This window comes from Cytophaga aurantiaca DSM 3654, from assembly GCF_000379725.1.
GTDB lineage: Bacteria > Bacteroidota > Bacteroidia > Cytophagales > Cytophagaceae > Cytophaga > Cytophaga aurantiaca.
This window is the reverse complement of record NZ_KB903654.1, coordinates 185,955-243,625: the sequence shown is the minus strand read 5'-3', so window position 1 is coordinate 243,625 and position 57,671 is coordinate 185,955. Positions and strand designations below refer to the sequence as shown.

General features: G+C 38.3%; 55 protein-coding genes (1 of these 55 only partly in view). 28 read left to right on the top strand and 27 right to left on the bottom strand.

The genetic code is table 11. The annotated features are described in order from the left end of the window. The 8 genes from mnmE to A3EE_RS20710 all read right to left on the bottom strand — a co-directional run. A protein-coding gene (gene mnmE, locus A3EE_RS0114290; protein ID WP_026209789.1) for a tRNA uridine-5-carboxymethylaminomethyl(34) synthesis GTPase MnmE crosses the window boundary here: on the bottom strand, positions 1-758 show its 5' portion. 625 nt of this gene lie to the left of the window's left edge; the window shows 758 of its 1,383 coding nt (coding positions 1-758); it begins with the start codon at positions 756-758; its stop codon lies off the left edge, out of view. 3 nt (positions 759-761) lie between these two features. Further along, complete coding sequence (locus A3EE_RS0114285) at positions 762-1,301, bottom strand: thioredoxin family protein (RefSeq protein ID WP_018344130.1); 540 nt, start codon at positions 1,299-1,301, stop codon at positions 762-764. A 313-nt stretch (positions 1,302-1,614) separates the two neighbouring features. Then, the gene (locus tag A3EE_RS0114280) at positions 1,615-2,496 is read right to left on the bottom strand and encodes a metal ABC transporter permease (RefSeq protein WP_026209788.1); all 882 of its coding nucleotides are present in this window, start codon (positions 2,494-2,496) and stop codon (positions 1,615-1,617) included. A gap of 119 nt (positions 2,497-2,615) precedes the next feature. Further along, on the bottom strand, positions 2,616-3,902 hold the full coding sequence (locus tag A3EE_RS0114275; RefSeq protein WP_018344128.1) for a metal ABC transporter permease: 1,287 nt from the start codon (positions 3,900-3,902) through the stop codon (positions 2,616-2,618). Between the two features lie 158 nt (positions 3,903-4,060). Next, positions 4,061-4,846, bottom strand: a complete 786-nt coding sequence (locus A3EE_RS0114270; RefSeq protein ID WP_018344127.1) for a metal ABC transporter ATP-binding protein — start codon at positions 4,844-4,846, stop codon at positions 4,061-4,063. A gap of 107 nt (positions 4,847-4,953) precedes the next feature. Continuing rightward, on the bottom strand, positions 4,954-5,868 hold the full coding sequence (locus A3EE_RS0114265) for a metal ABC transporter solute-binding protein, Zn/Mn family (RefSeq protein WP_026209787.1): 915 nt from the start codon (positions 5,866-5,868) through the stop codon (positions 4,954-4,956). 43 nt (positions 5,869-5,911) lie between these two features. Next, positions 5,912-6,568, bottom strand: coding sequence for a metal-dependent transcriptional regulator (locus A3EE_RS0114260; protein ID WP_018344125.1), 657 nt, complete (start codon positions 6,566-6,568; stop codon positions 5,912-5,914). Positions 6,569-6,723: 155 nt separating this feature from the next. Continuing rightward, on the bottom strand, positions 6,724-7,818 hold the full coding sequence (locus tag A3EE_RS20710) for a glycosyltransferase family protein (protein WP_018344124.1): 1,095 nt from the start codon (positions 7,816-7,818) through the stop codon (positions 6,724-6,726). A 93-nt stretch (positions 7,819-7,911) separates the two neighbouring features. On the opposite strand from A3EE_RS20710, the gene A3EE_RS0114250 reads away from it, so the two are divergent. Both A3EE_RS0114250 and A3EE_RS0114245 read left to right on the top strand, forming a co-directional pair. Further along, positions 7,912-8,727, top strand: coding sequence for a 2,3,4,5-tetrahydropyridine-2,6-dicarboxylate N-succinyltransferase (locus A3EE_RS0114250; protein WP_026209786.1), 816 nt, complete (start codon positions 7,912-7,914; stop codon positions 8,725-8,727). A gap of 195 nt (positions 8,728-8,922) precedes the next feature. Further along, the gene (locus tag A3EE_RS0114245; protein WP_018344122.1) at positions 8,923-9,399 is read left to right on the top strand and encodes a Dps family protein; all 477 of its coding nucleotides are present in this window, start codon (positions 8,923-8,925) and stop codon (positions 9,397-9,399) included. A gap of 91 nt (positions 9,400-9,490) precedes the next feature. Here A3EE_RS0114245 and A3EE_RS0114240 read toward each other — a convergent pair whose 3' ends face one another. After that, complete coding sequence (locus tag A3EE_RS0114240; RefSeq protein WP_051081620.1) at positions 9,491-10,492, bottom strand: DUF6242 domain-containing protein; 1,002 nt, start codon at positions 10,490-10,492, stop codon at positions 9,491-9,493. Between the two features lie 63 nt (positions 10,493-10,555). After that, positions 10,556-11,452, bottom strand: a complete 897-nt coding sequence (locus tag A3EE_RS0114235; RefSeq protein WP_018344120.1) for a 3-hydroxyacyl-CoA dehydrogenase family protein — start codon at positions 11,450-11,452, stop codon at positions 10,556-10,558. Between the two features lie 319 nt (positions 11,453-11,771). Here A3EE_RS0114235 and A3EE_RS0114230 point away from each other — a divergent pair, with 319 nt between their 5' ends. The 11 genes from A3EE_RS0114230 (at position 11,772) to A3EE_RS0114180 (ending at position 21,598) form a co-directional block, all read left to right on the top strand. Continuing rightward, on the top strand, positions 11,772-12,605 hold the full coding sequence (locus tag A3EE_RS0114230; protein ID WP_018344119.1) for a MotA/TolQ/ExbB proton channel family protein: 834 nt from the start codon (positions 11,772-11,774) through the stop codon (positions 12,603-12,605). A gap of 25 nt (positions 12,606-12,630) precedes the next feature. Next, positions 12,631-13,236, top strand: coding sequence for an ExbD/TolR family protein (locus A3EE_RS0114225; protein ID WP_018344118.1), 606 nt, complete (start codon positions 12,631-12,633; stop codon positions 13,234-13,236). Positions 13,237-13,242: 6 nt separating this feature from the next. Continuing rightward, positions 13,243-13,767, top strand: coding sequence for an ExbD/TolR family protein (locus A3EE_RS0114220; RefSeq protein WP_018344117.1), 525 nt, complete (start codon positions 13,243-13,245; stop codon positions 13,765-13,767). Positions 13,768-13,770: 3 nt separating this feature from the next. Continuing rightward, the gene (locus A3EE_RS0114215; RefSeq protein ID WP_018344116.1) at positions 13,771-14,619 is read left to right on the top strand and encodes an energy transducer TonB; all 849 of its coding nucleotides are present in this window, start codon (positions 13,771-13,773) and stop codon (positions 14,617-14,619) included. A gap of 1 nt (position 14,620) precedes the next feature. Continuing rightward, complete coding sequence (locus A3EE_RS0114210) at positions 14,621-14,815, top strand: hypothetical protein (protein WP_018344115.1); 195 nt, start codon at positions 14,621-14,623, stop codon at positions 14,813-14,815. A gap of 13 nt (positions 14,816-14,828) precedes the next feature. Further along, positions 14,829-15,731: a substrate-binding domain-containing protein gene (locus A3EE_RS0114205; RefSeq protein ID WP_157447034.1), complete on the top strand. Its 903-nt coding sequence runs from the start codon at positions 14,829-14,831 to the stop codon at positions 15,729-15,731. Positions 15,732-15,776: 45 nt separating this feature from the next. Next, the gene (locus A3EE_RS0114200; RefSeq protein WP_157447033.1) at positions 15,777-17,342 is read left to right on the top strand and encodes a tetratricopeptide repeat protein; all 1,566 of its coding nucleotides are present in this window, start codon (positions 15,777-15,779) and stop codon (positions 17,340-17,342) included. A gap of 255 nt (positions 17,343-17,597) precedes the next feature. Continuing rightward, positions 17,598-17,972 carry a TerB family tellurite resistance protein gene (locus tag A3EE_RS0114195; protein WP_018344112.1) on the top strand — a complete coding sequence of 125 codons (375 nt, stop codon included), beginning with the start codon at positions 17,598-17,600 and terminating at the stop codon, positions 17,970-17,972. Next, positions 17,972-18,991, top strand: a complete 1,020-nt coding sequence (locus tag A3EE_RS0114190; RefSeq protein ID WP_018344111.1) for a patatin-like phospholipase family protein — start codon at positions 17,972-17,974, stop codon at positions 18,989-18,991. Before A3EE_RS0114195 ends, A3EE_RS0114190 begins: the two co-directional genes overlap by 1 nt. A gap of 75 nt (positions 18,992-19,066) precedes the next feature. Further along, positions 19,067-20,587, top strand: coding sequence for an OmpA family protein (locus tag A3EE_RS0114185; protein WP_018344110.1), 1,521 nt, complete (start codon positions 19,067-19,069; stop codon positions 20,585-20,587). A 3-nt stretch (positions 20,588-20,590) separates the two neighbouring features. Further along, positions 20,591-21,598, top strand: coding sequence for a Gfo/Idh/MocA family oxidoreductase (locus tag A3EE_RS0114180; RefSeq protein WP_018344109.1), 1,008 nt, complete (start codon positions 20,591-20,593; stop codon positions 21,596-21,598). An 82-nt stretch (positions 21,599-21,680) separates the two neighbouring features. Here A3EE_RS0114180 and A3EE_RS0114175 read toward each other — a convergent pair whose 3' ends face one another. Together A3EE_RS0114175 and A3EE_RS0114170 are read right to left on the bottom strand one after the other, a co-directional pair. Next, the gene (locus A3EE_RS0114175) at positions 21,681-22,184 is read right to left on the bottom strand and encodes a DUF4199 domain-containing protein (protein ID WP_018344108.1); all 504 of its coding nucleotides are present in this window, start codon (positions 22,182-22,184) and stop codon (positions 21,681-21,683) included. Between the two features lie 136 nt (positions 22,185-22,320). Then, positions 22,321-22,866 carry an adenine phosphoribosyltransferase gene (locus tag A3EE_RS0114170; RefSeq protein ID WP_018344107.1) on the bottom strand — a complete coding sequence of 182 codons (546 nt, stop codon included), beginning with the start codon at positions 22,864-22,866 and terminating at the stop codon, positions 22,321-22,323. 69 nt (positions 22,867-22,935) lie between these two features. Here A3EE_RS0114170 and A3EE_RS0114165 point away from each other — a divergent pair, with 69 nt between their 5' ends. The 5 genes from A3EE_RS0114165 to A3EE_RS0114145 all read left to right on the top strand — a co-directional run bounded on the left by A3EE_RS0114165 (position 22,936) and on the right by A3EE_RS0114145 (position 27,094). Then, positions 22,936-23,694 (top strand): 5'-methylthioadenosine/adenosylhomocysteine nucleosidase, encoded by a 759-nt coding sequence (locus A3EE_RS0114165; RefSeq protein ID WP_018344106.1) that lies wholly within the window; start codon positions 22,936-22,938, stop codon positions 23,692-23,694. 127 nt (positions 23,695-23,821) lie between these two features. Further along, the gene (locus A3EE_RS0114160) at positions 23,822-25,120 is read left to right on the top strand and encodes an MFS transporter (protein WP_018344105.1); all 1,299 of its coding nucleotides are present in this window, start codon (positions 23,822-23,824) and stop codon (positions 25,118-25,120) included. A 317-nt stretch (positions 25,121-25,437) separates the two neighbouring features. Then, positions 25,438-25,959: a dCTP deaminase gene (gene dcd / locus A3EE_RS0114155; RefSeq protein ID WP_018344104.1), complete on the top strand. Its 522-nt coding sequence runs from the start codon at positions 25,438-25,440 to the stop codon at positions 25,957-25,959. 99 nt (positions 25,960-26,058) lie between these two features. Beyond that, a complete protein-coding gene (locus A3EE_RS0114150) occupies positions 26,059-26,526 on the top strand; it encodes a pyrophosphohydrolase domain-containing protein (RefSeq protein WP_018344103.1) in 468 nt (155 codons plus the stop codon). Between the two features lie 55 nt (positions 26,527-26,581). Next, complete coding sequence (locus tag A3EE_RS0114145; RefSeq protein WP_018344102.1) at positions 26,582-27,094, top strand: hypothetical protein; 513 nt, start codon at positions 26,582-26,584, stop codon at positions 27,092-27,094. Positions 27,095-27,177: 83 nt separating this feature from the next. Here A3EE_RS0114145 and A3EE_RS0114140 read toward each other — a convergent pair whose 3' ends face one another. Next, positions 27,178-28,455, bottom strand: a complete 1,278-nt coding sequence (locus tag A3EE_RS0114140) for a chloride channel protein (protein WP_026209784.1) — start codon at positions 28,453-28,455, stop codon at positions 27,178-27,180. 259 nt (positions 28,456-28,714) lie between these two features. Between A3EE_RS0114140 and A3EE_RS0114135 the strand changes: the two genes are divergently transcribed. Further along, on the top strand, positions 28,715-29,311 hold the full coding sequence (locus A3EE_RS0114135; protein WP_018344100.1) for an HPP family protein: 597 nt from the start codon (positions 28,715-28,717) through the stop codon (positions 29,309-29,311). 21 nt (positions 29,312-29,332) lie between these two features. Here A3EE_RS0114135 and A3EE_RS0114130 read toward each other — a convergent pair whose 3' ends face one another. Then, on the bottom strand, positions 29,333-29,725 hold the full coding sequence (locus A3EE_RS0114130; RefSeq protein ID WP_018344099.1) for a GxxExxY protein: 393 nt from the start codon (positions 29,723-29,725) through the stop codon (positions 29,333-29,335). A 152-nt stretch (positions 29,726-29,877) separates the two neighbouring features. Next, the gene (locus tag A3EE_RS0114125; RefSeq protein ID WP_018344098.1) at positions 29,878-30,648 is read right to left on the bottom strand and encodes an AMP nucleosidase; all 771 of its coding nucleotides are present in this window, start codon (positions 30,646-30,648) and stop codon (positions 29,878-29,880) included. 71 nt (positions 30,649-30,719) lie between these two features. Between A3EE_RS0114125 and A3EE_RS0114120 the strand changes: the two genes are divergently transcribed. Further along, positions 30,720-31,172, top strand: coding sequence for a type I restriction enzyme HsdR N-terminal domain-containing protein (locus tag A3EE_RS0114120; RefSeq protein WP_018344097.1), 453 nt, complete (start codon positions 30,720-30,722; stop codon positions 31,170-31,172). On the opposite strand, the gene A3EE_RS0114115 is transcribed toward A3EE_RS0114120, so the two are convergent. From A3EE_RS0114115 to A3EE_RS0114105, 3 genes are all read right to left on the bottom strand, one after another. After that, positions 31,165-33,051, bottom strand: coding sequence for an LTA synthase family protein (locus A3EE_RS0114115; RefSeq protein ID WP_018344096.1), 1,887 nt, complete (start codon positions 33,049-33,051; stop codon positions 31,165-31,167). The genes A3EE_RS0114120 and A3EE_RS0114115 overlap by 8 nt on opposite strands. Continuing rightward, positions 33,048-34,166: an alanine dehydrogenase gene (gene ald, locus A3EE_RS0114110; protein ID WP_018344095.1), complete on the bottom strand. Its 1,119-nt coding sequence runs from the start codon at positions 34,164-34,166 to the stop codon at positions 33,048-33,050. The genes A3EE_RS0114115 and ald overlap by 4 nt, the downstream gene beginning before the upstream one ends. A 324-nt stretch (positions 34,167-34,490) precedes the next feature. Then, entirely contained in the window at positions 34,491-35,372 is an 882-nt protein-coding gene (locus A3EE_RS0114105; protein ID WP_018344094.1) for a DUF1573 domain-containing protein, read from the bottom strand. Between the two features lie 168 nt (positions 35,373-35,540). On the opposite strand from A3EE_RS0114105, the gene A3EE_RS0114100 reads away from it, so the two are divergent. The 7 genes from A3EE_RS0114100 to A3EE_RS0114070 all read left to right on the top strand — a co-directional run bounded on the left by A3EE_RS0114100 (position 35,541) and on the right by A3EE_RS0114070 (position 43,674). After that, the gene (locus tag A3EE_RS0114100; RefSeq protein ID WP_018344093.1) at positions 35,541-37,949 is read left to right on the top strand and encodes an alpha-ketoacid dehydrogenase subunit alpha/beta; all 2,409 of its coding nucleotides are present in this window, start codon (positions 35,541-35,543) and stop codon (positions 37,947-37,949) included. Between the two features lie 297 nt (positions 37,950-38,246). Beyond that, positions 38,247-38,567, top strand: a complete 321-nt coding sequence (locus A3EE_RS0114095; protein WP_018344092.1) for a hypothetical protein — start codon at positions 38,247-38,249, stop codon at positions 38,565-38,567. 26 nt (positions 38,568-38,593) lie between these two features. Beyond that, positions 38,594-39,265 carry a DUF3592 domain-containing protein gene (locus A3EE_RS0114090; protein WP_018344091.1) on the top strand — a complete coding sequence of 224 codons (672 nt, stop codon included), beginning with the start codon at positions 38,594-38,596 and terminating at the stop codon, positions 39,263-39,265. A gap of 239 nt (positions 39,266-39,504) precedes the next feature. Further along, the gene (locus A3EE_RS0114085) at positions 39,505-40,686 is read left to right on the top strand and encodes a T9SS type B sorting domain-containing protein (RefSeq protein WP_083921277.1); all 1,182 of its coding nucleotides are present in this window, start codon (positions 39,505-39,507) and stop codon (positions 40,684-40,686) included. A 290-nt stretch (positions 40,687-40,976) separates the two neighbouring features. Beyond that, positions 40,977-42,491, top strand: a complete 1,515-nt coding sequence (locus A3EE_RS0114080) for a DUF4153 domain-containing protein (protein WP_018344089.1) — start codon at positions 40,977-40,979, stop codon at positions 42,489-42,491. A gap of 6 nt (positions 42,492-42,497) precedes the next feature. Beyond that, positions 42,498-42,947, top strand: a complete 450-nt coding sequence (locus A3EE_RS0114075; protein ID WP_157447032.1) for a hypothetical protein — start codon at positions 42,498-42,500, stop codon at positions 42,945-42,947. Between the two features lie 148 nt (positions 42,948-43,095). After that, the gene (locus A3EE_RS0114070) at positions 43,096-43,674 is read left to right on the top strand and encodes a YdeI/OmpD-associated family protein (RefSeq protein WP_018344087.1); all 579 of its coding nucleotides are present in this window, start codon (positions 43,096-43,098) and stop codon (positions 43,672-43,674) included. 241 nt (positions 43,675-43,915) lie between these two features. Here A3EE_RS0114070 and A3EE_RS0114065 read toward each other — a convergent pair whose 3' ends face one another. The 9 genes from A3EE_RS0114065 to A3EE_RS0114025 all read right to left on the bottom strand — a co-directional run bounded on the left by A3EE_RS0114065 (position 43,916) and on the right by A3EE_RS0114025 (position 55,219). Continuing rightward, positions 43,916-45,649, bottom strand: coding sequence for a sensor histidine kinase (locus tag A3EE_RS0114065; protein WP_018344086.1), 1,734 nt, complete (start codon positions 45,647-45,649; stop codon positions 43,916-43,918). A gap of 2 nt (positions 45,650-45,651) precedes the next feature. After that, entirely contained in the window at positions 45,652-46,776 is a 1,125-nt protein-coding gene (locus A3EE_RS0114060) for a histidine kinase (protein ID WP_018344085.1), read from the bottom strand. Next, a complete protein-coding gene (locus tag A3EE_RS0114055) occupies positions 46,777-47,925 on the bottom strand; it encodes a porin (protein WP_018344084.1) in 1,149 nt (382 codons plus the stop codon). It abuts the gene before it with no gap. 8 nt (positions 47,926-47,933) lie between these two features. Next, positions 47,934-48,494, bottom strand: coding sequence for a K(+)-transporting ATPase subunit C (locus A3EE_RS0114050; RefSeq protein ID WP_018344083.1), 561 nt, complete (start codon positions 48,492-48,494; stop codon positions 47,934-47,936). A 13-nt stretch (positions 48,495-48,507) separates the two neighbouring features. After that, positions 48,508-50,520 carry a potassium-transporting ATPase subunit KdpB gene (gene kdpB / locus A3EE_RS0114045; RefSeq protein ID WP_018344082.1) on the bottom strand — a complete coding sequence of 671 codons (2,013 nt, stop codon included), beginning with the start codon at positions 50,518-50,520 and terminating at the stop codon, positions 48,508-48,510. A gap of 11 nt (positions 50,521-50,531) precedes the next feature. Beyond that, positions 50,532-52,232 carry a potassium-transporting ATPase subunit KdpA gene (gene kdpA / locus A3EE_RS0114040; RefSeq protein ID WP_018344081.1) on the bottom strand — a complete coding sequence of 567 codons (1,701 nt, stop codon included), beginning with the start codon at positions 52,230-52,232 and terminating at the stop codon, positions 50,532-50,534. A gap of 485 nt (positions 52,233-52,717) precedes the next feature. Further along, the gene (locus A3EE_RS0114035; RefSeq protein ID WP_018344080.1) at positions 52,718-54,061 is read right to left on the bottom strand and encodes a sigma-54-dependent transcriptional regulator; all 1,344 of its coding nucleotides are present in this window, start codon (positions 54,059-54,061) and stop codon (positions 52,718-52,720) included. Positions 54,062-54,173: 112 nt separating this feature from the next. Further along, complete coding sequence (locus tag A3EE_RS0114030) at positions 54,174-54,770, bottom strand: mobile mystery protein B (RefSeq protein WP_018344079.1); 597 nt, start codon at positions 54,768-54,770, stop codon at positions 54,174-54,176. Further along, positions 54,761-55,219, bottom strand: a complete 459-nt coding sequence (locus tag A3EE_RS0114025; protein WP_018344078.1) for a mobile mystery protein A — start codon at positions 55,217-55,219, stop codon at positions 54,761-54,763. The genes A3EE_RS0114030 and A3EE_RS0114025 overlap by 10 nt, the downstream gene beginning before the upstream one ends. A 329-nt stretch (positions 55,220-55,548) precedes the next feature. On the opposite strand from A3EE_RS0114025, the gene A3EE_RS20705 reads away from it, so the two are divergent. Continuing rightward, positions 55,549-57,671 (top strand): DUF6055 domain-containing protein (locus A3EE_RS20705; protein WP_018344077.1); only part of this gene is annotated, 2,123 nt, incomplete at its 3' end.

Below are 57,671 nucleotides of genomic sequence, written 5' to 3'. Positions count from 1 at the left end.
GATACGATTGCTTTCTCTTCATTTAATAATGTATTCAATAGCGTAGACTTACCGGCATTGGGCTTGCCAATGATCACGGTAGGTACACCGTTTTTAATTACGTTACCCAGAGAGAACGAATGGATCAGTCGATCGATCACGCGTTTGATCTCGTTGATGAGTTTGCGCAATTGGGTACGATCGGCAAAGGCAACATCTTCTTCGCTGAAGTCGAGCTCCAGTTCCACCATAGATGCAAAGTGGATCAACTGCTCGCGTAATCTGCGGATCTCATCGGAGAAGCCGCCACGCATCTGTTGCAAGGCTACCTGGTGCGATGCTTTAGAATCCGAAGCGATCAGATCGGCTACAGCTTCTGCTTGCGCCAGATCAAAACGTCCGTTTAAAAATGCACGCATCGTGAACTCGCCCGGCTTTGCATGGCGCGCTCCTTTGCGTAATAAGAGCTGGATAAGTTCCTGTATAATGAAGGTAGAACCGTGACAGGATATTTCGATCACATCTTCTTTGGTAAACGAACGCGGACCTTTAAATACCGTTACCACAACTTCATCAATTACACGGCCTTCGTCTTCGATATTCCCAACATGCACTGTATGGCTTGGTACCAGAGAAATCGTTTTAGAAGGAAAAACAGCAGAGGTAATTTCAAATGCTTTCGGTCCGGATAAACGGATAACGCCGATAGCACCCATGCCTTGCGGACTAGCGAGTGCTACAATGGTATCGGTGTGATTGGTAACGGTCTGTGTACTCAAAATTTATTCTACGGTTTCTGTAAAGCTTCTGGAGAAATCTTCCCAGTTGGTTGTTTTGTAATGGTTCTCGCCAATGTAATGAATGATGCGGTACAGATCATTCGGTGCCTGGTATCCTGGTATAGGCTGAAGCAATGTTTCGTCGCCTTCTAAGTATACGGTAGTAGGGTATGAGGTTGCATGGAAGATCTTTGCAGCCAATGCACCATTTGTCATGGCAACGCCTTTGTAGTGCACGGTATCAGCTTTTTCCGGATTTAATTTTACGGAATAAAAACGCTTGTTTAAATAGGCAGCAACTTTGTGATTGCTGAAGGTATTTTTATCCATTTGTTTGCACCATCCGCACCAATCGGTGTAGACATCAATGAAGATGGGTTTGGGATTTTTTTTACTCAATGCGATCGCCTGATCGTAGGTCATCCATTTAACAACTTCAGCAGCAGGAGTAGATACAGATTCTGTTTGTGTTGGGGCACAAATAAAACCAACAGATGCAATAACGATTGCAAGGGCGAACAACGCTATAACTTTTGACTTCATATACCTAAAAGTATTTCTTTTTATAAATAGTTCCTAGTGATGCAATAAATGATTGTATAGCAATGTCGTTTTGTTAAGTTACTTTGGTAGCTATTGTTGGTGTTTCTGCCTGAACAGATGTGATGGTAGAGGAAGCGCATTTGCGCAGATCACCAACAATCTAGGCTGCTTAATTTTGAGAACAATGGGTTGTTGGTGATCCGCATAGTTATCTCATCACTAAAGTTAGAATGGAGCAGGCGGAAACACCAACAACAGCAATCTTTCCACTTAACTAAACGACATTGTATTGCAGATAGAAATACGAGGGATATTACACGTCTTGCTCTTCCGCTTGTAAAATAGAAGGAGATGTGTGTATCTGCTTCTGTATCCATTGCAGGATGAAACAGATGATGAAGATAATACCCGCTGCAGTTGCCATGGCACCGGATATGGATACATCCAGAATAGATGCACTATAGTAACCTGCTACAGAAGAAATAATTCCGAATAATACCGCGAAGAATAACGTCTTAGGTAAGGAATCCGTGATTAAATATGCAGCCGAAGCAGGTACAACCAAAAAGGCAACGACTAAAATGGCACCAACGGATTCGAAGGATGCAACGGTTGTAAAGGAAACCATCGACATCAGGATGTAATTCCACAATACCGTACTCATACCGATGGACGCAGCATACGGTGCATCAAAGGTGGTGATGACCCATTCTTTATAGAAGAAAAAGATGACGGCTGTGATCAGGATCAAAACAACAGCAAGCATTACAATTGCTTTTGGAAGTTCAAGTCCGAATAACATAATGGTATTCAGTGGCACATAGGCGATCTCTCCATAGAGTACACACTCCTGATCCAGATCGATATTTTCTGCAAAGTAACTGATCAGCAATACACCCAAGGCAAATAAAAACGTAAAGGTTACACCAATGGATGCATCTTCCTGCAGCTTCGTTTTTTTATGTAGCCATTCAATAATCAAGGTGGTGAAAACACCCATCAGACCTGCACCGATCAGCATCCAGATGGATTCTCTGCTTCCTGTAATAAAGAAAGAAAGTACAATGCCCGGTAATACCGCATGGGATATGGCATCGCCAACCATGGCCATCTTCCGTAAGACCAAAAACGTTCCGAGTATGCTGCACGATACAGCAACAAGAATTCCGGTGAGTATGATGTAGAAGTCGTTCATATTTAGTGGTCAGTTGCCAGTTGCTAGTTTCCAGTTGCTAGACCGTAAACATAGATAGTAATAATATTTTAATGAGTAGATATTCTTTAGTCTAGTAGCTAGAAGCTAGTACCTAGCAACTATCGTGGTATCTTCGATGAATGCGGATCCACTTCCGGGAAGTTTAAACTTTTTTCCAGTCGTGATTCCAGTTCGGGTGTAAGGATGTGTTCAATGGTTTCTGCATCGTCGTGTACGTGATCGGATGCAAGCAATAAGTTTTTAGACAGATACATTTCCCACAAACGATGCAGACGTACAATGCGTTTGCCGCGTTCCATGCCTTCGCTTGTGAGTGCCCAGCCTTTGGATGTATGCTGCAGATAACCTTCAAACATCAGTCGGTATAGTGCAGGATATACCTGCCATAAAGGAAGATTTCGTTTTGCCAGTAACTTATTTAGCGCACGTGTGTCTCTGAAACCATTGTCCTGTTCGCCCAATTGGTATAAGGCTTTCAGAATGTTTTCTTTCAGAATTAAGGATTTGTGTTTGAATACACGATACATGCTGTATACAAGACCTTTCTTAGGTGCAAACAAAATGGATGCAAAGGCAAACAATGAAATAACTACTACAATCCATGGTCCTGTTGGCATAGATGGGTAACGGTAGGAGATATACGCGCCCATGATGGCCGCAATGGTATTGAAGAACACAGCAAGGATAAGTAATTGTTTCAGGTCATCTGTCCAGTAGCGCGCCGCCACTGCAGGGGTAATCAACATGGCCGACATCAATACAACACCAACCGATTGAATTCCGGTAACAATAGCAATCACCGTTAAGGTTGTTAATACAAGTTGCAAGCCACGCACAGGAAGTCCGATGCTGCCTGCATACGTTGCATCAAAACTGATGAGCATAAATTCTTTGAAGAAAAATACGGTTACACCAATTACCAGTAAGCTTATGATGGCATAAGTGATCAGATCTTTTTCTAATAGTGCTGCTGCTTTGCCAAACAGGAAACTATCCAATCCGCTCTGTGCACCGCTGCCTGAGTGTTGGATGTAGGTCAATAAGATAATTCCGACTGCAAAGAATACAGAGAGTACAACCGCAATGGCCGTGTCCTGTTTTAATTTTGAATGACGCGAAATGAGATCAACGAGATAAAGTGAAAGCCAGCCGGTTACAAAAGCACCCGGAAGCAATACCCACAAAGATTTTGTCTGAAAGAAAATGAATGCCATACAGATGCCCGGCAGGATGGAGTGCGCAACGGCATCACCCGACAAACTTTTCTTTTGTAAAAAAGCAAAGCTGCCCACTACCGAAGCCGAGAGATTCAGCAGTATGGTGCCGAACACAACGGTACGTACGTTAGGGTCTTCGAGAAGGAGGAAGCGGATTAATTCTTTCATGTTTTAGTTTCCAGTTGCTAGGTACTAGTTTCTTGACGAGTATGAGTTTGAATTGTGTTTAGTGTAAATATTTAGAAATGTATTTGAGAAGCACCAGTCAAAGACTGGCGCTAGTGTTTATTGTAACAGTCTAGTAACTGGTAACTAGCACCTAGAAACTACTCTCTGTTTGGAAACTGTTCATTATGCAGCAGATCACCAACACTGGATAGAATGTTGAGTTTGCCGCCGTATGTTTTTTGAAGCAGTTCTTTGGTAAAAACTTTTTCTGTCGGGCCGCTTGCTACCAACCTGGTATTTAATAATAAGATCCAATCAAAGTATTCGTCTGCTGAATTCAGATCGTGGTGTACAACGATGATGGTCTTACCTTTTGCCGTCATTTCTTTTAATAAAGCAATGATTGTTTTTTCGGTTGAGGCATCTACTCCTGCAAAGGGTTCGTCCATGAAATACAGGTCGGCGTCCTGTGCAAGGGCTCGTGCAAGGAATACACGCTGTTGCTGTCCGCCCGAAAGCTGAGAGATCTGTCTGTCTGCAAATGCTTCCATGCCTACCTTACGCAGACAATCCAAGGCTACTTCTTTATCGGCCTGACGGAGCGATTTGAAAATACCTACGTGTCCGTATCGTCCCATCAATACCACGTCAAGCGCTGAAGCAGGGAAATCCCAGTCTACAGACTCGCGTTGCGGTACATAACTGACTTTTTTTCGAACTTCTTCCAGATCTTTATTGAATAATTTTACATAACCACTTGCTTTAGGGATCAGGCCCATAGCGGTTTTGATCAACGTGGATTTTCCGGCACCATTCGGACCGATGATTCCAGCCAGTACACCTTGAGGTAAGGTCAGATCAATGTTCCATAATACTGGACGTTTTGAATAACTAACCGTTAGATCGTGTATTTCCAATATTGGATCTGCAACATGTTCGATCATATCTAAAATTTTTAAGCTGAATTAAAATGTACAGTTTCTGTTATTAGCGTCGTCAGACCGCTTGTTTGCGGTCGTACCACTTGTTCGAATGACAAATAAATTATCTCTTATTTCAAAGCAGCAACAATTGTTGCCACATTTTTCCGAACCATGCCCTGGTAAGTACCTTCGGGTGTATCGGCAGCGCCCATCGCATCCGAAAAGAGTGTTCCTCCGATCGAGATGTTGTGTCCTCTCTGGCGGCAGCCATCCAGCACTGCTTTAATAGATTGGTCCGAAACAGATGTTTCAATGAATACCGATTTTATTTTTCGTTCCACAATCAGATTGACCAATTGCGTTACGTCGTTCAACCCAAAATCAGACACCGTAGAAATTCCCTGCAAACCTTTTACTTCGGTATCGTATGCCAGACCAAAATAACCAAAGGCATCGTGCGCAGTGATCAGCACCCGTTGTGCTTTCGGTATACTTTCCATGTTCGCTTTTACTTCTTTGTGCAGACTATCCAATTGTGTTAAATAGGTGGTGCTGTTTGTTTGTATCGCTGCAGCCAACGTTGGTTGTTTGGCAGACAGTGTTTTGGCCATAGCAGCAACAGCTTCTTTCCATAAAGCTACATCAAACCAGATATGCGGATCGTATACCTTTGCATTCGCATCCAGTAAACGCAGTTTTTCTTTTGGTACACCGTCGCCCATGGCAATCACAATTTTCTTTGAAGAAAGTTTCTCAAGGATCTCAGACATTTTACCTTCAAGATGAAGGCCATTGTATACAATAACATCCGCTTGTTGCAAACGCTCCAGATCACCTTGTGTTGCCTTATATAGATGTGGATCTACGCCTGGACCCATAAGTGAGATCACTTCTGCCTGATCACCTACAAGATTTATAACTGCATCGCCGATCATGCCCGTTGTGGTAACGATCACAAGCTTATGCGGCTTATCTGTACGTGTCTCCGAATTGGAGCAGGAGAAAAGAACGGTGGCAAGAAAGAAGTAAAGAATATTTTTCATAGTAGATAAATTGGGAAGCTGGTTATAATGGGTACGGTATAAATCAATCGGATACATAGAGATTTTTTGCTACTTCATAAGAAATAACGAGTTGTTTATCTTCCTGAAGAAGGATCTCTAAGGAACCATCAAATACAATACGTTCTTTGATCGAGATCTTTGCTCCAGGACAAATATTCAAGCGGTCAAGATATTGCAGAAAGGCAGGAGAGGTTTCGAGCATGCCTACAACGACTCCATTAAAGCCGACAGCCATATCGCATAGCAGGTATTTTTTTCGAATGGTTATTTCGCCCTGAGGATCTGGGATCGGATCACCATGCGGATCAAAGGCCGGATTTCCCAGGAATTCATCCAGTCGGCTTATTAATAGATTGGAGTGTATGTGCTCCAGCTGTTCAGCGATCTCATGTACTTCATCCCAATGAAATTTTAGTTTATCAACTAAAAATACCTCCCACAACCGATGCTTGCGAATGATCTGCAGCGCTTCCTTTTTTCCTTTTTTAGTAAGCGTTACTCCCTGGTATTTTATATAATGGATGTACGACTTTTCAGACAACTTTCGAAGCATGTCTGTAACCGAGGCAGGTTTTGTTTTTAATACTTCCGAAATTCCATTGGTAGATACATCCCGATTCGCATCTCCGGAAAGATGATAAATGGTTTTGATGTAATTCTCTTCGGTATGGGTAAGCATGAATTTATTTTCGTTTTATAAAAATAAGATTTTAGAATAGTCTAAAAAAATATTTTGACATATTTATTTTATCCAGGATATCTCCATCTATTATATAGGATTATACTAATATTGTTCGAAAAGAATAGAAGAGAATAAAAAGGACTATTTTTGTATTAAACGCCTTGAGGAAGAGTTTCTGATCTTGGCTGAAGGAACTGTTCTGTATACCAGTTTTGTAAATTTGATTCTTCCCAGATCAACTTTTTTTGATCGCCCTGCGTGTAAAAAGTAGCGTTGGAAAGTTGATCCAGAATGTCCATTGCTGGAGGAAGATTATTGAATTGGATAATGATACCCGCCCGATACGTTTCGATGTATTCTTCCCATGTTGGATTATACGAACAGATCACCGGAAGATGGTTTAAGAAATATTCAAACAGTTTAGTCGGTACTCTTAAATGTGTGCTTTCGTTAAATCGGTAGGGAAGCAAACCTATGTGATGAGATTGAATAGCTGACAAAATTTCAGTATGATCAACCGGTTTTTCTCCGCCTATAAGTTTGATAAAAGGGAAGGAGGCAATTCGATTTTTAACCTTTGTTAATTCTCTGCAATTTGGAGCAAAACCGATGATGGTTAGTTCAAATCTGCTGTCTTTTAAATACAGACGAATAACCAAATCTATTGCTTCAAAGACTCCATATGAAGTGGCAATTGTACCTGAATACAATAGTTTGATTTTATTTTCATCTTTAATTCTTACAATTTTTGAGGTATCCGGTGCTGACCCCACATACTTATTTTCAAGTACCAGAATGGGTTCCTGTATCCGATCCGCTAACTCATTACGGTATATTTTTTCTGCCAGGAGGTAGCCATTAATGTGCTTTTTACATACCCGTTCTTTCCATCGTACCCAACGTGCAATAATAGGCTTAATTAAAGATGGGAAGGCGTCTGTATAGAGGATATTATGAAAGTAGTTTTCTTGTACATCGTAGATAAATGTGCAACCAAATATTATTTTGTATAAATATGTAACTAACAGTAATTCATGTGTTGAAACTATAATTGTATCAGGTTTTACTTTAACTGCGCGAATGAGAAATTTCCAAGGAGCGATAAAACGTGAAATGGAGATTCGGGTAGCTGAAAAAATAGGATAAAAATGGATATTTTGCTCATCGATCTGACTACTTTTCAGGCCTGCAATGTGGATTTCTGTATTTACCAACAGACTTAAACTTTTCCCGATTTTTTCGTACATTCGGGAATCGTTTGTGGGTTTAAGTATCGAGCCAATAAGTATTCTATGATTCGTCATATTCATAAAAATAGAAAAAAAATTATATTATAAACAATCGAAATGAAAGAAATAATTGAAAAGGCTTGGGAAGATCGTTCAATGCTTTCCAACCCGGAAGTACAAAATGTAATTAATACAGTAATTGAAGAATTGGATAAAGGGCGTTTGCGTGTTGCTCAACCAAACGAAGATGGTACCTGGACTGTAAATGACTGGGTAAAAAAGGCCGTTATTATGTATTTTCCGATTCGCAAAATGGAAACAATTGAATGCGGGCCGATGGAATTTTATGACAAAATGGCGTTGAAAACTGGCTACGAAGCTTTAGGTGTTCGTGTAGTTCCGCATGCAGTTGCGCGTTATGGAGCTTACCTTGCGAAGGGTACGATCCTGATGCCATCGTATGTAAATATAGGTGCATATGTTGATTCCGGTACTATGGTTGATACCTGGGCAACGGTAGGAAGCTGTGCTCAGATTGGCAAAGATGTACACTTAAGTGGTGGTGTTGGTATTGGTGGTGTATTGGAACCGGTGCAGGCTGCTCCTGTAATTATTGGTGATGGTGCGTTTTTAGGTTCCAGATGTATTGTTGTTGAGGGAGTTAGAGTTGGAAAAGAGGCGGTTTTAGGCGCAAATGTTGTATTAACTGCAAGTTCTAAAATTATTGATGTAACAGGACCTGAACCTATTGAATATAAGGGATTTGTTCCAGATCGTTCGGTTGTTATTCCGGGTACAATTCCAAAGGAATTTGCTTCAGGAACGTATCAGGTACCCTGTGCTTTGATTATTGGTAAAAGAAAGCCAAGTACCGATCTGAAGACTTCTTTAAATGATGCATTGAGAGAGAATAATGTGAGCATTTAAATCACATTGAAATATAATTAAAGGAAGAGGGTTTAAGCCCTCTTTTTTTATACTTTAAATTGTATTTTTTTACGATGAATGAAATTATCTCTGTTGCTGTTATAAATTCAGATGCAGGTGTTTGATTATGCAGACAACTCTTTTATATTTGAAAAAACACAAAATATTTCTTTTTAAAATTAAAACAAGCGTACTATGAGCAAGTTAAATTCGATCGGGTTGGATGAACAGTTAGCTAAAGAATTAGCCGAAAAATTGAATGATTTACTCGCTAACTATTCCATCTTTTATATGAATACAAGAGGTTTTCACTGGAATATTTCCGGCGACAAGTTCTTTGAATTGCATCTTAAATTTGAAGAATTGTATAACAATCTGGTTCTTAAAATTGATGAAGTAGCGGAACGTGTATTAACGTTGGCACATACTCCAATGCATTCCTATGCAGATTATATTGCTACGTCTAAAATTGCTTCCGTAAAAAATGTTTCAGAAGGCAAAGTTGCTATTCAGCATATATTGGATTCATTTACAATCATCATTACAAAACAAAGAGATTTATTGGAGTTGTCTGCAAAGGCCAACGATGAAGGTACAAACGCGCTTATGAGTGATTATATCCGGGAGCAGGAAAAACTGGTATGGATGTACCGTGCGTATCTGGGTAAGTAAGATTTAACGTTTTGCATATAAAACAAAAAGCCTCGCATATTGCGGGGCTTTTTGTTTTATATGCGATGAATGTATAATTCGTAACGCATACTTATTTTCCTTTTTTCAGGAAAGGAAGATAATATACATAAGAAGGTTTTGCATCTGTTCCATTCACAGCAACAAATACAGATTTATCCGTTACGCAAACACCAGAAATAGGGGATTGCATGAAATCGATTGGGATTTTAGTCCAGGTGGTACCAAAATCTTCAGAGAAAAATAATTCACCTTGATTTGTTGCCGCATACAAAATACTCCCTTCAGCAACCAGACGTGTTATTGTTTTTCCTTCCATGCCTGCATTTACAGGCTTCCAGGAACTTCCTTTATTGTCGGATTTATAAACGCCATTATCCGTTGCAAGGAATAATACTTTGCCTATATCTGCCAGATCACCTATTTTTTTACTTTCCGGCAAGCCTTTATCGCTATGTTCCCAAGCGGTTCCTTTTTTAATGTTCAAAGAATACACACCATCCCCATTCATGCTGCAGAACATATAGTCTTCAGAATTTTCAATATTATTGATAAAGCTTTTTCCTAATGGATTAAATCCTACACTGATAGAACGGAAGCTTTTACCAAGATTGTGTGATAAATAGATCGTTTTTTGCCAGTTGCAAACAAATAACATGGAGTCCATGCTGTATAAATAGAAGATCTTACTCGTACCTAACTTTCCACTACCAAGTGGTTCCCATTTCTTTAAATCTTTACTTCTGAATAAACCATAACCATCTCTGAAGCCTGTATAATAATATCCAAGATGTTTCATTACCATACTTACTCTGGCATTTTTAAGATTCGGCGAAACGTCAATTTTTTTAAACCGGTAAATAGAATCTATGTATTGATATAAACCTTTATTGGAACACATAAACATGCCATCTCCATGGATGTAATACAGATTATCTATTTGTATACTATCGGGATTGTATCCATATTCTATCTTTTTCCAATCCTTAGAGAGGGTTTTACCTCCAATTGTTTGGCTATAACTGCCTATTTGAAAGGATATAATGAAAATTAATAGTACGTAAATTCGTAACATATGTAGTTATAAGATTGAATAATCAGCCTAATTTATAAAACTAAAGTAATATAACGAAACATTCTATCGGATTATGTCATTAGCAATTAGATTTTTAGGGGTAGTCCAATCGTAAAATCCTTTTTTTGTTTTTTGTCCCAGAAAACCTGCATGTACCATTTTAACTAATAATGGACAAGGTGCGTATTTTGAATTTCCGAAACCTGTATGTAGTACTTCCATAATATGTAAACAAACATCAAGCCCAATATAATCAGCAAGCTGAAGCGGCCCCATTGGATGTGCCATACCCAGTTTCATGATCTGATCAATTTCAGCTATACCGGCTACTCCTTCCTGCAAGGCATAGATCGCTTCATTGATCATAGGCATCAAGATACGATTCGAAATAAAGCCCGGAAAATCTGCAGTGCACACAGGTGTTTTACCAATTGCTTTACTCATTTCTACAATCGATTCGGTTGTTGCTTTACTCGTAAGCATTCCGGAAATAACTTCTACCAAAGGCATGATGGGTACCGGATTCATAAAATGCATCCCGATCACTTTATCTGGACGGTCTGTAAAGCTTGCCAATTGCGTGATTGAGATGGATGACGTATTGCTTGCTAAAATAGTTTCTTCAGGACAAACCGCATCGATCAATTTAAAAACATTCTGTTTGATCTCTATGTTTTCAGGCACCGCTTCTACAACAAGCACACAATTTTTTGCAGCAGATTTAATATCGGTAGTAGGGGTAATGTTCCCTAAAATTGTCTGTTTATCTGAAAGCGGTATACTTCCTTTTGCAATTTGTCGTTCTATATTCGTTGTGATCTTCTGCAGTGCAGCATCTAACGCCTGTGTGTTTGAATCATATAAAAAGACTGGAAAATGATATTGGGCAAAAGTGTGTGCAATTCCACTGCCCATTGTACCAGATCCGATTATTAAAACTTGTTTATTTGAGTTTTGCATAATATAATTCTGAATGAATACTTTAATTTAGGTACGCAAGAAATTTAATTTTGTTTTTTCTTGCAGATTTTGCTAGGCAATGGTAATATTGTATACTAAATTGGTAGAGTATGTTAAAAGCTCTATTGTACGAATCTATAAAAGTTTCATGTTGAAAAAAACTGAAACAAATCAATAAAAATAAATGCTTATAAACCAGCATTTTAAATTTAATGTTATTAAATTGATATAGAAAATCCTCTAGAATTAACATTGGCTTAACAAAGCATTTCCGAAATTTGCACCGAATTAAAAACTGAATAGTCTCTTATAAGTTAAAATGAATATGGAAAATCAAACAATCCCACAAAAGTCTAAATTTAGCTCTACGTTCGCATTATTAGTTATCCCAATTTGCTTAGCAGTATCAATACTTGTATTCATATTTGTATTTGGTGCTTCAAGTAATTTCCAGGCAGATGGCAAACCGGTACCAGGTAACTATTTAGGTATAGTTCATGAAGGTGGTGTTATTGTACCTGTTTTGTTATCATTCTTTTTAATGGTTATTACATTTTCTGTTGAGCGTTTCATTACCATTCAACAAGCATACGGTTCAGGTTCATTGGACAACTTTGTTCGTAAAATAAAATCGTTTTTGTCTACAAATGATGTTGCTTCTGCAATTCAGGTGTGTGAAGAACAAAAAGGTTCTTTAGGTAATGTAACATTAGCTGTATTGAAAAAATATAAATCAGTTGCTGCTGATAAGTCATTGAGCAAAGATCAAAAACAAGTTTCTATTCAAAAAGAATTAGAAGAAGCTACTTCTTTAGAATTGCCAATCTTAGAAAAGAACTTAACAATTCTTGCAACACTTGCATCTGTAGCAACACTTGTAGGTTTGTTGGGTACGGTAATCGGTATGATCAAAGCCTTCGCAGCACTTGCAGCTTCAGGCACTCCGAATGCAGAACACTTGGCATCAGGTATCTCTGAAGCCTTGATCAATACAGCTCTTGGTATTGCTTCATCTGCATTTGCAATTGTATTTTATAACTTATTTACAAGCAAGATTGATACATTAACATACAGTATTGATGAAGTAGGATTCAGCATCAACCAAAATTTTGCTGCTAACCACAAAGAAAAAGAATCAACTGTATTGGCTTAATTAAATAGTACTAATTTATTAGGCCATGTCCAAAGTAAAAGCAAAAAGACAAAGTATTTCTCTTGACATGACTGCCATGTGTGATATGGCATTCCTGTTACTAACTTTCTTTATCCTCACGGCTAAAATGAAAGTACCTGAGCCCGCTCAGTTTGATGTACCATCGTCTGTATCCACTGAGAAATACGAAGAAAAAGATCTGATTCGAATTTCGATCAGTAAAGACGATCGTATTTTCTTAACCATACCGGATCAGATTCTCAGAAGAGAAATGATTGATGCGTATTCAAATACATTTAAACTAAATTTATCGCCTAAACAAAAGGAAACATTCGAATTGACAGAAACTTTTGGTATGCAGCGATCTGATTTAATTTCGTATTTGGCGCAGTCGGATGCAGTGAGAAAAAAGTTTCCACAATCAGGAATTCCGGCAGACTCTACCAATAACGAGTTAGAGCAATGGATTGCTACGGCAAAAGGCGTAAGACCCAAAGTGACTATAGCAATTAAAGGCGATAAAGATGCAAACTATACGAAGTTTGGAGAAGTAATTGCTGCCCTTAAAAAAAGAAGAATTTATGAGTTTAGTCTAGTGACATCACTGGAAAATAAACCCACAAACTTATAAAATATCATGGCTGAAATTAATACAGGCGGCGGCGATAAAGGAGGAAAAAAGAGATCCAAAAAAATGTCTACGAAAGTAGATATGACACCTATGGTGGATTTGGCCTTTCTTTTAATTACCTTCTTTATGTTGGCTACGACCTTAACAAAGCAACAAAAGTTTGATTTTGCTGTTCCGCCGGATGTGAAAGACCAGAAGGATCAACCGGAATTGAAAGCAAGTAATGCAATTACACTTATATTGGGTAAAGACGATGCAGTGTATTGGTATGTAATGAATCAGGATGGCACTACAGATTTTCATAAAACAGATTTCTCTGAAGATGGAATTCGTGCAACACTTATTGAACGTAAAAAGGCCGTTGGTAAAAATTTGAATGTTGTTATCAAGCCAATGAAAGATTCAAAATACAAAAACTTAGTAGACATTATTGATGAACTGGGAATTTTGGGAATTGGGAAGCAAGCATTGGTAGATGCTACACCTAATGACATACAACTTGTTCAGGCAGAAAACGCTTCAGTTAATTAATCTATGGAAAAGGAATTAGATTTATATACAGCTACCTTAGACGAGATCGTTTTTGACGATAGAAACAAATCGTATGGTGGTTATTTTCTTCGTGTTTGGTACGAAAAAAATGTAAGCAAAGCAGTTATATTTACGTGTATTGCTTTTGTCGTTGTAGCTACAAGCATTCATTTTTACTATAAATTTACGGCAAAAGTGGAAGAAGCTTATGTGCCCGTTATAATAGACATGGAGCCGGTTACAGAGGAACTTAAAGCAGAGGAAAAAGAAAAATTGCCACCTCCGCCTCCTAAAGAGCAGCCTAAAATTGAGGAAATAAAATTCATGCCGCCGATCATCAAACCTGATAAGATGGTTGCAAAGGAAGAGCAGATCAATGAACTGGATTCACTTCTGAATAGCAAGGTTTCTACCCAAAATGTTGCAGGTAAAAAATCAGATGAGTATCAGGATCCGGATAATGATCCATCCGGCAAGATAGGTGGTACCGGCACTGAGAAGACTGAAGAAGTATTTACGTTTGCTCAGGAAATGCCTCGATTTAAAGGTACAGCTACCGATGCTGAAAGCGCAAAAGCACGTGAAAAGTATATTATGGGTAAAATGTTCTATCCGGAAGATGCAAAGCAGCGTAAAGTAGAAGGAGTTGTGTATGTTAAATATACAATTACAAAAGAAGGTAAAGTTACAGATGTGCAGGTAGTACCAGGCAGAGGATTGGATCCTTCTTGTGATGCCGAAGCAGTGCGTGTAATTAAATCTATGCCTGATTTTATTCCGGCTCGTCAAAGTGGTGAATTACGAAAAGTTACCTTAACTCAACGTGTTAAATTTACGTTGACAACTCAATAAAATGAAAAATCTTTTTCTCGGATTTAAAATTACTATGGCCGTTGTATACACGGCCATAGGCATTTATTTAATAACCCATCCCCAGGCATTAACGGGCATGCTAAGTAAAGACATGACATTGATCATAGGAGTGGTTTTAATTCTTTTCGGTGCTTTCAGAGGATACCGTGCCTGGTTCATTGAAAGAAATATGTAATTCATATAGTAAGTTGAATACTGTTTTCAAATACCTCTTCTTTTCTTTTGTTTGTTTATTGGCTATTTCCTGTTCAAATAGCAAAGAAAACAAAACAGATGCACAAACAGTCTACGATACTGTAACGGTATTGTGTGACCCTTCATGGGAAAATTCGATTCGGACATTTATTAAAACATACGAAGGGTTAAATCCAACCAGAAAAGTAGTACTGATTGTTAAACCTGAATCGCAGTGCATCACAGATCTGATGAACAGTACGTTTCGAACCGTATTTGTCTCCAGAGATTTAACACCCAAAGAAAAAGATCTTGTGATCAATAATAGATGGCAGATTGAAAGTGATACACTTTGCTACGATGGACTTGCCTGGATTGGTCCTAAATCTTTTCCTAAAGATTCTCTTACAGTTGCTCAAATAAAAGAATTATTTCAAACAGGTTTACTGGATGGAGTATCTTATACGATTCAATTAAATGGAGCAGGCTCTTCAGTCGCAAATTATCTGACAAACTATTTTGGCGTACCGCCATCAACAAAACACATATATACCGGTGGTGATGATGTTGCCATCATCAAATCAGTACAGTCGCGCTCTACAGCGTTGGCATGTATCTCTTCCAGCTGGCTGGTTAATTTAGAAGATAAGCAACACCGCGAATATCTATCTTCTATTAAAATCATTAAGATCAGCGCAACAGCTCAAAGTCAGGCATATTCTCCTTTTCAAAATGATTTAGCATTAGGTACTTATCCATTCAAACGGGTTCTTCGTGTATTAAACCGTGATTCAAGTACAGGTTTAGGCACGGCTTTTGCCTCCTTCTTTATACATAATCGCGGACAGCGGCTCTTTCTTAAAGAAGGCTTATTGCCTTACAAAATACCTGCCCGTGAAATTGAATTTAAAAATTAACAATAATCTGTTCTAAGATCTCAAATAAATAAAACGTTCATGTATATGAAACACGTAATTATCTTTATCTCTGCATTGCTTATTTCATTATCTATTTCGGCTCAGGACGAGCAGGCACAGAAGTATGTAGAGAAAGAACAATATTCTAATGCGAATATCATTTACAAAAATCTTCTTGTTTCAAATAGTAAAAAAGCGGGCGATTATTATTATTACTTAGGTGATATTTGTTTGAGAAAAGAAAAAAATGATTCTGCTAAGTATTTCTTTATGGAAGGTATCAAAGCGGATGAAAGCAATGCCTTAAACTATGTAGGTATAGGTATTGTATCTATGAGAAGTAAGAATACTACTGAAGGGCAGCGTAGTTTTGATAAAGCCTTGCAATTGACATCCAGTAAGAACTCTCAGGTGTTAAATGCAATTGGTGAATATTATGTACTGGATGCCACAGCAGCTGAATTGCCTAAAGGAATTGCCTTGCTTAAAAAGTCTATTGAAGTAGATCCAAAGAATGCTACGGGATGGATATTGCTGGGAGATGCATATGGAAGACAAGGTGACGGTACGAAGCAAATTGAAGATTATAACAAAGCCGGGACTCTGGTTCATTCTGTTCCTTTATTAAAAATGAAATACGGAAAATTATATACAGCTGTCCGTAATACAGATCTTGCTATAAACTATTTTAACGAAGGCTTGGCTGTAGATGCTACGTATGGACCGCTTTACCGTGAATTAGGAGATGTATACAATACAAAAAAGAAATACGACCTGGCAGTTGAAAATTACAAGAAGTATTTATCATACATCGATCGCAACGACGATGTTGAATTCAAATATGGTTTCTTCTTGTGGAAAAGTCAAAAGTACTCAGAAGCTGTAGAGACATTTACAACTCTTGAAAAAAGAAAATATGATAGTCCATATATATATAATACACGTGCTGTATGTTATTATGAATTAGCTAAATATGAACCTGCTAAAAACGATATGGAAACATATTTTAAGAAGGTAAATGCTGCAAGTACGAAATCTGCCGATTATGAATATTACAGTAAAATATTATTGAAGTTAGGGCAGGATTCATTGGCTATAGCTCAAATGGAGTATGCTGTTGCTAAAGATACAACACGTTTGGAACTGTATGGTGAAATCGCTTCTTATTACTATTCAAAAAATGATTATGCAAAAACGGCTGAATATATAAGCAAGCAGATAAAACCTACTACTAAAGAACCGAAAATATTTTTCGAATTAGGAAGAGCATATTTTTATAACAAAGAATATGCAAAGGCAGATTCAAGTTTTGCGAAATTAGTAGAATTAAAACCTGCTGTTTATCTTGGTTATTTATGGAGAGCACGTTCAATTTCCGCACAGGACTTGGAGATGAAACAAGGTTTAGCGAAACCTTTTTACGAGAAAGTTATTGAATTGTGTGGTCCAAGTGGTGCAAAGTATAAAGATGAATTGATTGAAGCAAACGAATATATTGCGGTGTATTATACAGTAAATCGCGATAAAGTAAAAGCGGATGCTGCCTGGAAAAATGTGCTTGCTTTAGACCCAGCCAATACGAGGGCAATAAATGGTTTAAAAGCGAAGTAAAATCCATTTAACATATAAAAAAGGAAGGTGTGTCTGTAACAGGTACACCTTCCTTTTTTGTTGGTAATAGCTGCTGATTCATAGACCCTATACACAATTTGTTTTCGTGTTCCATCGGGAATGTGTATATTTAAAATGCAACATGAATACCAATTTTACCGTTCTTACTTAATATCAAATAGAATCAAGATCATTTTAAGTAGGTGTTTTATCTTTAATAATTTTAATTAATAAAAATATTTTATACGAATTTACATGGCAAAGGAAAACATACACAGAGCAATGGGAAGTTTGGCTTATGCAATTGCAGTAGCAGACGGAACAATTCAGAAAAAAGAAAAAGAAGTGATCCTTCAATTGGCAACAAAAGAATTTCAATTATCTGATACAGATAGCGAATGGATCAATGCAATGTTTACCCAATTGGAATCTCAACATATTGGAATGAATGAAGCGTATGATTATGCTATAGATACCTTGGAAGCCAATCGTCATGATTATGATTTTGATGATGCAACGAAAACCCGCTGCATCTCATTCATGAAAAAAATAGCAGATGCATTTGGCGAAACAGATTATAAAGAAACATCTGTCATTGAACGTTTCTCTTCTGACATTACACGCTTTTAATGCAAAAAAAATATCGCATATTATCTATAGACGGAGGTGGTATAAGAGGCATTATACCTGCATCGATTGTTGTGTACATTGAAAATCGATTGCAGCGTCTTACCAAAAATCCAGAGGTACGCATAAGCGATTATTTTGATTTTATTGCGGGAACAAGTACAGGAGCTATTCTTGTATCCACCTATGTATGTCCGACAGTACTTGATGAAACAAAGCATAAGTTTACAGCTTCGGATGCGCTTCGATTTTATTTAGAAAAAGGAAATTATATCTTTTCAACGGATATCTGGAATAAAGTAGCATCTATGGGTGGCTTTCTAAAAGCCCGTTACCTACACCAGCCTTTGGAAAAAGTATTGAATGTTGCATTTAAGCAAGCTAAAATAAGCGAACTGTTAAAGCCCTGTTTGATTACTTCGTACGATGTGGAACGAAAGACCCCAGTGTTTTTTCAGTCGCATGTTGCAAAGCAAAATAACGCATTGGATTTTTATGTGAAGGATGCATGCAGAGCTACTGCCAGTGCGCCTTTATACTTTGAACCTGCCCGTATAGATTCACTTACCGGAGTATCTTATACGCTGATTGATGGATCTGTTTATGCAAACAATCCAACCTTGTGTGCCTTAACAGAAGCAGCAGTTCTGTTTGCAAATAAAGGTATTCCCTTAACTGCAGATCAGTTTGAAGTAGTTTCATTGGGAACAGGCCGGAATCAAAAGGTATACACTTACGAACAGGTAAAAGATTGGGGTGGCTTAGGCTGGTTAAATCCCTTATTGGATGTGATGATCAATGGTGCTGCAGATGCCATTGAACGAGAGCTTAGCGTGCAGTTTCAGGCGTTACAGGCAACAGATCAATATCACAGGATTCAACCGGAGTTAGGTGAAGCAAGTCAGGAAATGGACGATGCATCACCGGAAAATATTGCGCGCTTAATGGATGTAGCTGCAGCTACCATTGAAAAACATAAAGACGAATTGGAAATAATTGTCAATCGTCTTATTAATAATTAAGATATATAACGTTTGGAAGCTTTGCCGGGCGAGGTATAATGAAATAAAGTTTTGTTTTATATAAACACAGTAAACATGAGCCGATTTATAGTTTATTGTTCAATCGTAATTTTTTCATTACTCTGTGTAACTGTTTCTGCACAGGATGATGCACCTACGCTTATAAATCCGGGCCTTCGTACCTTAGGCAAGCCGGTTAATACAGGAGAGTTCTCTGAATTTGCCCCAACCATCAGTGCAGATGGCAATACATTGATCTTTGAATCTGATAAAAGCGGCCGTTGGCGCTTATATATCTCGACTCAGGTGAATGGTGTGTGGTCTGCTCCGAAAGATATGGATGTAATCAATAATCGTCTGGAGCCAGGTGATTTTATAGGCGGTCCATGTTTTAGTTACGATGGAAACCGATTGTATTTTACATCCAATATGAAAGGTACTGTTGGCGGCATGGATCTATGGTATAGCGAAAAGATAAACGATGTATGGCAGGCACCTAAGAACATGGGGCGTACCGTAAATACAGGTGGCTATGATGGCTTTCCTTCTGTATCTCCAGATAACAAGACGTTGTATTTTATGCGTGCCGGAAACGCTACCTCACCAACCGGACAACGTTGCTGTATATTGATGATTGCTGAAAAAAGAGGTAATTATTTTATCAATCCCAAAGCTCTGCCTGCACCTGTAAACAGTGGCTGCGAAGGATACCCACGTATCATGGCAGATGGAAAAACCTTGATCTTTTCTTCGTTCCGTACAGGAGGTAAGGGTGGGTACGATCTGTATCAATCTAAAAAATCAGGATCCAAATGGGGAGCACCTGTTGCAATGGAATTCATTAATACACCCAAGGATGACGAATTGATTTCTGTACCTGCTTCAGGAGATGTTATTTATTTATCGAATACCAATAAAAATAATAAAGACGATATTTATAAACTTCCTTTGCCTAAAGAGTTTCAGCCCGAAGAAGTAGTGTTGGTGGAAGGTACCGTGAAGAATGAAGCAACAAATAAACCTATGCCTGCAACCATACGGGTAAGTAATATTAAAACAAAAGAACAGATCTTTGAATCCGAAAATGATTCGATTACGGGTAAATACAATTTGTATCTACAAAAAGGAAAGAAGTACGATGTGTCTGTAACCTCCAAGGGGTATAGCTTCCAGTCGGAGGTATACGATCTGGAAAAAGCAGGAGCTTATCAGAAAGTGAAAAAAGATATGATGTTGGAACCATTGAAGTTAAACGCATCGTTTCGATTGAATAATTTATTTTTTGATTTTGATTCGGCGTCTTTAACAAAAGAATCTGAATTGGAGCTGGATCGGGTAATTGATATGATGAAAACGAATTCTACGATGCAGGTAGAGATTTCGGCGCACACCGATGATATGGGAAGCGATGCATATAATTTAAAATTGTCGCAGCTGCGTGCAGAATCTGTTGTACGCTATCTAACCTTACACGGTATTGATGCATCTCGTTTGGTTGCCAAAGGTTATGGAGAAGCGATGCCTTCTGTACCAAACGATACCGATGATAACAGAGCAAAGAACCGTCGGGTAGAATTTAAAATAATTAAATTATAACGCATGTCGGATCGCATTAAAACGGCATTGGTGGGTTTTGGTAAAGCGGGAGAATTTTTACATGCTCCTTTTATAGAAAGCAGTCCTTTTTTTGAACTAACAAAAATAGTTGAACGTACACCCAAACATGCAGCAACGGCTTATCCGCAAGCGCAGATTGTTCGTACGTTTCAGGAGGTACTTTCAGATCCTGCTATTGAGTTGGTTGTATTGACTACTCCCAATGAAACGCATGCCGAGCTTGCTGCACAGGTTTTGTCGGCCGGAAAACATGTTGTGGTAGATAAACCGTTTACGGTATATGCATCCGATGCAAAACGTTTGTTGGAACTTTCTCTAAAAACAGGGAAGCATATTTTTGTGTATCAGAACAGGAGATGGGATGGAGATTTTTTAACCGTTCAAAAAATAATAAAGGAAGAAGTATTGGGAAAAATATTTTCAATCGAATCACGTTTCGACCGATACAGACCAGAGCCGCGGACAACGTACTGGAAAGAATCAGATGCGTTAGGAAACGGCTTGTGGTATGACTTAGGACCGCATTTGATGGATCAGGCATTCCACGTATTCGGACAGCCGCAAAACTATACAGCAGATATTAAAAAGCAACGGAAAGGGGCGATCGGTATTGATTACGTTGATGTGACGTTTCAATATGATCAGATGACATTTACTATACATGCTGGTATGTTAGAGAAAGAACCTACACCACGCTGGGTTATTAAAGGTTCTAAGGGTACGTATGTGAAATATGGTGTCGATCCTCAGGAAGCGAGATTGAATGCAGGAGAGAAGCCTTTATCAGTGGATTGGGGAGTTGAAGATGCCGGTCAATTTGGTAAGATCGAATTTGCAGATGGACAGATACAAACCTATCCTACCTTACCGGGTGATTATCGTATATTTTATCAAGGTGTATCTGATTCGATACGAAAGGGTACACAACCTCTTATATCCTTGAATGATGCGGTTGAGCTGGTAGGATGGTTAGAGAGACTTTCTGGTTAATTATGAATTATGAGTTATAAATTATGAATGAAAAGTCTGATTGTAAATCAGACTTTTTTATTTTATTACAAATAATTCATAATTACTTCCTTCTTTTCTTAATCAGTCGGAAGCTTACCATTAATGAGATCAATACACCGAGCATAAGCATGCTTGTGAAGCTTTGTATGAGATAAGAAGAAAGATTAAAGTATTCTTTTGCGTCCTGTAATGCAATCACACTGTTATCTCCGCTCATAAGTGCTTTTTTAGTTGCGCCGGCAATCATGTTGCCAAAAAATGCCGGATTGATATATGTAACAAAGATCCATAAAAGAGGCAACAGCAAAAAAGCAGAAGTTACAGCAACAATAACACCACTCATTAAACCATCTTTAATTTCAAATGCTTCCGGAGTCTGTGCAGCATACCGTTTCTTTACAGCCCAGTTGACACCAATTACAGGAAGAATGTATGCAAGATTAGTAACATATGGATGATAATCGATCAGACGGTCGTGGAATCCAATAATGTATTCTAAACAGATCCAGATAAAAGAAGCTACAGCAATAGTAACACCGGCAAGTAATTCGTTTTTAATGATCATGAAATGGTTTTATTAATATAGTCGAATGAGTGTGATTTTTATTGTATAGTTTATATCCGCTATTGCGGATTTATCGCTGCTAAATTGCATAGCCCACGGTTTTAAACATGGGGAGTAAATAATAATTTAAATACAATCAATAATTAATCAGCGATTGAATGGTTGGACAGTACGGAGTAAGTTTATCTTTTCCTTTTAGAAAATTCAATTCAATCAGAAAAGAATAAGCAACGATTTCCCCCTGAGATTTTTTGATCAGCTTTGATGTTGCTTCCGCTGTACCACCAGTTGCTAAAATATCATCGTGGATAGCAACTTTCCAGCCCGGTTGTATGGCATCGGTATGCATTTCTATTGTATTCGTTCCATACTCCAATGCATATTCTTCATACACGGTTTCATATGGCAGCTTTCCTTTTTTACGTATCGGTATCATTGGAACCCCCAGTTCCATAGCTACAGACAAACCAAACCAGAAACCTCGGCTGTCTAAACAGGCGAGTGCATCTATGTGTAACGGGCGCAATTGATCTGCAATAGCTTGTACAATTGCCTTACATAATTGAGGATCTTTTAGTAAGGGAGTAATGTCTTTAAAAATAATTCCCGGTTCGGGAAAATCAACGATATCGCGAATGGTTGATTTTATTGTTTGTTCTAAAATTTCTTCAGATGTAGCCATAAAATTTATCCCCTTGGGTTGATTCCATCAACAATATACGACATCTTGCAGGTGCTTTACAAGAGTAGAATGGAAAAGGAACAAATTACCGGAATATTGGTGCCGATGCAGCAGGAGATTGAATTGATCCTGCATCATATGCACGTAGAAAATATTGTTGAAACAGGCAGTCGCAAGTTTTATGTCGGCACTATACAAGGAAAGAAAAGTGTGGTGAGTTTGTCCCGTATCGGTAAAGTTGCTTCTTCGGTTACAGCAGCGGTTATGATCGAACGTTTCGGTGTGGACCGCATCATCGTAACAGGTGTTGCAGGTGGTTTAACCGATGAAGTTAAGATCGGAGATATTGTTGTAGCAACTTCTTCTGTTCAGCACGATATGGATTGCCGTCCGATCTTTCCGCAGTTTGAAATTCCGTTACTGGATGTAACAACTTTTAACTGTGATACAGCCCTTGTTGAAGATGCATTCAAAAGCTGTTCTACTTTTATTAAAGAAGAACTGTATGATTTTGTAAGTAAAGAAGAGTTGGAAGCCTTACACATTCAGCAGCCAACCGTTCACAAAGGTTTGCTGGTAAGCGGTGATCAGTTTATTGGTACCATGCCGCAATACGAAAAGATCAGAGCCGAACTTCCTGATGCCATTTTCGTTGAAATGGAAGGGGCGGCCGTCGCACAGGTGTGTTATGAATATAAGGTTCCGTTGGTTGTCGTACGTTCGATCTCAGATAAAGCAAATGCAATTGCGCACATCGACTTCAACCGATATATTGAAAATGTTGCGAAGTATTATACCTGGGGATTGATAGAGGGGATGATGAAATAGGTTTTAAGTTTTATGTATTAAGTTTTAAGAAGCGTAAACGCTTCAGAAGATCTTAATAATCGCATTCTTAAAACATAATATATTGAACGTATTACTTTCTTAAAACGTAAAACTTATTACTTATAACATGATTAAAAACGATCCTAAAATCATCAATGCCTGGTGCACTTACGACTGGGCTAATTCGGTGTATTCGCTGACGATCACAACAGCAATTTTTCCTGAATACTTTTTAGGGATCACGAATAGCGAGGCGAATCATAATCTGGTTGACTTCTTCGGCTTTTTAATTCCGAATACGGTTTTGTATTCATGGGCAGTATCGATTGTATTTTTAGTGGCTGCAATCCTGAGTCCGTTTTTAACATCCATTGCCGATTATTCCGGAATGAAAAAAACGTTTATGAAAGTGTCTTGCTATACAGGTGCAGTGTCGTGTGCAGCGTTATATTTTTTTAATGAACATACGATAGAATTTGGTGTACTTGCTTTTGTGCTTGCAGGTATCGGTTATAGTTCAAGCATTGTATTTTACAATTCTTATCTACCGGAAATTGCAACCGAAGATCAGTATGATCGCATCAGTGCTAAAGGATATACATGGGGATATATCGGCAGTGTCTTGTTATTAATTATCAATTTGGTATGCGTTGTATTCCATGAAAAGATTGGGATTACATCGAGTCTTGCAGCACGTTTAGCTTTCTTAACCGTAGGTGTATGGTGGCTTGTATTCGGACAGATCTCTTTCATGGGATTACCGAAGGTGCAGCAGAAAAATAATGCAGGGCATATGCTGACCAATGGTTTAATAGAATTGAATAAAGTGTGGAAGAACATTCAGAAACTTCCCTTGTTAAAACGTTTTCTTGTTGGCTTTTTCTTTTACAATATGGGTGTGCAGACTGTTATGTATCTGGCCCCCTTGTTTGCAAAAGAAGTAATACACATCGAACAGGAATCATTGATCGCTACGATACTGTTGATTCAACTGGTTGCTATTGCAGGTGCCTATGCATTGAACATCTTATCCAATAGAGTAGGGAATACCAATGCGTTGATGGCAGGGGTTGTTGTATGGATCGCGATCTGCTGCATGGCGTATGTTGTTAAGCCAGGTGTAAGTTTCTTTATTCTGGCCGGAACAATAGGTTTTGTAATGGGAGGCGTGCAGTCCTTATCGCGTGCAACCTATTCGAAGTTGATGCCTGTGAATACAAAAGATCATGCATCCTATTTTAGTTTCTTTGATGTAGTTGATAAAATGTCGATCGTACTGGGAACCTTTAGTTATGGATTGATCCGACAAGTAACAGGGGATATGCGCAACAGTTTAATTGCTTTGGGTATTTATTTTGTGATCAGTATTTTCTTCCTGCGATTGATCCCTTCGAAGCAGGTGTATGATACGCAGCTACCTGACTAGTGGTCAGTTGTCAGTTGTCAGTAAACAGTGGTCAGTATACTACAGGAGGATTTCATTTGCGCCCTTTGCGTTTTTATCTTTACGTTCCTTGCGGTTAAAATAATTTGACTTGGTTTGCTGCAGGCGATACATAAACACTTGTTTATAACTTTATCAACTTTTAATTATTTGATTTTTAATTGAATGTGTTTTGTAATGAACACTTTCAACAGTTAATCCACAATCCATTTTCGACTTTGAAAAAAATGTATCTTTGTAGATAACTCCTTTTTACTTAGTACTCTGTACTTGGTACTAAGTACTCAAAAAATACGCACATGATTCTTTCAGGTTTAGAGATTAAAGATAAATTAGGTTCTGATATTGTGATCGAACCATACGACGATTCCCGCTTAAATCCCAATAGCTACAACTTACGCTTACACAATGAATTGCTGGTATATGACAACAATGAACTTGATATGAAAAAGCCGAACACTGCTTCGCCGTTGATCATACCGGAAGAGGGGGTGTTGTTGGAGACAGGTAAATTGTATTTAGGCAGAACGATTGAATACACAGAATCACATAACTATGTTCCGATGCTGGAAGGGCGTTCCTCTATCGGTCGCCTGGGCTTATTCGTTCACGTTACTGCCGGCTTTGGCGACGTTGGTTTCTGTGGCTTCTGGACATTGGAGATCTTCTGTGTGCATCCGATCCGTGTGTATCCGGGCGTTGAGATCTGTCAGATCTTCTATCACACCATTGAAGGAAAATACGAAAACTATAAAAGCGGAAAATACCAGAACAACAAAGGCATTCAGCCGAGCTTGTTGTATAAGGATTTCGAAAAGTAGTTTTATAAGTTACTAGGTGCTAGTTACTAGTTTCCAGATAAAAAATGTTTAACCATTATACTAGTACCTAGCAGCTAGTACCTCGCAACTACATTCATTATGCTTCCCATCGACCCACTCAATCAGGTAGCGGAATTTCACCGCACGTTCAAACATCCCATCTTAGATACCCCAACAATCCCTGCGATAGAGCGCGCTAAATTGCGTGTAGCCTTGCTTGCAGAGGAGTTAAAGGAATTGGAAGAAGCCATTGCACAAAATGATATTGTAGAAGTGGCAGATGCATTATGCGATCTTCAATATGTATTGGCAGGAGCGGTGCTTGAGTTTGGTTTGGGTGAAAAATTTAAAGATCTGTTCGATGAAGTGCAGCGTTCAAACATGAGTAAGACCTGTGCTACGGAGCAGGAAGCAAAAGACACCATCGCACATTACGAAGCGAAAGGACAACCTTGCTATCATGTGAAAAGTGGCAATCATTATCTGGTATATAGAACAGAAGATAATAAAACATTAAAGTCAATTAAGTATTCTGCAGCTGACTTGAAATCAATTGTAGAGAAATAAAAGTTGTTTGTAAAAAGGTCCCGCCGATAGCGGGACTTTTTCTTTTACTGTTTTTATGAAAAAGCTCTCATTATTTTTACTTATAAATTTTTGCTCTTTTTCTTTAAGCAATGCACAGGATCGTGTACAGAAATTGATTGCTGAAATAAAAGCTTCAAACACGATTGAGTGCATTGTTCTGGGTTATGCAGGAATGCCTTCAGCTTTATTTATGAAGGCTGATACATTAAATGGATTGCTTTCTGCAAAAGATAAAATACAATTATTTAATGATTCCAGCTACGTTTTGAAATATTACTGTTTTCATTATCTATTGTCTGATAAAGACAATGATTCAGTTGTTTTTGAATTATTGAAAAAAGTAATCAATGATACATCTGAAGTAGCCTATTATTGCAGCTGTTTAATTGACATATATCCATTTAATGGACTCCTTGTAGAAGAGTATTATCATTTTATTCAATCTAAATACAAGGATGGAAATCCAACTGTTTTGGGTAATAGCAACAAGGTATATATGTTTTCGAAGCCTGATAAGAAAAGTATAAAGAAAAATTATATCAGTTAAAATTGCTTATAGAACAATCAAAATACAGAGATATATTATTACGATATATTCAAGAATAATTCTATCTCTGCATTTTACTTATGTTACTCTTCTTCGATCTCTTTTAACTGAGATTTAATAAAAGGTGTTCTTGGTGCAAGAAAATATCCCGTAAGACTTGCAAAAAGAATCGGAATGAAATACGTAAAGCCCGTAAGAGATGATAACAATATAGTTGTACTCATTGGAGTGCGTGTAACACAAGCATTGATTGCAGCCATGCAGCTTACAATTGTTAATGCAAGATTAACCATAGGGAAGTACTGATGAATAATAAGGCCCAGGCATGCACCCACAAAAAATAACGGAATAATAAAACCACCTCTCCAGCCGGATGTTACCGTTACACCAATAGCAATTATTTTAAATACGATTATAGCCAGTAACATATTTAATGTAAATGATTCTGTTAATAGGGTGTGTATTTGATCGTGTCCGAAGTAACGTGTTACCGGAAGGTAATAGGCAATGATGCCTAATACAATACCTCCGGCAAAGGTTTTAATATATATAGGAAACTCTATTGTCTTTAAGATAGATTGCAGAATTTTTATATAATAAATAAACAGCCATCCGATAGCAGTCGCACACAAGCCAAATAGTACTGCATAAGCAAAGTCAAATCTGTCGAACATTTCATAGGCTGGTAATTCCCAGGTTGGGCCGATACCCATATTTATGATCACAGCAAAAATAATGTAGCTGAATGAACTGGCAACTAAAGCCGGGATGATTGCCTGATAATATTCTACAGCATGTTTGTGATGTAAAATTTCCAACGCAAACAAACTTCCTCCCAATGGAGCACCAAATAAGGCCGTAAATCCGGATGCCATACCTGCAATGCTAAGCGAACGTAATTCTTCTTCCTTCAACCGCAGCAATCTTCCGATCCAGGAACCTGTAGAACCTGTTACCTGTACCAATGGAGCCTCGGGTCCAAGGCTTCCCCCGGATGCTACACACAGCAGAGAAGATACGATCATGGAAGGATTATTTTTAGGATCTAATTTTCCTTTTTTGAATCGGATGTTATTCACCATTAAATGCATTTCACCGGGATCTCCTATAACATGAATGACCAAACCTGCAAGCAGCCCGCATATTGCCATGACCGGAATGACTAGCCATCCTTCAAAATGTGCAATGCTATGTGTGAGATATTCAAGCGTGATCCAATATATACCGGCTGTTACACCGCCAATAAGTCCAAGAGCTGCCCACAATAAAAACATTCTGCTGAATACAAAATTATCAAAGCGGACTGGTTTATTCAGCGTGTTTAAATGATTTATGAATTGTCGTTTTCGTTGGGTGCTCATTTGATGAATTGTATGTATGATACGGACAATATAATTCAAAAATAATAAAACACATACAAAAGATGTATAGTAAAGGACTTCTTGGAGCCTTTATTAATGGCCTGATACGGCTGTATTTAAATATAATATACGTACACGAATCTGAAAATATAAAATACGTGTATACACCTATTTCACCCCGCTCTCATTTTAGTTAAATAGAAGATTCGTTAATAAGTATATAGCATCAACGTCTATTGTTTTGACTAATTAGGGCACTATGAAGAAAAGAATAACCAGAAGTCTGCGTGTATCAAAATACATTATCTATAAGGAAACCCTTGTTGATTACAAAGAACATGTTTGGTCTTTTATAGGTGCGTTTGTTGGCATTGGTTTAATTACTTTTTTTCAAAGTAAAATTGTCACGCATCAGGAGAATGTTTTTTTAATAGGTTCATTTGGTGCTTCCAGTGTGTTGGTATATGGATCTATTCAAAGTCCGTTAGCTCAGCCTAGAAATTTAATCGGAGGCCATGTGATCTCCGCATTCATTGGTGTAACAGCGTATAAATTATTTCCGGATATGCTATGGCTCTCAGCTCCGTTTGCAGTTGCTTTGTCGATTGTCCTGATGCAAATCACAAAAACGTTACATCCTCCCGGTGGTGCCACTGCTCTAATCGCTGTTATCGGGTCAGAAAAAATAAAACATTTAGGTTATTGGTATGTATTGAGCCCTGTTCTGACGGGGTGTTTGATTATGCTTGTTGTAGCGTTGATCTTTAATAATATGACTTCACATAGAAGTTATCCGACAGATAAAAGGTATACAAAAGCGTTCCGGACACGATTAAGAAAGTTTGAACAGGATTAAAAGATTGCAGGATAGACAGGATTATGTTGGAGTTACTAGTCTTTTATTGTAAACGCTTTTAAATTCTAGGCTTTTTCCTCCGAAATTAATGAGTAAACCATCTGCTATATTATATGCTTCGCAGTAATTTATAGCTTGAGCTTTATGAGCTTCTTCTATCTTTTCAACAGCTTTTATTTCAAGCATTACTTTCCCTTCAATAAAAAAATCTACTCTTCTCATTCCGACAGAATGCCCTTTGTAAATGATTTCCATTTCCTGTTTCCATGTATATTTAACCTTCGATTGATTAAATTCAACAGCTAAACAACGTTGGTATATTTTTTCCTGGAAGCCATTTCCTAGTCTTTTGTGTACTTCCATAGCACATCCGATAATTTTATGTGTTAATGCATTGATTTCATTATTCTCCATATGTTATAAAAAAAATAGTTTGATGAAATATTTTTCACCAAACTATACAATCAAATAATGAATTCAAACTACCTTAAAAAATACTAACAATAGATAAAATTACAAACGAATGATCCTGTCCATCCTGCAATCTTTTAATCGTGTCTCACTGGCTACTCAAATATCAAATGCTTCACCGAATCACCGCTTGACGCTAGCTCCTGTAACGATTCAATACCAATCTTTAAATGTTCTTCTGCATAGAGTTTCGTTACAGAAGTATCGCTATCGGCAGTCTTTACGCCGTCTGGTACCATTGGATTGTCAGAGACCAATAACAATGCTCCGTGTGGAATGCTGTTCGCAAAGCCTACAACGAATATTGTAGCCGTTTCCATATCAATAGCCATCGTTCGGATGCTGCGCAGATATTCTTTAAATTTTTCGTCGTGTTCCCAAACTCTTCGGTTCGTTGTATAAACGGTTCCCGTCCAATAATCGCGTTCATGCTTACGGATAATAGATGAAACCGCTTGCTGCAATCGGAAGGAAGGGAGCGCCGGAATTTCTTTCGGCAGATAATCATCGCTTGTACCTTCGCCGCGTATCGCTGCAATCGGAAGGATCAGATCTCCGACTTTTGTTTTCTTCAAGCCTCCGCATTTGCCTAAAAATAAAACGGCTTTAGGATCAATTGCAGAAAGTATATCCATACAGGTTGCTGCCATAGCGCTTCCCATACCAAAATTTATAATGGTGATGTTGTTTGCAGTACAGGTCTGCATCGGTTTCCCGATACCTTTTATTTCAGCATCGAATTGTTTTGCAAACATTTCGAGGTAATTATGAAAATTTACAATTAAGATATATTCTCCAAATTCTTTGATTTCTGTTCCTGTATAGCGTGGCAACCAGTTCTTTACAATTTCTTCTTTCGTTTTCATACAACAATATTAAAAGTAATAACTGAAATTTCTATTTTTATGTACGTAAATTACGAGGCAATAGTATACACATGTACCCGAATTTAAATTTACCTGAAGCAGATTTAAAACTTTCCAGAGATAATGGGGAGATATATGTATATGATGGTATACGTAAAAAAAATATTTTGTTGACTCCCGAAGAATGGGTGCGCCAACATTTTATTCATTATCTGATCCATACCTGTAAATATCCACGGGTACTTTTTAAAGTTGAATCAGGCTTGCAGTATAATACCATGCAGAAACGCAGCGATATTCAGATCTATAACCGTCAGGGTACGGTCTTTATGCTGGTTGAATGTAAAGCCTTTTCGGTTCCGTTGAGTGAACAGACGCTCAAGCAGGCATCGGCTTATAATAAAACAATAGCAGCTGAGTGGCTGGTTATAACAAATGGTTTACATCATTTCGCTTTCCAACGGGTTGGCGAAGGCGATGAAATCGCTTTTGAAAAGCGGAACGAACTTCCTCCTTTTATATAGATCCCTTCGTTTTTCCCCAGGTGTAATACGTGTTTTCAATCATACCATTGTTGTAGTATTGAATAATGGCTTGAATGAGTTTACGCTCTTTCTCGTTTGCTGGCCGTATGATTTCGTGCGTATATTTTTTTATAAGAAACTCAGTCTCTAACGTTCCTTCTATATAATAGTCCTTTAAAAATACTCGATAATTGTTGTCTGAAAAGTTTACTGCATAATCATGTGATGGCTGTTTTCCAAAAACCGATTGACCGATCAATGCTGGCTCCGGATTTATGATCTGCAGATAGTCTAAAATACTTGGCATGATATCAATCTGACTTGCAACCAGAGAAGTATCTGCAGTTAATTTTTCAGAAGGATGGAAGAAGATCAGCGGAACGTTGTAATCGCCACGTATATTCTTATACTTCGGATTGCTATGCATTTGTGTATGATCTGCAGTGATAACAAACAAGGTGTTGGTATACCAGGTTTCTTTCTTAGCAGCTTCGAAGAATTTTCGTAACGAGTAATCTACATAACCAATCGTTTTGTGAATATCCAGATCGCCTTCGGGAAACTTGCCGGCATATTTTTCTGGTAATGAATACGGTTGGTGTGAACTGATCGTAAATACGCAGCTTGCAAAAGGCTGTGGAAATGTGTTCAGATGTTCTTTAAAATATTGAAGATAAGGTTCGTCATAAATGCCCCAGTTACCATCAAAATCTTCTTGGCTTCCTTTGTATTCGTTCAAACCGTAATAGTGTGTAAAGTCTGCATTTTTTGTAAATGCATCAAATCCCATTGAACCGTTTTTAGCAGCATGAAAGAACGATGTATGGTAACCGCTTTTAAGTAACTGCGTACCCAAACCTTGTAATGCGTTGGTTTGATAGAGAGACGTGATATAAGGTTCGCGCATCAGACCCGGTATGGATGCAAGGATAGAAGGTACAGCTTCCATGCTTACACGTCCGTTTGCAAAATGATTTTGGAAATATAAATTCGTTGAAGCCAGCGAATCCAAAAAGGGAGTATAGCCTTTTCCTGCATTCGCTATTCCGGTATATTCAGATGCAAAGCTTTCCAGAATGATGATGACAACATTTTGTTTTGTTGTATGTGTTGGAAACGTTGACTTCCCTTGTCTGTTCCATTCTGATAAAATATCCGACACTTCACTTTCATTTTTAAAATAGTGAACGGGTTCAATGGGTTCAATGCCAATCGTCATAAAAATATTGAAAGGAGTATTCAATACAACGTTGCCAAGTTTACTTGGTTGAATGGAGAATGCAATGTTTGGACGCAATGGTTTAAGCTGGAAGCCGCTGCGGATACCAAGTACAGCAAGCCCTATAAATAGGGCATAACCGATTGCAAAATAAAGTACAGGTCTTTTAGAAACTACCGGTTTGTATGTTAAACGCAGCGTGCGAAGTAGAATCCATAAAAACAATACAAATCCAAGTAAAGCAATGTGCCAGTAGTGTAAGAACAATTGATTTGCCTGATTACCTATATCATCTTTAATGCCTAAGATCTCAATGCCTGTACGTTTTCCTGTGAACGCAAAGTATTCTAAGTCGAGGAGATTTAATGAAACCAGAATGCTGTTAACAAGAACAAAGAGAAGTTTATTGATGGTAAATACCCACTTAGGTATGGCAAAGAAGCGACCAATTGCTAGCGGTAAAAAGAATACAACGTTTGCACCTAGTAGTATAGACAGGTCAAAACGCAAGCCCAGTAAGAAGGCGTAAGCGATTTGACTAGTCGTACACGATTCAAATTCCGGAGAATAAAATAAATAAAATAAAAGTCTGCAAAGACTGAATAAGAAAAGAAGAAATAATAACCGGGTAAATAGAAAGCGATATAAAGCTACGATCATGAATTCAGGTATTCGTGTATATCATGCAAAGATAACTGAAATGTTTTAGCCAGCATAACATCCACTACATTACCTGAGGCAATGGATAAGCCTTTTTGTATTTCACTGTTTGATCTGCACGCTTCTTTCCAGCCTTTATCTGCGATCTGTATCAGATAGGGCAGACTGGCATTGGTAAGTGCAATGGTAGAACTTGCCGGTACGGCACCCGGTATATTGGGCACGCAATAATGTATCACATCGTTTACTGTAAAGATCGGGTGTTCATGCGATGTGGGTTTACAGGTTTCGATACATCCGCCCTGATCAACGGCAACATCTATTACCACACTGCCTTTGGGCATCGTTTCGATCATAGCTTTACTTGCTAACACTGGCGCTTTTCCGCCGGGTATTAATACCGCTCCGATAAGCACATCTGTGTTTAGTAAATATTCAGCTATGAGCTGCTGCGTAGGATAGATGCCTGTTACGTTAGCAGGAAGTACATCGGCCAAATAACGCAGACGGTTTAAATTAATGTCCATTAAAATAACTTCCGCACCCATACCTGAAGCGATTTTTGCTGCCTGCGTACCAACAACACCTGCGCCTAAGATCACAACCCGGGCAGGTTTAACACCTGGCACGCCACCCAGAAGCTTTCCGCTTCCTCCATTATTTTTTTCTAAATAATGTGCCGCGATCTGTACAGCCATACGTCCGGCCACTTCCGACATGGGCGTTAAGATCGGCAAGGAATGATCGGCTTTCTGAATGGTCTCATACGTAATGCAAATTGCTTTGCGCTCGATCATCGCTTTTGTTAATTCTTCATTCGAAGCAAAATGGAAGTAGGTGAAAATAATCTGCCCTTCTTTGATCAACGCATATTCAGAAGTCAGAGGTTCTTTCACTTTTACAATCAGATCTGCTTTTGCAAATACATCTACTGCTTTTTCCAGAATAGTAGCGCCCGCTTTTGTATAAGCTTCGTCTGTAAAGCCCGAACCAAGACCGGCTCCTTGTTGTATAAGTATGGTATGTTTGTGTGCGATCAATTCTGCAACTCCGGAAGGAGTCATTGAAACCCGAAACTCTCTGTTCTTAATTTCTTTTGGTACACCGATGATCATAACTTTGGTTTCTTAATGTTCGTTATCAAATTCTATTGACTGTAAACTACAGGTATTCTATTTAATTCTTTAACGCTGAATGAACAATTTCATTCCGTATTGAATTGTATATTTTCCTTTATCGTGCCACTCAACAACATTTTCTGTACTATGCCACAATGCAATCACTGACAACAGACTACTGTCCACTGACAACTACTTACTATATACTCTCTCCGTTTGGAATTTGTTTTTTGTTATTTGTTATTTCTTTTCAAAAGCGCATAAAAAAAGTCATCCCGATATCTATCGGGATGACTTTTTTTATGCGCTTTTGAAAAGCTTTTATTTATTCGAAAAAGGAGCACCACCGTTGTTGCCGCCTTCCTGAAGCATATTTTTTTGTTGTAAAGATTCAACTACTTCCGCTTCCAGAGGAATGGATACTCTTGCATTTGCCGGATCATTCGTATACAATGTGATGATATCTCTGTTGTATCCATCCGCAGCAGGAGAGTATGTAATTTCTAATCTTGCAGTTTTACCAGGAAGTACGTATGTAATTTCATCTACAGCTTTTTCTTTTTTCAATTTGAATGAAGTACAGCTGCAAGCACTTGCTGATTTAGAAATAAACAAGGTATCTTTTCCAGCATTTGTGATCTTCATTGAATACACACCTTTTTGGCTGCGTTCAATTTTACCATAATTCACAGCATGTTTTTCAAGAACAATCTTAGCACTTTTTTTGTCATCCACATGTGCAGGAGCATGTGCATGTGATCCATCTGTATGGGCAGCTGGAGCTGGTGCCTGAGTCTGATTTGGAGCCGGTGCAGCAGTTATTGGCTCAACAATTCCTTTGATATTCAGCATTTTAACTATCTCGTCCTTGTAATAAACCGTAACCGTTTTCTGGAATACACCTGGTCTGCCTGAAGAGTTAAATGAAGCCGTAATAACGCCTTTTTGTCCGGGTAAAATTGCATCTGTAGAGAATGAAGGGGTTGTGCAACCACAAGAAGCACGAACGTTCTCTTGTTTTAAAAGAATGGTGTCTTTTCCTGTATTGTAGAATTCGAATGTATGAGTGGCTTGTTCGCCTTCATTAATTACACCGAAATCAAATTTATCAATCGGAAAATTGAAATTATTGGATTGTTGTGCAAATGTAACACCCATTGTACTAGCTGCTAAGGCAACCAAAACCACTATTTTCTTAAACATAGCTTCTATAATTTATTGACTTGAATACTCAAAATTAACGTATAGTAACCAAACTTACATAAATTATACCAAAAAATATAGATTTTGTGCTGAAAGGGTAAAAATTTGAATAGCGCTTTTAATTGCATAATTTTGTAAGGTTTTGGCTAATCCGATACAAACAGCATTTTGAATACAAGCGAAATTACAGGGGAGTTTTCTTTGACCAAGGAGGAAATTCTACAAGATTATAGACTGGCATGTGAAAGCAGACAAACGAGTATCCTTGCTCGTAAGGAAGTTTTCATGGGCAAGGCGAAGTTTGGTATTTTTGGTACAGGGAAAGAACTTGCGCAGATCTGTATGGCGAAGTTCTTTAAAGAAGGTGATTTCCGTTCCGGATATTATAGAGATCAGACTTTTATGATGGCCACAGGGGCGTTGACCATCGAACAATACTTTGCGCAATTATACGGTCATGCAGATGTGGAGCACGATCCGCATTCAGGTGGACGAATGATGATCGGCCATTATTCAACACGTAATTTAGATGAACAAGGTCGTTTCAAAGACCTGACAAAAATAAAAGTATCAACACCGGATATTTCTCCAACGGGTGCTCAAATGCCTCGTCTGGTAGGTTTAGCCTGGGCTTCCAAATTATTCCGCAACAACCCGGAACTGCACAGCATGACCAACTTCAGCAATAACGGAAATGAAGTTGCATTCGGAACGATCGGAAACGGTGCCATGGCGGAAGGTGTATTTTTTGAAGCGATCAATGCTGCAGGTGTATTACAGGTTCCTATGCTCATCTCCATCTGGGATGATGCCTACGCGATCTCTGTTCCGCAGCGCTATCAAACTACAAAAGATGATATCTCGTCTATGTTCGAAGGTTTCAGAAGAGATCACAACGAACGTGGTATTGAGATCATGAAAGTAAAGGGCTGGGATTACGAAGCGCTTTGCTATGGATACAAAGAAGCAACCCGTTTGTGTAGAGAAGAGCACGTACCTGTATTGATGCATGTGTGTGAGATGACTCAACCAATGGGACACTCCACTTCCGGTTCTCATGAGCGCTACAAAACAAAAGAGCGTCTGGACTGGGAAGAAGAATACGATTGCAATAAGAAGTTTAAAGAGTGGATTCTGGAAAACGGTATTTGCTCTGAAGATGATTTGCTACAGATCGAAACGGAGTCGGTTGAAAAAGTAAAACAAGCCCGTCAGCGTGCCTGGGAAAATTTTGTAAATTATCTTAAGGAAGATCACGAATTGGCAGTGCAATATATTAGAGAAGCTGCTTCTTCAAGTTCGGTGAAAGACGAATTGGAACAGCTGTCTATAGAATTACACAAAACGTTAAATCCATACCGCTCCGATGCTGTAAGGGCTGTGAAGAAGGCCTTGCGTTTGCTTCGTAACGAAACGAATGGATCTAAAGAAAATTTGCAGAATTGGGCTGAACGTACGGAAATAGAGAACAGACGTCGTTTCAATAGCCACTTATACAGTCAATCAGTTGAGTCGGCTTTGCTGGTCCCTGAAGTAGCACCGATCATTACCGAAGATTCTCCGATATTAGACGGAAGAGAATTGTTACAACACAACTTCGAAGCTCTGTTCAACCGCGATCCGCGCTTGCTGGCTTTCGGTGAAGACGTAGGACAAATAGGAGATGTGAACCAAGGCTTCTCCGGTTTGCAGGATAAATTCGGTGAGATCCGTATTACCGATACCGGTATTCGTGAAGCAACCATTGTTGGACAGGCGATAGGTACTGCAATGCGTGGCTTACGTCCGATTGCAGAGATTCAGTATTTAGATTATTTATTATTCGCAATAGAAATATTATCGGATGATGTGGCTTCGCTGCATTACCGTTCAGCGGGCGGACAAAAAGCTCCGTTGATCATCCGTACACGCGGACACCGTCTGGAAGGTATGTTCCACTCGGGTTCACCGATGCAGATGATCCTGGGTTCGATACGTGGTATGTTCTTATGCGTGCCGCGCAACATGACACAGGCTGCAGGTATGTACAACACACTGGTTAAAGGCGATGAACCGGCGATCATGATCGAATCGTTAAACGCGTATCGCTTAAAAGAAAAACTTCCACAGAACTTAGGAGAGTTTACGGTACAGTTAGGTATTATAGATGTATTGAGACCCGGCACAGATATTACGATTGTTACCTACGGCTCTATGTGTCGTATTGTGCAGGAAGGTGCAAATGAATTACAGCAATTAGGTATCTCATGCGAGATCATCGATATACAAACATTACTGCCGTTTGATAGAACACAGCAGATTGTTGAGTCGATCAAAAAAACGAATCGTGTATTGTTTGCCGATGAAGATTACTCTGCAGGCGCAACCGCCTATATGATGCAGCAGGTATTGGAAGGACAGAAGGCTTGGCAGTATCTGGATTCAGAACCGAGAACCTTGTCTGCACAGGATAACAGACCGGCATACTCAACCGACGGTGACTATTATTCAAAACCAAGTCCGGATGATGTGATCGACATGGTATACGAAATGATGCACGAAGTAAATCCCGGCAAGTTTCCGAAATGGTATAAATAATTTAGTGGTCAGTTGTCAGTATTTGACTGACCACGAATCAACCCGATGTTGTGCCAACGGCCAACATCCTATTAAAGCCAAACGCCGTTGTTGGTGTTTCCGCCTGAACAGATGTTTAGTTAATGAGCGAAGGACAACGCGGAGTCACCAACAACCACTACAGATAAAATAAGGCCTGTTGAATGTTATTCGGCAGGCTTTATTATTTCGGAGAGGAGTTGCTGCTGTTGCACCATAAAGTTATTTTGAAATAAACCAGACATTTAATAGCTTGTATAAAAACAAATTAATTTTAGTATGCTTATAATATGGAAAGGTAAAGGAATTCTTATAATACTTTACTTCATCGTTTGTTTTGTCGGATCAGTGATTCTTGGTGGGATTTTCCTTAAAATGGATTTTGTATTTGTACTTGGTGTCGCATGTTTGTTAACTTCTATATGGACGTATTTAACATGCGAAGATTATTATATTGACAGAGACGGGAACAAGGCGAGATTATTTCTTGAACATGAATTGTTTTTTATCCCAATGAAAGTCTGGTCGTATATATTTTTAGGTTTGTCCATATTAGCTTTTTGCAGTGTACTTTTTAATTACATTGCTTCTAAAATATAATAGGCATTACAGATTAAAATAGGACTGTGAATACAGAGGTAACTTCAAATTCGGATAATAGCAACGATCAAAAAAAAGGTGGAAAATTTGGTGATCTAAAAAAACATAAGCTCGGACTAGGTTGCATGGTATTATTTTTTCTTCCATTCGTTATCGGTGGATTTGGTTCATTATTTTTTGTTACATATAAATTTTACAAAGTAAGTGAAGCAAAAAACTGGAAGCCTACACATGCCAATATGCTTTTTGCTGAACAGTATTCCAGCAATGGTAGAAATGGATCCGCTAGGTATGATGTGAATGTTAAATATGAATATTTTGTTGGTGCGAAATTTTTTATCGGAAACTCCGTTTCATTTTATAGTGGAAAAAATAATTTGGAAAAATACGGAGCATTGTATGATAGTCTATATAGTGCGAAGGTCGTTGAAGTGTATGTCAATGAGAATGATCCAAGCGAGTCTGTCGTAATCAGAGACGTGACAAATTCAATGATTGGCTTGGTGGTATTTTCGCTTATGTTGAATGCTCTCTTAATGGTTTTCTTATTACCTCATTTCTTTAAACAGCTCACTGCAAAAAAGATATTGGTATTTACGTGTATCATTTGGGCTCTTGGAATAAGTAAGATGATATTTCATATTGGAGATATTGATATTTCGAAAAAGGTCGTAGTAATCGAGAAAAAGGAAGAGTAAATTTATATTGAGTAAATTAAGTTAAGCTCACCGTAGATTATAAAGGATATCTGGCCTTTGTTGCAAAAACAGATCTTATAGACTGGTATGCTTCAAAATATGGAGCTATACAGACAATGCTTACAATCACTAGATATAGTGATTATATACAGCACAATGTAAAATATTCAAAAACGAAGCGGTATATATTTAATAAATGAGCTATTTTGTTTAAAGAAATCTCTTAAACTTTTCACACAATGCTTTTTCGATTGATTCTTTTCTGCAGCATGTGCTTTACGTATACATTTGTTTCATCAGCTCAGAACCTTGTACCAAATTATAGTTTTGAAAATAACACAGGACCTTGTCCAGTTATGCAGGGACAGTTGTTTACAACAGATTGGTATTCTCCCAATGGGCAGACAACAGACTTTTTTACTCCCTGCGGACTTGCAGGATGGTATTCAACACCGGATAATTCGCAGAACTTTGGCTTTCAGTATGCAGCTACAGGGACAAACTATGTAGGCATTCGTGCATGGGATAACTCTTGGGGGAGCAGTAACTCCGTTATCAGAGAATATATAAGTGTAAAACTTGCAGAACCCTTAAAGGCCTGTCAGTTGTATTATATCTACTTTAAAGTAAGTGTCGCGAATGGTCCGAAAACCAAATGGGCTGTATCTAATCTTGGATTATCTCTATCAAAAGATAAGGTAATGACTACTGCGGCAGTGATACAGGTTAGTCCACAAATCTTTAGAGATAAAGCAAAGGGGCCGCCTGTATTAGGGCAATGGGAAACGATTTCAGGGTACTATTTAGCTGTCGGTGGCGAAGAATATATTACAATCGGAAATTTTGAAACCTACGACCGCACCATCAAATGGGATGTAGTACCTCAACTATATGACGGCGCTGCTTATTATTATATTGATGATGTAAGTGTTACTGAATCTGTGGTAACAACATCGTTAGATTCTACCTTTTGTGATAATAGAAACGTTGTATATAAAGCACGTTTGAATCCCGACTCAATAAGAATACAAGTGAATGGAGAAACAACTGTGATCGATACGAATTTCTTTGTGATCGATCAGACGGGTGCATATCAAATAGAAGAATTTCAAAACAACTGCAGCCTGCAGGTTACCTATAATGCTACGAAAGTAAATTGTGACGGAAGGGTTCAGATGCCTACACTGATTACACCCAATGGAGATCTTATGAATGATCAGTTTGAACCTCTTGTGTTTGAAAATATCATACAAGTCACACTTAATATATATAACAGGTGGGGCGGATTGGTCTATACAAGTACCAACATAAAATGGAATCCTTCAGAAGTAAGTGACGGTATTTATTATTATGACATTACCTACACAGACAAAAAAAATGTAAAAGGAAAGTATAAAGGATGGGTATCTGTGATACGATGAAAAGCGTGAGCAGGTCTTCTTAGATTTTTCGTAGGATCATTCTACGCTATCTATTGCCAGTCTTAGCGAAGCTGGGACTGGTGTCCATTATTCCGAAGTCTTTGACTACATTTTATTCCCCACCATTTCTATCCGTAGAGTTAGCGAAGCGTTCTACGGATAGAAATAATTTAGAGTCTTTGACTCGTTGTTATAAGCTATTCCTGATTTGCAATCCTATACTTTTAAACAATTCCCCACAAACTAAAATAATCCCGCAACCTCAACGTTACTTTTCAAAATCCCCTGAAATGAATACGACATCGCTGAAAAGAATCACTCTGGTTAGTGCCATACTGATCACACTTTTATTTTATAAACAATCCAACGGCTTAAATGTGCTGATCTTTGAATCGCTGGTGGTGCTGTACTTCTGGCTAAGTGGCAGAATAACTAAAAACGCACTCTCTATATTCAGTACTGTTGCGCTCGTTTCGTCTTCTATTTTTACCATCATTACATATTCCAATTTTGTGTATGTGATGAATACGATTGCATTGATCTTATTTATCGGTGTTCATTTAGAATCGAATGTAAAGTCAATTGTATCGTCGTTTGGATTGGCTTTTGTAAATATGTTTGACGGACAGAAATTGTTTTTTACAAGTCTGCGAAACTCCAGATTTCAAAGCATGGGGAAGTATGTATGGAAGTTCCGGATCTTTTTATTTCCTGTTATTATCATCAGCATATTTGTATTGATCTATAGTAATTCCAATCCGCTGTTTGATAAAATTGTTTCAACGATCAATAAATATATTGGAAATTGGTTTAGTATCTTTTTTGAAAATATTGAATTCTCTTTGGTCTTCACGTTCATTGTTGGATTGTTAATAAGTAATTTCATTTTGCAGCAATCAAAAAATGCCGCTATACTCAGTTATGATGCACAGTCGGATGTGGAACTGCAACGTATAAAAAGAAAAGAAAAACGTTCTTTCAATAACATCGGACTAAAAAATGAATTGCGGTCTGCGATCTTTCTTTTTGTTTCATTAAATGCATTGCTGTTTGTTCTGAATATACTGGATATTTATTTTGTCTGGTTCAATTTTGAATGGGCGAATGAAGCGCTGAAAGGTTTTGTGCACGAAGGAACCTGGTATCTGATCTTTTCAATATTGCTTTCGATCGCACTGGTATTGTACTTCTTCAGAGGTTCTCTGAATTTTTTCCATAAGAATAAACTCCTGAAAGTATTGTGTTATGCATGGCTTGCACAAAATACGTTATTGGCAGTTTCTGTGATCATACGGAATTATTGGTATGTACATTACTTTTCATTAGCGCATAAACGGATCGGACTGTTTATATTTTTACTCTTAACCATTTATGGTTTGTATACGGTATTTATAAAAGTGAAAGAACGTAAATCTGCATTCTATCTTTTTAGAAACAATGTACTGGTGATATATGCCTTGCTGCTGGTAAGTTCCTTTATAAACTGGGATGTGATTATTGCAAAATATAACGTGGCACACGCAGGTAAATCGTATTATGAAATGCGGTATGCAGCATACTTATCGGATGCTACGCTTCCCATTGTTGAACTTCCTATAGCTGAACTTGAACGTATTCAGAAATTTCAATTCAACAAATACCCCCTTGAACGAAATGATCTTACTCCGGAATTGTATATTCAAACAATAGAATGGAGGAAAAATGAATTCAAAAATAAATGGGAAAAGAAAAGTTGGTTATCCTGGAATTTATCTGAATATTTGACGTATAGGAAGTTAGTGGACAGTAATAGTTTAGCCGAATAAATAAAAATGTTTAGAATTATCAGGAAAGATAAAATAGATGAATATCGGATTGGTCAAAGTAGACTGTCAATCTCTGTACTTAATGATAAATTGGTTTTCAATCTTTGGATTCACTGTGAGACTGATTATATGTTTGATGGTAAGTTGAAAACTTCAAGGGGACCTATGATTGAAATTTTTATGCCGATCACTAATTTTCCAACAGAGAATGAAACGATAACTCTATCTGTTCCGGAAACAAGTGAAATGACAGCATTGCTTGATACATATTTTATGACAGGTTTCTATGAGTACAATCATCAAAATCTTTCCGAAACAACGTTGGTGTTAAAAAGAATTTCAGAAAATCAATATGAAATATTTTTTAAAGGTAAACCTAGCGAAGATTTTGAAGAGTTGGCTTTTGAAGGAGAGCATATTGTATCTTTAGAAAATAACTTGAAAAGATTTTGGTGATTCCGCCTTGGTTGGTGTTTAGCGAGGCAGGATATTGAATAAGAGTATTGTTGATTTCCGAGTGCCACCAACCAATTGTGTAAGGTATTAGTATGCACTGACATACTGTTGTCACAAGCACATGTTATTTTTGTTCAAAGCATGAAAAATGAGCGCAGAAGAAATAAAAACATTTTATCCGAAGAGTCGGAAAGCATGGAGGCAATGGTTAAGTAAATACCATCGTTCAGAGCAATCCGTGTGGCTGTTGTTGTATAAAAAAGAATCCGGTAAGCCAAGCATCAGCTGGAGCGATGCAGTTGAAGAGGCCTTGTGTTTTGGGTGGATCGACAGCAAACGTAAATCGTTGGATGCAGAAAGTTTTATTCAGTTCTTCTGCCAGAGAAAGCCTAAAGGTACCTGGTCGAAAGTAAACAAAGAGAAAGTACTGCAGCTCATTGAAGACGGACTCATGACCGAGAGAGGATTGGAGAGTATTGAGAAAGCGAAACAAAACGGTTCCTGGGTCATTTTAGACGAAGTAGAAGAGTTAACCATACCAATAGACCTCGGTAAAGCATTTAAGGCTCACAAGGGTTCTAAAGACTATTTTTTAAGTCTAAGCAAATCTGTACGTAAAATGATTCTATACTGGGTAGTGTCTGCCAAACGTGAAGAGACCCGACAAAAACGTATCACTGAAATTGTAGAACGAGCAGCACAAGGCTTAAAACCGAAACATCTTTAAGTTGTCAGTAAACAGTGGTCAGTAATCAATGGAAAGTTGTCAGTAGGGCGTGCTTAATAATTTACTGATTTGCATAGACCATGGTTTTCACTGTGGAATAAAACAAACACATATCTGAGCCTGTATTAGCGTAGTGATAACAGCCGCTTTCCATTTAGTAGTCCTCAGCTCTTCCGGATTTGTAATCCGGAAGCCAGATAAAAAGGATTTGTAATCCGCTTATCTGACAACTGTCCACTGGCTACTGTCCATTGACCACCAGCAAAGCGATCGTAAACGTGCTACCGCTCCCAAATTCACTGTCAACGGAGATGGAGCCGCCTTGTGCTTCAATAAATTCTTTGCTGATAGCTAGGCCAAGTCCGGTACCTTCTTTTTTTGTTCCGGGTACACGAAAGTACCGGTTGAATATTTTGTCTTTGTATTGAGACGCGATGCCTTGTCCGGTATCTTTTACAGATATTGTTACTTTATCGTCACGCGATACAATCGATAATTGAATGGTAGAGTTATCGTACGAATAGCGAATGGCATTTGATAATAAGTTGATCAGCACCCAGGCTGTCTTCTCATTGTCGGCAAGTACATGTGGAATATTGTCCGGTGATGTAATCTCAAGTGTGATGTGTTTCTGTTCGGCCTGTGTTTTTGTAGCATTGACAGCATACATCAAAATCTCTTTCGGATCATTTGGCAGAATGGATAACTGAATGTTTCCGCTTTCAACCTGTGTCATATTTAACAGTTCACCAGTGATTTTAAGCAAGCGGTTGGCATCCTCTTTAATACTTTCTAATAAGTTTGTTTGTTCTTCATTGAGTGTACCTACCTGTTTGTTTTCCAGTAATTGCAAACTCATTTTAATAGAAGAGATAGGTGTTTTGAATTCATGGGAAACCGTTGCAATGAAATTTGTTTTAGCAAAATCCAATTCCTTGTATTCCGTAATATTTCGTAGAATAATAACATGGCCGATCAATTGTTTGACTTCTTCGCCGGTAGGAGTGACGGAGATGTGCAGGATTTCTTTTTCAAAATACCCTTCTTTGTTATTCGAATAAATTTTAATAGGTATGGCTTTATTTGACGGAGTGTTTTCTGCAACCATCAGATCTTGTACAAGTGTTCGTACCAGATCATTTTTTATTGAAAGATCCTGTGTATAGTGCCCGATAAGTTCGTCTTGTGGAATGCCAATGATTTTGATGGCTTGTTCATTTGCAAAAAGTATTTTTAGATTTTCGTCCAGACCGATCACCGGGTCGTACATGTTGTTAATAAGACTTTCAATACGTTTTTTCTCCATCATCAGCCCTGCCAGATTGCTGCTGTTGTATTCTTCTAATTTCTCCGCCATGGTATTAAAGGATTTGGCGAGTTCTCCAAATTCATCATGGCCCTCAAAATGTACACGTTCAGAATATTTTTTTTCAGCGATCTGTCGAATGCTTTCGGTAAGCTCCTTGATCGGATTGGCAATGTTAGAAGGTAAATTGATCAATAAGGTAAATGCGATCACAAAGCAAAGTGTACCTGTAACAGCAATCCAGAAGATCGCTTTGTTGGCGGTAGACTTAGCCACCTCACTTTTGCGTTGGATTCCCTGCATATTCAGATCCATTATTTTATAAATGCCATGACGGATCTGTGGCAATAACGTACTATCGGATCTGTTGATTTTATATTGGTTGTACAGATTTCGTATTTCTGTCGTAACACTTTTTTCTCCTGTTTCCGTTAGGTTTGCTTCTTGCTTCGTTAAATTATTTTCGAACATAGAGATTGCTTCAGTACCTTGTTCTTCTAAGGAACTCAACATGAAACGCGCGTACTCTAAAGAATTGTAATTGGCAACCAAAATGTTTTCCGTATCTGACTTTAGTGCATTGATGTATCTGGTTCCAACAGCACTCAATAAAATAATGAGTAAGAACAACAGTCCAACGCCTAAGGTTAGTTTTGTTTTTATTTTCATTGTTATGATAAAATTACTAGATCAATATTGTTCGAAGATAGCTTTTTAAAAAGTGTATTTAATAAGTTGGTTCTCCAGATAATTTTGAACATGTTTAAATGGGGTTTACCTATACAAATAGTGGTTATGTTTCGTTCAATGGCTTGACTAACGATTGTTTTGGAGATGGAAGTACTTTCAATTTTGATGATTTCTGCTCCTAACTCCGTAGCTAATTTAAAGTTATTTATTAAATGACGCTGCTTATCTAATGCTATTTTGTCGGCATGTTCATTCGGCATTTGTACATACAATACATACCATTTGCTGTGGAAGTAATTTGCCAGTCGTGCTGTTTTACGAATAACGACCTTCGCTGTATGATCATTACTGCTGATGCAAGCTAAAAAACGTTCGTGTTTAATGGCTTGTGTTTTTGTTACTTCCGTTTCAACTTTTCGTTCAACCTGCGATGCAACTTCTTTGAGCGCCAATTCTCGCAGTTGTAAAATATGATCGCTCTTGAAGAAATTCTGTAAAGCAGCTTGTATTTTTTCTTGCTTGTATATTTTACCTTCCTTTAATCGGATGATCAATTCATCGGCTGTTAAATCAATGTTTACAACTTCATCTGCTAGTGTTAAGATGCTGTCAGGGATACGTTCTTTAACTTCAATTCCGGTAATGGTTTTTACTTCTTCATTCAGGCTTTCAATATGCTGAATGTTTACTGCTGAAATGACATTGATACCTGCTTCTAAAATTTCGATTACATCCTGCCAGCGTTTTTCATTTTTACTTCCCTCAATATTTGTGTGAGCAAGTTCATCAACAATAACCACCTCCGGACGAACATTAATAATGGCCTGCACATCCATTTCTTCCAGTTCTTTTCCTTTATAAAATAAGGTTCGTCTTGGTATTACCGGAAGTCCTTCTAGCAGAGCATGTGTTTCTTTTCGATTATGTGTTTCGATAAAACCGATCTTTACATCAATACCATTTTTCAATAAGGCATGTGCTTCCTGCAGCATACGGTATGATTTACCTACACCGGCACTCATGCCGATGTAGATTTTAAATTTACCTTTCCTCGACTTTTTAATTAAATCGAGAAAGTGCTGTACGGTTTTATCTTTTTCACTCATTTAGAAAGATACGGCTAAGGATGTTGTTAGTACGTAATTATTATTGTTGGGCTCATTATCCAATATAAATATTTTATCGGTACTGCTGAAAACTTTTCCTTCCGTCCGCCAGACTACGTTTTCAGCAATTTTGTAATCGAGATTAAGCGAGTAGCCATAGGTTTGAAATCCATGTGGTGTACCGGTAGAAATAATTACACCATTGACATCGCTGTAATATTCGAGCCTTGCAGCAATCGTTGACCTGGAAGATAGGTTGTATCTTGCCTGTACAACAGGAGAGAACCATGTATTATACGCACTGCTTCCTTTTGATTTTTGTTGAACGCCAATATCAAAACCCAATATAATTCCGAATTTTTCGTGAAGCTGAAAGATGCCGTAGAGATTATGAAAATAACGCATTTGTCTGCTGCTATCCGGTGTATCGCTACCCACAAAGGAACTACTGTTTAATGTGATCTTTGATGTGGGTTTATAGGTAAGCTGATGTCCAAGCGCAGGTGTGTTATTGCCATCAACACGTTGAATGCGCTGCCATCCGTTTAAGACCAATCCACTCACAAACCACTTTTCGTTATCACTCGTGTAGGATACTTTTACACCACTTTCATAATAAGGCGAATTGTCTGCCAGCATACTACGTGTTAAATTCCAGCAATCTTTACCTATGGCACTTTCAAAACCTATGTGCGATGCAAATACACCTGCATCAACCCAAAGGTTTTTTCTTTTTGAGATCTTCGCACCAACATTCGCTTCAAAGATGTTTTTTAATACACCTGGTTCAGCTGCAAGATTGGCATTTGCATAAGTACCCGTCATGAGTGCAATGTTTGCCCGTACCTTGTCTGTTGCATACGCTGCTTTTATAAAACCAAGATTGATGTTTACTTCGTTGTGCCTGTTATACGAGTAAACAAAACTTGGTCTTGTATGATTTCCAGTATTACTAAAGTCATATCCATAATAGGCTTCAATGTAGCCCGATATTGTTAGATGGTTGGTCATTTGATTTAACAATCTGGTTTCAGGTATGGTATCGGATTCGGTCCTTTGTGTTTGATCCGTTACCTGCGCTTGTAGCGTATGTGTTGCACCTATAAGTATGCATACACTTACATATATAACTTTAAAGATATTTTGCACGTGTACTGTTATTTTAAATCATCTAAGGCAATGTTGAGTTTCAGTACATTTATTTTTTCTGTGCCGAATAATCCAAGCAAGGGCTTTTCAGTTTGTTCGTCAATTAATTGTATTAATCGTTCTTCTGAAATGTGACGGATCTTTGCAATACGTTTCACTTGCACTTTTGCGGCCTGCAAAGAAATATTCGGATCTAACCCGCTTCCGCTTGCTGTTACCAGATCAGATGGGATCTCTGATTTGCTGACACCTGGATTATGAACCAGAAAGGTATCAATGCGTGCCTGTACTTCTTTTAAATAGTCGGGATTGCTTGGACCTTTATTGCTGCCGCCTGAGCCAGCCGCATTATAACCCACTGCAGATGGTCTTGAATTAAAATACATGTCGTCTGTAAAGGCTTGTCCAATGTTGCTGTAATAGGTTTTATCTTTGTGCACAATGATAAAACCTTTACCTTTATTTGGAGCGAGTTGTGCGATGCCATATACGACCAATGTGTATATGCCCATAAAGAATACCAGGCTAACAAGCGTAAGTTTTATGGCAGGAAGTAGATTCGATTTCATAATAGTTTTTTATTTAAATGAATAAAGAAACAATCAGATCAATTGCTTTGATACCGACGAAGGGTATAAGTACACCACCTAGGCCATAGATCAATAGGTTTCTACGAAGCAGCGCACTTGCGCCAATGGGTTTGTAAGCAACACCTTTCAATGCCAATGGAATCAGGAACGGAATGATAATGGCATTGAAGATAACCGCTGAAAGGATCGCACTTTCCGGGCTGTGCAGCTTCATGATATTTAAACCTTGTAATGAAGGAATGGCTACAATAAACAGTGCTGGAATGATGGCAAAATATTTAGCAACATCATTTGCAATGCTGAAGGTTGTTAGCGTTCCTCGGGTCATCAATAACTGCTTACCGATCTCAACGATCTCGATCAGTTTTGTTGGATCATTATCTAAGTCAACCATATTGCCGGCTTCTTTTGCTGCCTGTGTTCCGCTGTTCATCGCCACACCCACATCTGCCTGTGCAAGGGCAGGAGCATCGTTTGTGCCATCGCCCATCATAGCTACAAGACGGCCTTCTGATTGTTCTTTTTTGATGTAGTTCATTTTATCTTCCGGCTTTGCTTCCGCAATAAAATCATCTACACCTGCTTTCTCTGCAATGAATTTTGCTGTTAATGGATTGTCGCCCGTTACCATTACAGTTTTAATTCCCATTTTACGCAGACGTTCAAAACGTTCTTGTATACCGGGTTTGATGATATCCTGCAATTCAATAACACCAATTATTTTTTCATTGACCGAAATGACCAAAGGTGTTCCGCCATTACTTGAAATTGCGGTTACACGTTCAATGGTTTCTGCTGAATACGTATTTCCTTCCTTTTCAGCCAAACGTTTGATGGCATCTGCAGCACCTTTGCGAATGCGTGTATTTTCATAATCAATCCCTGAACATCTTGTTTCTGCCGTGAATTTTATGAAACGCGGATTTTCAATATTATAACTTGAAGGATTTACTCCGGCTAATTCAATAATGGATTTCCCTTCCGGTGTTTCATCGCTCATAGAACTGAGTGCAGCGCAGGTAATAAAATACTTTTCATCCACACCGTTACTTGGATAAAAATGCGTCGCTTTTCGATTGCCAATGGTGATGGTCCCTGTTTTGTCTAACAGCAACACGTCTATATCACCGGCTGTTTCAACAGCTTTACCACTCTTGGTAATTACATTTGCCCGCAATGCCCGATCCATGCCTGCGATACCAATAGCAGAAAGCAAACCGCCAATGGTAGTTGGTATCAAACAAACAAACAATGAAATAAATGCAGCAATGGTAATGGGGGTGTTTGCATAATCAGCAAAAGGTTTTAATGTAATGGTTACAATGATAAAGACCAAGGTAAAACCAGCCAACAGAATTGTTAAAGCAATTTCGTTAGGCGTTTTTTGACGACTTGCACCTTCTACCAATGCAATCATTTTATCTAAGAAACTTTCGCCTGGTTCGGTTGTTACCTGCACTTTTATTTTGTCCGACAAAACTTTAGTACCACCCGTAACCGAACTTTTATCGCCACCGGATTCGCGAATTACCGGGGCACTTTCTCCTGTAATGGCGCTTTCATCAATCGTTGCTAGTCCTTCAATGATTTCACCATCGGTTGCAATAATATCACCTGCTTCGCAGATAAATACATCTCCTTTTTTTAATTGGGAGGAAGAGATGATTTGTCCGTTTGCTAATTTCGCAGGTGTCTCTTCCCGTGTTTTACGCAGACTGTCTGCTTGTGCTTTTCCTCTTGCTTCTGCTATGGCTTCTGCAAAATTGGCAAACAACAAGGTGAGTAATAAAACAAGGAATACAATAAAGTTATAGGTAAAGCTTCCCTGTGATGCTTCGCCGGATAAGATCCAGAGACATACAGCAAACATTACCGCTGTTCCGATTTCTACTGTAAACATTACAGGATTACGGAACATAATTTTAGGATTGAGTTTTACAAACGATTGTTTAAATGCTTCCTGCATCAACTCTTTTTGAAACAACGATGTATGTGACTTTGTCATTTTCTGTACGATTAAATCATGGAGAAATATTCAGCAATCGGGCCTAAGGTAAGTGCAGGGAAGAACGCTAAAGCGGCTACCAATGCAATTACAGCGAATACCATCAAACCAAATGTTGGTGTATCTGTCTTTAATGTTCCGTTACTTTCCGGAATGTATTTTTTACTTGCAAGAATTCCTGCAATAGCAACCGGTCCGATTATCGGAAGGTAACGTGCCATCAGCATAACCAGTCCACAAGCGATGTTCCAGAAAGGAGTGTTGTCTCCCAGGCCTTCAAAACCACTTCCATTATTTGCTGAAGAAGATGTGAACTCATACAACATTTCACTAAAACCATGGTAACCAGGATTAGCTAACCAGCCTGCATATTCTGTAGGGTTGGAAGCATACAGATAACTTGAAATTGCTGTTGATGTAAGGATAAGTAAGGGGTGAAGCAGTGCAATGATCATTGCAATTTTCATTTCTTTGGCTTCAATCTTTTTACCCAGAAACTCAGGAGTTCTTCCAACCATTAAGCCACTAATAAAAACGGCTAGAATGATAAATATGTAAAAGTTGAGAAAGCCAACACCTACACCACCGTAAAATGAATTGATCATCATACCTAACATTGCAAACATGCCTGTAAGCGGAGTCATACTATCGTGCATTGCATTCACAGATCCGTTACTGGTTACGGTTGTGTAAACTGCCCAGTTAGCAGAGGCAGCAGGGCCAAATCGAACTTCTTTGCCTTCCATGCTTCCCATGGGTTGAGCGATTGCTAAGTCTGTAATGGCAGGGTTACCATTCATTTCACTAACGATGCTTGGTACGAGTAAGAGCAAGAAACCCAATGTCATTACTCCATAAATAGTAAATGCTAACTTTTTTCGTTTCAACACATAGCCCATGGCAAAAATCATTGCTATGGGTATTAAGAAAATAGAACAGTTCTCAATGATGTTTGTGAAGTAACTTGGATTTTCCAGCGGATGAGCTGAGTTTGGTCCATAAAAACCACCTCCATTTGTACCGAGTTGTTTTATGGCAACAAAGCCTGCAACCGGACCGCGGCTTACTTCTACGGTATCTCCTTGAAGGGTAACCATGGTATCTTTTCCTTCAAACGTCATAGGCATTCCATTGAATGCCAGAAGAATTGCGACAACAAACGCGATAGGCAATAAGATACGTGTACAGCTTCTTACAAAGAAGGAATAAAAGTTACCTAAGGTGTTGGCTGTACGTTCTTTCATAGCAACAAACACCACAGCACAAATTGCGATCCCTGTTCCGGCACTGATAAACTGCCATAACATCAATATTAATTGACCCAAATAGGAGAGACCGCTTTCACCGGAATAGTGTTGCAGGTTTGTATTGGTTACAAAACTTACTGCGGTATTAAAAGCCAAGTCACCACTCATAGATGGATTACCATCCGGATTTAAAGGCAGCCAGCTCATGTTTGTAAGTACCAGCATGGCCACAATGAACCATACAAGATTGATGGTAAGCAAGGCAATCAGATGTTGTTTCCAATTCATTTCTTCGTTTGGATCAATGCCGCTAAGCTTAAAGAATAGCTTATCCAGTGGATCGAAGATGCTATCCAACCACGTATGTTCGTAGTTGAAGATCTTACCAATGTATCTTCCTAAAGGAATAGCAAACGCAATAACGAGCGCATACATCAAGAGTATACCGGAGATTTCAGTATTCATAAGATTAGAATTTTTCAGGTTTAAGTAGTACGTAGCACATATAACTAAATACTGCAAGTGCGATAATAAATAATGCTGTCATAGGATTAGATTTTTTCAAACCAGTTAATGGATGCATAAAAGAAGGCATACATAATGGTGCCTGTTGATATGAGAATGCCTGTGATCATAGTGTTGTGTATTTAGTTATTCAATAATGTAGTTTAATGGATTAGTCAACTACATGATCTTTGTCAACTCCTATACCATCTTTGATCATTAACAGCTAATGTATTGTTAGAATGTGATTTGACTTTTATTTATAAAATAGGGCAATAAAAAACCCTTTCATTTTGAAAGGGTTTGCACTATCGTTTCGCTAGGGAGGGGATGATGGTAGTTAAACCTATGAGGTTTCGTAACCAAGTGGACGTGTAATTCGGTTGAGTGTAGGTGATAGTTAGAAAACCTCATAGGTTTATGTATAAAGAGTACTCTTATAATGTTTAACTTATTTTGTATTCTTCTAGTTTTCTATAAAGAGTTGTTAATGCAATATTTAATAATTCGGCTGCTTTTGTTTTATTTCCATTCGTATAATTCAACACTTTTTGGATGTGTATTTTTTCGGCACTTGCCAGATCGAATGCGGAAAGCTGTTTTCCATCCTTATTGACAGAGTGATGTTGAAATTCAATCGGCAATTGATCCAACTGAATTTCATCGCTGGTTGATAGGATGACAGCACGCTCAATACTGTTTTTCAACTCACGTATGTTTCCATTCCATGCATGTTGCTTAAGTGCTTCTATGCATTCGTTTGATATGTGTTTGATCTTTTTATTGGTCTTGCTTGAGAACAAGTATAAAAAATGATACGCCAGCAGCTCAATATCAACGACTCTTTCGCGTAGTGGCGGCAATTGAATTTGAAAAACAGAGATGCGGTAAAATAGATCTTCTCTGAAATGTCCGGCTACAATTTCTTTTTGCAGATCTCTGTTTGTCGCAGCAATAATACGAACATTCACTTTTGTGACTTTGCTTTCACCTACTTTTAAAAACTCTCCGGTTTCAATTACACGGAGTAATTTGGCCTGTAAATTCAATGCCATTTCTCCAATTTCATCTAAAAAAATGGTGCCATTGTTAGCCTCTTCAAATAAACCTTTTTGATCTTTCGTAGCTCCGGTAAATGAACCGGCTTTATGCCCAAACATTTCACTTTCTAAAAGATCTGTACTGAATGCGGAACAATTGATCGCAACAAAATTTTGTTTGCTTCGATTGCTTTCCTGATGAATGGCTTGTGCAAATACTTCTTTACCTGTTCCGGTTTCGCCTGTCAATAGAACGGTGGTATCAGTATTGGCAACTTTCTTGGCTAAGTCTATCGCTTGAATAAGAACCTTTGATTTACCGATGATTTTATCAAAGGAATGTTTGTCGCCCAGTTGTTTTTCTAATTGCTGAACACGTTTTGCAAGTGCAGCTTTTTCCATTGCACGATAAAGCAACGGAATGATTTTATTGTTGTCGTCTCCTTTCGTTATGTAATCAAAGGCGCCATTTTTAATGGCCTGCACACCATCAGGAATATTTCCATATGCTGTTAATAAAATGATTTCTACGAATGGATACAGTTCTTTTATTTTTTTACATGTGTCAACGCCATTGCCATCCGGAAGTTTTACATCGCAGAGTACAACATCAATTTCTATCTGTTCTAATTTTTTTAATGCAGTTTTAATATCGCCTGCTTGTTGTACCTCAAAACCTTCCAAACCAATAATCCGTGCAAGCAAGGTTCTTAGTTTTTCTTCGTCGTCTATAATTAATATATTTTTCAAAATATCTTCATTGAGTTCATTATAAATGTAGTATTTTAAATTGTAGTGGTGAAAAAATAATAGATTGAATTTGTTTTTAATTTATACATAGAATTAACACGCGAAAAACAGATTACGATCTAGCAAAATGTATAAGATCTGTATAATCCCCTTTGTCAGCTTTTTTCAACGCATTGAGGTATTCCGTTCTAATATCATTTGTCTTTGATACATTCAACTGTCCCCAGGTAAATATTTTTCGCTTGAAAATTTTTTCTGCTATTAAATCTCCCATTAATCTGCTATGTCTACCGTTGCCATTGGGAAAGCAATGAATGCTTACGATTCTATGTTTAAAACGAATTGCAATTTCATCTTCTGAAAAAGATGTATGTTCGATCCAAAATAAAGTGTCATCTAATAATTTTCTAAGTTCTGTTGGGATTTGCCATCTATCAACACCTATATTTTTATTGGTGGATCGAAAGTTTCCCGCCCATATCCATACCTCACTGTACATGCGCTTATGCAGTGATTTTACAAATGATTCTGAAATTATTTTATCGATTTTATACTTTCGGCCAATTGTCCACTGAATGGCTTGCTCAATATTCTTTTGTTCGAATTCATCAAGTTCTCCTTTCGTTACAATTGTTTTAATCTTTAAACCATCTTTTTCTTCCTCGTCTAAAGGAGTTTGGCCAGGAAGATATTCTAAATTTAATCCCATAGCATTTTAGGTAATTCGTCTATTATTTCAGAAGTGCGTTCTGCAATTGCTTTTTTAATTCTTTCCGGAGAGTTTTCCTGATCCTCAAGCTTCATTGTTCCTGAAGTTCTCATTACAATTTCTACCGCTAGTTGATTTGCTTTTCGTTCTATTAACTTTTCAATACTACCATCTTTGGGTACCAATGCATAAACGAGTTTCATGTCTAACGCATTTGCAGCTTCTTCTAAAGACTTTAACGTTATTGCACCTGCAGCCTCTCTCTTTTCTAGGTTCTGGGCACTTTGTCGTGTTATGTTTAATTTATTTCCAATCTGTTCTAAAGACATGCCTAGGGATGTTCGTATCGTTTTTATCCAGCCTATTGTTGGTTTAGTAGTTTCAATAAGATATCCAAAACCCTGTATTTTTTGACTTAATTGTTCTATTTGTAATTTGTTCTTTTTCATATTTGTAATAGTATAGTGAGACAAATATAATATAAATGTAATACAATTATATGACAAAAAGTGTTTTTTTGTCATATAATTGTATTACAAAAATGGGTAAAAAGATGTATTTTTGATAAAATTTATGCTTTTAACACTCTGTGCCAAATTTAGGGCAGCGGGGATTAGTTTCTATAAGTCATTTTGATTAAAATATTGTAAATCATTTGTTTGATAATTCTGCCTACTGACCACTGTCCACTGACAACGAACTATCGTTACCTTTTTATTTTCCATATGTCTTATGTGTAGAACCGTTTCGCTAACTTTTTAAAACAGTAACATAGCTTATGAAAAAACATCTACTGGTAATCTTTTTGATGTGCATCTTTTTTAATCTTTCAGCACAGAAAACCGTTTTTAGACCAACGGAATTTGATAATCCTGCCAGCGAATATTACAATAACGTTTCAGAAACCCGTAAATACGAATCTGCAAACTTTGTATTGTATTGGGGAGATAAAGTAGGAACGGATCCATCTGTGTATGCAGATACCGACCTTCGTTTCGTTCCTAGGTCGGTAGCGGATACATTGGAATACATTTTCAAACGCTACATTACCGATCTGCATTTTATCAATAATGCTCCGACTACCAATTTCGGGAAGTATAAGATCATGATCATGATGATGAATACCTGGACGTCCACAGATACACGTTTAACGGGCTTTGCTGCTGCCAGCTCGTTCAGCAATACCATCGGAGCCATGTTTGTACATCCGCAGGCAACTAAAGACGGAGGTGCACTGAGTCATGAATTTGCGCACACACTTCAGATGATGATGCGTATTCAGGAAAATCCGGGAAATCAAACAGCTTTTGCAGGGTATGATTGGGCCGGTCCGTTTTTCGAAGGTCATGCCAATTACATGCGTGCTATGGCATATCCGCAATGGGCCGATACAGATGGCACCTTAACACGTTGGCTGCAAACACGTCATTTTATGTGGTCTTCAAACCGTCACCATTATACCAATTATCATTTGTTGTTTTATGTTCAGGAAAAAGAAGGATTCGATTTCACCAGAAGAATGTGGGCTGAGTCAAAGTATCAGGAACATCCTCTTGAAACCATTAAACGCTTAAAAGGTTTTACACAAGAACAGCTTAACGATTATTTGTGGGGCTATGCACAACGTCAGCCTGCCTTTGATTATCCGATCCAATGGAACGATCAGATTACTGCAACAAAGAATTTTGGTGCGAAGATCCGTGAAGTACACCAATTCATCAAAAGCAATATGCCGCGTTATGTAAGCCGACAATTTACTTTGCTTACAAAAGTTGCGGGTACAACCGATCAGTATTATACCAACGACGACTGGGCGCCGCAGGATTATGGGATGAATATCATTCCACTTTATCCTACATGTACAGGTACGGAAAAGAAAGTTACAATTAAATTCAAAGGGCACACAGAAGTAAATACTACCCAGGCCGGATGGAGATATGGTTTTGTAACAACAAAAGCAGATGGTACAATATCCCGTTATAGCTCAATGTCTACAGGTGATGGCGAAGCATCCTTCACCTTGAATACGGCAACTGAAACAAATATTTATTTGGTTGTGTATTCTGCACCGAAAGTACATGTCAATTACAACATGGATGTGGGTTATCCGAAACAACGGAGATACCCCTATGAAATTAATATTGCAAATGCTGTTCCGGAAGGTTTTCAAGCTGCAACAGAATTCAGAAAGTTTTTAAAAACAAACGGAAAGATTCATCCGAACGGAGGGGGCTGGATCTCTAACAATGCAAGTGTTGCATCAACCGTATATGTTGGTCCGTATGCAATTGTTAAAGGCGGTACACTTACAGGAACTGTTCGTGTGGAAGATTACGCAACAGTTGAAGGAGGAAATATCAGTGGAAGCGCGATCATCCGTGGTAATGCGTATGTATACAATGCAACGATATCAGGCAATGCAATTGTTGAGGGAAATGCCTGGATGGAAGGCGGAACGGTAACCAATACCGCAAATCTAAAAGGAAATGCCATGTGTTGGGCAGCAACATACTCCGGTACAGTTGTAGTAGGAGGTGATGCAGAAGTACCTAGCTGTGCTTCGGGTGTATACATGCAGGCTCCATACTATAGAAATGGCAGAACGGAGTGTGATGGAAAAGGAGCAACCGATGTTTCGAACGTAGATATTAATCCAACGTTTACAAACTTTACAGCAGCACAGATGGCATTTAGTACAACACCTACCTGTACCGATGCGACAACAACCTATACACTTACTACAACTATTGTTGGCTCAGGAACAGTGAGTCCATCTTCCGGTACGTTTAACTCCGCTACCACACAAACCTTAACCGCAACACCTGCTACTGGCTATACCTTTACGGGCTGGAGCGGTGATGCCACAGGCACAACGAATCCGTTGAGTGTTGTGATGACTGC

What these genes read in the sequence shown, in the direction of transcription:
- A3EE_RS0114065 (WP_018344086.1), bottom strand. Translation starts at nt 45,649, where the DNA reads ATGAAAATAAAAACAAAACTAACCTTAGGCGTTGGACTGTTGTTCTTA.
- A3EE_RS20710 (WP_018344124.1), bottom strand. Translation starts at nt 7,818, where the DNA reads ATGTACGAAAAAATCGGGAAAAGTTTAAGTCTGTTGGTAAATACAGAA.
- A3EE_RS0114125 (WP_018344098.1), bottom strand. Translation starts at nt 30,648, where the DNA reads ATGAAAACGAAAGAAGAAATTGTAAAGAACTGGTTGCCACGCTATACA.
- A3EE_RS0114050 (WP_018344083.1), bottom strand. Translation starts at nt 48,494, where the DNA reads ATGAAATCGAATCTACTTCCTGCCATAAAACTTACGCTTGTTAGCCTG.
- A3EE_RS0114275 (WP_018344128.1), bottom strand. Translation starts at nt 3,902, where the DNA reads ATGAAAGAATTAATCCGCTTCCTCCTTCTCGAAGACCCTAACGTACGT.
- A3EE_RS0114060 (WP_018344085.1), bottom strand. Translation starts at nt 46,776, where the DNA reads ATGAGTGAAAAAGATAAAACCGTACAGCACTTTCTCGATTTAATTAAA.
- A3EE_RS0114235 (WP_018344120.1), bottom strand. Translation starts at nt 11,452, where the DNA reads ATGCAAAACTCAAATAAACAAGTTTTAATAATCGGATCTGGTACAATG.
- A3EE_RS0114030 (WP_018344079.1), bottom strand. Translation starts at nt 54,770, where the DNA reads ATGGGATTAAATTTAGAATATCTTCCTGGCCAAACTCCTTTAGACGAG.
- A3EE_RS0114215 (WP_018344116.1), top strand. Translation starts at nt 13,771, where the DNA reads ATGGAAAAGGAATTAGATTTATATACAGCTACCTTAGACGAGATCGTT.
- A3EE_RS0114120 (WP_018344097.1), top strand. Translation starts at nt 30,720, where the DNA reads ATGTACCCGAATTTAAATTTACCTGAAGCAGATTTAAAACTTTCCAGA.
- A3EE_RS0114180 (WP_018344109.1), top strand. Translation starts at nt 20,591, where the DNA reads ATGTCGGATCGCATTAAAACGGCATTGGTGGGTTTTGGTAAAGCGGGA.
- A3EE_RS0114220 (WP_018344117.1), top strand. Translation starts at nt 13,243, where the DNA reads ATGGCTGAAATTAATACAGGCGGCGGCGATAAAGGAGGAAAAAAGAGA.
- A3EE_RS0114085 (WP_083921277.1), top strand. Translation starts at nt 39,505, where the DNA reads ATGCTTTTTCGATTGATTCTTTTCTGCAGCATGTGCTTTACGTATACA.
- A3EE_RS0114115 (WP_018344096.1), bottom strand. Translation starts at nt 33,051, where the DNA reads ATGATCGTAGCTTTATATCGCTTTCTATTTACCCGGTTATTATTTCTT.
- dcd (WP_018344104.1), top strand. Translation starts at nt 25,438, where the DNA reads ATGATTCTTTCAGGTTTAGAGATTAAAGATAAATTAGGTTCTGATATT.
- A3EE_RS0114225 (WP_018344118.1), top strand. Translation starts at nt 12,631, where the DNA reads ATGTCCAAAGTAAAAGCAAAAAGACAAAGTATTTCTCTTGACATGACT.
- A3EE_RS0114095 (WP_018344092.1), top strand. Translation starts at nt 38,247, where the DNA reads ATGCTTATAATATGGAAAGGTAAAGGAATTCTTATAATACTTTACTTC.
- A3EE_RS0114185 (WP_018344110.1), top strand. Translation starts at nt 19,067, where the DNA reads ATGAGCCGATTTATAGTTTATTGTTCAATCGTAATTTTTTCATTACTC.
- A3EE_RS0114150 (WP_018344103.1), top strand. Translation starts at nt 26,059, where the DNA reads ATGCTTCCCATCGACCCACTCAATCAGGTAGCGGAATTTCACCGCACG.
- A3EE_RS0114195 (WP_018344112.1), top strand. Translation starts at nt 17,598, where the DNA reads ATGGCAAAGGAAAACATACACAGAGCAATGGGAAGTTTGGCTTATGCA.
- kdpA (WP_018344081.1), bottom strand. Translation starts at nt 52,232, where the DNA reads ATGAATACTGAAATCTCCGGTATACTCTTGATGTATGCGCTCGTTATT.
- A3EE_RS0114130 (WP_018344099.1), bottom strand. Translation starts at nt 29,725, where the DNA reads ATGGAGAATAATGAAATCAATGCATTAACACATAAAATTATCGGATGT.
- A3EE_RS0114070 (WP_018344087.1), top strand. Translation starts at nt 43,096, where the DNA reads ATGAGCGCAGAAGAAATAAAAACATTTTATCCGAAGAGTCGGAAAGCA.
- A3EE_RS0114165 (WP_018344106.1), top strand. Translation starts at nt 22,936, where the DNA reads ATGGAAAAGGAACAAATTACCGGAATATTGGTGCCGATGCAGCAGGAG.
- A3EE_RS0114080 (WP_018344089.1), top strand. Translation starts at nt 40,977, where the DNA reads ATGAATACGACATCGCTGAAAAGAATCACTCTGGTTAGTGCCATACTG.
- A3EE_RS0114210 (WP_018344115.1), top strand. Translation starts at nt 14,621, where the DNA reads ATGAAAAATCTTTTTCTCGGATTTAAAATTACTATGGCCGTTGTATAC.
- A3EE_RS0114135 (WP_018344100.1), top strand. Translation starts at nt 28,715, where the DNA reads ATGAAGAAAAGAATAACCAGAAGTCTGCGTGTATCAAAATACATTATC.
- A3EE_RS0114260 (WP_018344125.1), bottom strand. Translation starts at nt 6,568, where the DNA reads ATGCTTACCCATACCGAAGAGAATTACATCAAAACCATTTATCATCTT.
- ald (WP_018344095.1), bottom strand. Translation starts at nt 34,166, where the DNA reads ATGATCATCGGTGTACCAAAAGAAATTAAGAACAGAGAGTTTCGGGTT.
- A3EE_RS0114200 (WP_157447033.1), top strand. Translation starts at nt 15,777, where the DNA reads ATGAAACACGTAATTATCTTTATCTCTGCATTGCTTATTTCATTATCT.
- A3EE_RS0114140 (WP_026209784.1), bottom strand. Translation starts at nt 28,455, where the DNA reads ATGAGCACCCAACGAAAACGACAATTCATAAATCATTTAAACACGCTG.
- A3EE_RS0114280 (WP_026209788.1), bottom strand. Translation starts at nt 2,496, where the DNA reads ATGAACGACTTCTACATCATACTCACCGGAATTCTTGTTGCTGTATCG.
- A3EE_RS0114025 (WP_018344078.1), bottom strand. Translation starts at nt 55,219, where the DNA reads ATGAAAAAGAACAAATTACAAATAGAACAATTAAGTCAAAAAATACAG.
- A3EE_RS0114190 (WP_018344111.1), top strand. Translation starts at nt 17,972, where the DNA reads ATGCAAAAAAAATATCGCATATTATCTATAGACGGAGGTGGTATAAGA.
- A3EE_RS0114285 (WP_018344130.1), bottom strand. Translation starts at nt 1,301, where the DNA reads ATGAAGTCAAAAGTTATAGCGTTGTTCGCCCTTGCAATCGTTATTGCA.
- A3EE_RS0114170 (WP_018344107.1), bottom strand. Translation starts at nt 22,866, where the DNA reads ATGGCTACATCTGAAGAAATTTTAGAACAAACAATAAAATCAACCATT.
- A3EE_RS0114240 (WP_051081620.1), bottom strand. Translation starts at nt 10,492, where the DNA reads ATGTTACGAATTTACGTACTATTAATTTTCATTATATCCTTTCAAATA.
- A3EE_RS0114175 (WP_018344108.1), bottom strand. Translation starts at nt 22,184, where the DNA reads ATGATCATTAAAAACGAATTACTTGCCGGTGTTACTATTGCTGTAGCT.
- A3EE_RS0114160 (WP_018344105.1), top strand. Translation starts at nt 23,822, where the DNA reads ATGATTAAAAACGATCCTAAAATCATCAATGCCTGGTGCACTTACGAC.
- A3EE_RS0114075 (WP_157447032.1), top strand. Translation starts at nt 42,498, where the DNA reads ATGTTTAGAATTATCAGGAAAGATAAAATAGATGAATATCGGATTGGT.
- A3EE_RS0114265 (WP_026209787.1), bottom strand. Translation starts at nt 5,868, where the DNA reads ATGAAAAATATTCTTTACTTCTTTCTTGCCACCGTTCTTTTCTCCTGC.
- A3EE_RS0114230 (WP_018344119.1), top strand. Translation starts at nt 11,772, where the DNA reads ATGAATATGGAAAATCAAACAATCCCACAAAAGTCTAAATTTAGCTCT.
- A3EE_RS0114145 (WP_018344102.1), top strand. Translation starts at nt 26,582, where the DNA reads ATGAAAAAGCTCTCATTATTTTTACTTATAAATTTTTGCTCTTTTTCT.
- A3EE_RS0114270 (WP_018344127.1), bottom strand. Translation starts at nt 4,846, where the DNA reads ATGATCGAACATGTTGCAGATCCAATATTGGAAATACACGATCTAACG.
- A3EE_RS0114105 (WP_018344094.1), bottom strand. Translation starts at nt 35,372, where the DNA reads ATGTTTAAGAAAATAGTGGTTTTGGTTGCCTTAGCAGCTAGTACAATG.
- A3EE_RS0114245 (WP_018344122.1), top strand. Translation starts at nt 8,923, where the DNA reads ATGAGCAAGTTAAATTCGATCGGGTTGGATGAACAGTTAGCTAAAGAA.
- kdpB (WP_018344082.1), bottom strand. Translation starts at nt 50,520, where the DNA reads ATGACAAAGTCACATACATCGTTGTTTCAAAAAGAGTTGATGCAGGAA.